The organism is Deltaproteobacteria bacterium (assembly GCA_016933965.1).
Taxonomy (GTDB): Bacteria; Desulfobacterota; Syntrophia; order Syntrophales; family UBA2210; genus JAFGTS01.
In genome coordinates, this window is record JAFGTS010000023.1 from 1 (window position 1) to 57671 (window position 57671).

A 57671-nucleotide genomic window follows, 5' to 3' on the forward strand; every position below is an offset into this window, starting at 1 on the left:
AAAGGCGAGGTAAGAGCTCACCAGTTTTCCGGGTGACCGGGAAAGCTTGGTAAACCCCATCCGGAGCAAGACCAAATAGGAGAACGCTTGAGGGTGGCCCGCTCGAAGTTCTCGGGTAGCGTCGCACGAGGCGGCAGGCAACTGCCGTCCCAGATGAATGATCACCGCTCCTTTCGGGGAAACCGGAAAGGGGAACAGAACTCGGCTTACAGATCTGCTTTGATAACACACAGATACAGACAGTAGTTCAGAGGGCGTCCGCCGCGCCCGATACATGTCCCTCCCGAACCCGGGCCGATGAGGGTACATCCGCCGTCGCGGTGCCTGTTACCGACCCAAAGGAGATAACGGTCGTGAAACATGTCTTGAAGATGGATACTGCCAATATTATTGTGTTTTTCCTTGTCCTCTGTCTGTTCGGCTGTTCAACACGGCAGGTTGTTGATACCTTTTCGGGTTCGACGGAACAACGGTTGTTGACCCACAGCATCGACAAGCTCATGAGGTCGCTGCCCGAAAAAGATTTTTCTTCCCTTACGGGGGAAAGCATCTTTCTCGAGACGGTCTTCGTCCTGGACTCTTCCGTCTGTGCCTATGCGACGGCGCGCCTGAAAAAGGAGCTTGAGGAACGGTACCGGTGCGTCATCGTTGATACCCCCGGCGAAGCCGACAGGGAGCTCTTTGTGTTCTTCACGTCTCTCGGAACGGGGAATGACAAGGCGGGGCTATCAACGCCGCCGCTCATGGTTCCCGGGATGGGGGGAACGATGGCCATCGATATCCTGGCCCTTGATATGTATCATGGTGTCGCCGAACTGTATTATTACCTGCGGGATCCCGCGACGGGGACAACAACCCGGGGAGAGAGGGTCAAGGCCGTGATCAGAACGGACAGCCTGGCGACACCGGTACTGACGATCCCTATATCAACACTGCCCTGACAGGAGTGAAGGACCATGAAAAAGGGGTGCCGAGGCACCCCTTTTTTGATATCTGTGTCATCCAGAGATCCCTATTTTCCCAAGCTTTTCTCAAGTTCCAGGATATCCAGGGTCGTTTTCATGACCGTGTCGGAGTTGAGTGAGATACTGCTGATACCGCACTCGACGAGAAAACGGGCAAATTCAGGATAGTCACTGGGAGCCTGTCCGCAGATGCCGATCTTGCGACCCATCTTTCTGGCCTTGGTGATGGCCTGCTCCACAAGGTCCATGACGGCCGCGTTCCGCTCGTCGAAGATATGGGCGACCATGAAGGAATCCCGGTCAAGACCCAGGGTAAGCTGGGTCAGGTCGTTGGAGCCGATGGAGAACCCGTCGAATATCTTGCCGAATTCCTCTATGAGGACGACATTGCTCGGGATCTCCACCATCATGTAAAGTTCCAGGCCGTTCTCGCCCCTGACGAGTCCATTGTCGGCCATGACCTGGATGACCCGTTTCCCCTCTTGCACGGTCCGGCAGAAGGGGATCATCAGTTTGACGTTGGTCAGTCCCATCTCGTTGCGGACCTTTTTCATGGCTTCGCATTCAAGGACGAACCCGTCACGGTACCGGTCGTCATAGTAACGCGACGCGCCCCTGAAGCCGATCATGGGGTTTTCTTCATCTTCCTCGAAGTACTTTCCGCCGATAAGGTTCGCGTACTCGTTGCTCTTGAAGTCGCTCATCCTGACGATGACATCGTTGGGGTAGAAGGCCGCGCCGATCTTCGCGACACCCTGGGCAAGCATATCGACAAAGAAATCCGACATGTTGTCATATCCCTGGGTGAGGGTCTCGATCTCCTTTCTGACATCGCTGTCCGTGACCTTTTCGAACTGTATGAGCGCCATGGGGTGGATGCGGATGTAGTTGTTGATGATGAATTCCAGGCGGGCGAGACCGACGCCGTCATTGGGTATCGCGGCGAGGGCAAAGGCGTTTTCCGGATTTCCGACGTTCATCATGATCTGCGTTTTTGGACGCTCCATATCCGTCAGGTTGATCCTCCGCACATCGTATTTCAGTATCCCTTCATAGACGGCGCCGAGTTCCCCCTCGGCGCAGGAGACGGTCACCTCCGTTGATCCCTTGATCTTTTCGGTGCCGTCACCGGTGCCGACGATACAGGGCACGCCGAGTTCGCGGCTCACGATGGCCGCGTGACAGGTCCTACCGCCCTTGTTCGTTACGATGGCGCCGGCTATCTTCATGATGGGCTCCCAGTCAGGGTCGGTCATATCCGTAACCAGCACCTCGCCCTTCTTGAAGTCCTTGATCTGCTTGACGCTTTCTATGATATTGACGGGGCCGGAACCGATCTTCGAGCCCACGGCGGTGCCCGTCACGAGGGGGTCTTTTTTCTCCAGCAGTTCATAGGTTTCAAGGACGTTCATGTCCCGCTGGGACTGAACCGTCTCAGGCCGCGCTTGGAGAATGAACAGTTCCCCCGTTTTTCCGTCCTTCCCCCATTCAATATCCATGGGTTTGAAAAAACCGGCCTTGACCGAATAGTGATCCTCGATTATCTTCGTCCATCGCGCCAGGGTCAGGATCTCCTCTTCGGTGACGCAGAAACGTTTTCTCTGCTCTTCAGAGACGGGAACGATCGTGGTCGTTTCCTCACCGCTGTCGGCATAGATCATTTTCCGTTCTTTGGAGCCCAGTTTTTTCTGAAGGATCGGTTTGAACCCGTCGGCCAGGGTGGGTTTAAAAACGTAAAACTCATCGGGGTTGACCGTACCCTGCACGACCATCTCGCCGAGGCCGTATGAACCGGTTATCAGGATGGCATCCCTGAATCCCGACTCGGTATCGATCGAGAAAATGACTCCCGAGGACGCGAGGTCGGAGCGGACCATCTTCTGAACGCCTATGGAGAGGGCGATGGAGAAATGATCGAAGCCCTTGTCCACCCGGTAGGAAATAGCCCGGTTCGTGAAAAGGGAGGCGAAGCATTTCCGGCAGGCGTCAATAACGGCGTCAACGCCCCTGATGTTCAGGTACGTCTCCTGCTGTCCGGCGAAACTTGCGTCCGGAAGGTCTTCCGCCGTCGCCGAACTTCTGACGGCCACGTCGGTGTCCTGCCCGTATTCGTCGCAGAGCTTTTCGTAGGCCGCGACGATCTCGGCATGCAGGTCTTCCGGCAGGGAGGCGTTGTAGATGAGGGAGCGTACCTTTTCCCCCCTCTCGCTGAGGTTGTGGAAATCATGGGTATCAAGGTCTGACAGGATATTCTTGATTTCATCATCGATTCCGGCTGATTGGAGCAGGTAGCGATAGGCATGGGCGGTAACGGCGAAACCATCGGGGATCATGACGCCTTTCGAGGTGAGTCCGCGCCTCATTTCTCCGAGAGAAGCGTTTTTCCCCCCGACTTGCGGAATGTCATCAAGTTCAAGTTCATCGAACCATAACACTAACTTGTCGCTTTTCATGGGGTTCCTCCTGTCTTTGATAGAAAATAATTTTTCTACCAGTTTTACGGGTCAAGGTCAACACTAAAGATGAACGAACCCCCCCTAATATATTGTTGTTATTACTGAATAAAGTGGCGCGACCGTCAAATTTTTCCGACTCTCTCTTCCAGTATTTCCCCCGCCCGGCGCAGTTCTTCGACGGTGTTGATGCCCATTGCCTCCTGCGGCTCGTCGGTGATGACCGCCGCGGTCCGGCGGCCTTCGCTCCGGGCGATCTCGAACATGTCAGTCAGATAGTACTCTTTCTGGGCGTTGTCGTTTCTGATCCGTTTCACGGCATCAAAGAGGAACCGGTTGTCGACACAATAGATACCCGTGTTTATTTCTCTGATCTTTTTCTCCTCTTCGTCGGCGTCGCGGGCCTCGACGATCCGGGCAACCAGGTTGTGCCGGTCTCTGACCACCCTGCCGTAATTGCCGGGATCTTCGAGAAGCGCTGTCAGTACCGTTAGGGTAGCTCGGCGGGCGTGATGTTCCTTCAAAAGGCGCCCGACCGCTTCCGACTGGAGAAGCGGAACGTCCCCGCAGAGAATGACCGTGGTTCCTTCAAAATGCTCCAGGGCGCCTCTCGCCTGCAGAACGGCATGGGCCGTTCCCAGCTGCGGGACCTGGACTGCGAAGACGAGCTCTTCACCCCGCACGGCTTCCCGCACGTCGTCCGCCTGATGTCCAATGACGACCACTATGACTTCCGAGCCGATCTGCCGCGCCAGGTCCACGGAATAGGTGATAAGCGGTCTTCCACGAAGGGAATGGAGCACCTTCGCCAGATCGGAATTCATTCGGGTGCCTTTTCCTGCAGCGAGGATGATGGTTGCCACTGTATCAACAGGTGAACCCATCGTTGTGATCCTTTCATGGGGACCCGGGTACCGCCGGCATCCCGGGGAGCCCTTCTTCAGCCGTCCGATGCCGGCCCGGGGGATCGATGTTCACCAGCCCTTGGCCGGCATGACGTTATCATCGTGTCCTTCGGGATCAATCCCGTTCAGCCAGCTCCATGCCGGGAGGCAGGACGATGAGTACCTCCTTGATCGTCCGCGCATCGGCATCTTCCACGACGAAGAGCATCTGTCCGTCCCGGTATATCTCGCTTCGAACGGGTATCCGGCCCATCCGGTGCAGAAGGAAGCCGCCCAGTGTTTCATACTCTCCCGCGGGGATCATATGGGGGATAAGCTCTCTGAGTGTCTCTATCTTTGTCTGGGCGTTGAAGATGTATTTACCCGGCCCCGCTTTCCGGTATTGCGGCGGTTCCTCGTCACCGTACCCGTCCTCTATCTCACCGACGATTTCTTCCAGAATGTCCTCCACGGTAATGATCCCCACGGCGCCGCCGTATTCATCGACGACGACGGCCATGTGCTCGCCCCGGTTCTGAAGTTCGAGGAACAGATCACCCGCCAGTTTCGATTCCGGAACGAAAAGCACATCCTGCTTTGTACAGGCCTCCACGAGGCTTCCTTTGTCGGGGTCGTGTGAGAAGGCCCGGGAGTCTTTTTCGTAAAATACTTTCAGAAGGTCAAAGGAGTGGAGTATCCCGATAATGTTGAAGATCTTATCCTGGTAAACGGGAATGCGAGAAAACCCCTTCTCCGCCGCGACCCTGGTGGCTTCCCGCAGCGGCGTGTTCGCCGGCAGTGCCGTGACATTCGACAGGGGGACCATGATCTCTTCCACCGTTGCGTCGGAGAAATCGAAGATCCGCTGGATCATCTCTTTTTCCGACTGCATGATATCTCCCTGGTCCCCACCGTCCTTGAGAAGGTGTTCAAGTCCTCCTTTGGTGATGTATGAGGGGTAGATGCTGCTCCCGCCCTCCGAGAAGAGCGTGACGGCCCCCCGCGAGAGCTTTGAAAGAATGAACACGACAGGGTAGAACAGCCACGAGGTGATCCAGAGAAACCACGATATCCGGAGGGCGACGAATTCGGCATGCCGCTGGAAGAGGCTTTTCGGGATGACCTCACCCATGATCAGGATAAGGGGGATCATGACGGTGATCGATATCAGTTCACCCCGTTCGACGCCGAACATGGAGATGAAAAGGGCCGTCGCCAGGGCCGTGTTGGTGATGGCGGAAAGGTTTGTTCCTGTCAGCGTTGTGGCGAGGAACCACTCGGGTTTCATCAGGAGTCGCAGGGCCAGGGCGGCTGAACGCGAACCGGCATTCGCCTTGTGCCGGATCTTGTTGATGTCGGCGGCCACCAGGGCTATTTCACCACCCGAAAACAGCCCTTCAAGAAGAAGGAAGAAGAGAATGGTCAGAAAGGACAGAATATTAAACATTACCGTCCTCCTCTTTCCGGGCCACCTGGATGGTCACGATGCGGGCCTTTTTGACGGTCTCGGCAGTGAAAACGTACCCGTCGAACGCGACGGACGCCCCCTTCGCCGGCAATTCGCCGAAGAGGTGAAGAATAAACCCTCCCACGGTATCGAATTCCTCAGGGGAGACGGTAGTGATGCCGAAATACTCGTTGAAGGCTTCAAGATCCATCATTCCTGAGACGCGGTAAAGATCTTTACCGATCAGCGTGACGTCTTCCTGCTTGAAGCGACCATCCCGAAGCTCTCCGACAAGGCTTTCGAGTATGTCTGTCAGGGTGACGAGGCCGGCCACACCCCCGTACTCGTCGACGGCGATCGCCATCTGAAGGTGGCGGAGCTTGAATTCACCCAGCATGCCGTGGGCTTCCTTTTCCAGGGGGACATAGTAGGGCTTTTTGAGAAGCCCCTTTATGTTGAACTTTTTCCTGCCCGCGGCCAGCTCCGCCAGGAGATGTTTTGCGTGGAGAATGCCGATGATGTCATCCCTGTCGCTTCCGTAAACGGGTACGCGGGAATGCCGAGCCTCCATTATCCGGTGTTCCATTTCGCGGACGTTCATGGAAAGAGGAAGGCAGAACATGTCCACACGCGGTGTCATGACCTCTTCCACGGTGATATCGGCAAGATCAAAGACCCGGTGGATCAGTTCCTTCTGTGATTTTTCGAGCGCTCCCTCCTGGTGCCCCGCATCAACGAGGGTCTTGAAATCATCTTCCGTCAATACCGCTCCTGCTTCGGGTCTCTTTCTCCCTGAGGCGTCGATGAAGAGGTCCGCAATTTTTTCCAGCAGTCTTGTCAGGGGATAGAACAATCGCGAGAACAGGATGAGGGGCAATGAGGCGGCATTGGAGAAATTCATTGGATGCGTGACGGCGAAGGTTTTCGGTATCGCCTCACCGAAGATGACGACCGCAATGGTTGTCGCCGCGATCGCTCCCCATTTCCCTTCGGTTCCCAGAAAATAGATGAAGACCGATGTTGTCAGGGCCGTGATGGCCACGTTGACCGATTCATTGCCCACCAGGATGGTTATCAGAAGCCGCCGAGGAAAGAGAAGCAGGCCCTGGACGGCTTTCGCAAAGGGGTACCGCGCTTCCTTCATTTTGTGAAGATGAAGCGCCGTCAGGGAAAAGAATGATGCCTCTGATCCCGAGAAAAACCCTGAAAATGCCAGCAGAAGAGCCAACAGGCCGAATTTATAGGCTATTGCGTAGTCCAATGACTCCGGTATGCCTCCCGGGGCATGATATAAGGGTAAGACATTTCAACCTTATAGTGATTCTCCTTAAAAAGTCAACAGGCCTTTTCCTGTTCGCTTCCGCGACGGGTATGTATCGTGAGGCGTGAAGCGTTAAATCGGATTACGGATTACGATTCCCGAATAACGAATAACAAATCCCGGATCCTGAATCCCCGGCCCCGGAGGAACCGAATTCTTGACAAGGGTGGGGTGAGTCATTACAATTCATCTTCTATAAATGAATGCCGAAGAAGCCCTGTCAGGATAGAGGCGGGGAACGAATCCACCGGCGGCCGCGTTTGCAGTAGCGCGTGCACATGGCATGAGGGAAATTCCGGCCCCTAGGGAGCAGACGATGGATTATATAAAAATACGGTTCGATAGTGACCTAGATGCAATGGACCCGGACGGCAGGAGCCGGGTCGACGCCCTCTTTAACATGGTCAGCCCTTCCTTTCGGCGAAGCCGCCGCGCCTGGAGCCCCCCGGTCGATGTCTATGAGACGCCGGAGGACATTCTGGTGGTGGCGGAGCTCGCCGGCGTGAATGATGACGATATCCGTATCGAGGTGGGCCACCGGAACCTGAAGATATACGGGATACGGCGGCCGGGGTTGTCAGGGCGGGATATGCGCTATCGAATGGCCGAAATATCATACGGATACTTTGAGCGGTCCCTTGCTCTTCCTCTGAATATAGACAGGGACCAGGTGGAAGCCACTTACACGAACGGCATTCTTCAAGTGAGGATCAGGAAAACCTCCCACGATGTCATCCACAAGATACGCATCCGCGGCGGGTGATCACGTTTTCTTTCCGTAAGGTACAGCGCGAGGCCCACATGATGGATCAGAAAACCCATGATTTGAGAGATATCAGGATTCCCGATGTCATTCCCATCGTCCCCATTTTCAATGGCGTGGTATATCCGACCATGACCTTTCCCCTTGAGGTGTCGAGCACCCAGTCCGTCGCCGTCATCGACGACGCCATGGCGGCGGACCGCCTTGTCGGTCTGGTGACCTCCCGGAAGGGTCCACCCGAGGCGACGCCGGAAGACCTGTACACGGTGGGAACGACCGCGGTGATCCTGAAAATGGCAAAACCCGATGACGAGAAAGCTCAGCTCCTGATGCAGGGCGTGGGTCGTTTCAGGATCGTGGAGTTTGTCGGCAGCACGCCCTATATCCGGGCCCGGATAGAGGCTGCGGAAGATACGGGGGTCAAGGATATCGAGTCGGAAGCCCTGATGGCGAACCTCGTGAAATTATTCGACCGGATCGTACAATTATCGCCCTTTCTCCCGAAGGAGTTCAGTTTTATAGCCAAATCCATACAGGAGCCGGGTGTTCTGGGCGACATGGTGGCGTCCATCATCAACACATCGGTGGAGGAGAAGCAGGAGATCCTCGAAACGCTCGATGTCACGGAACGGCTCAAGAAAGTGACACGGCTCGTGAACCACCAGGTGGAGGTCCTTGAACTGGGAAACAAGATACAGTCCCAGGTCAAGGACGATATGGACAAGAGCCAGCGGGAATATTTCCTGCGCCAGCAGCTCAAGGCCATCAGGGAGGAACTCGGAGAAGGTGATGAAACGAAGGTCGAGATCGATGAATACCGGGCGAAGATAGAGGAAAAAGAACTTCCCGCGGAAGCGCGGAAAGAGGCGGAACGTGAGGTTCAGCGTCTTGCCCGGATGCACCCGTCATCGGCGGAATATACCGTCGCCTCGACCTATCTCGACTGGATCCTGGCCCTCCCCTGGAATGAAAGCACCAGGGACAACCTTGACATCACCGCCGCCCGCAAGGTCCTTGACGAAGACCATTACGGCCTCGAAAAGCCCAAACGGCGGATTATCGAATACCTTGCCGTCAGAAAACTGAAACCCGACTCACGGGGGCCTATCCTCTGTTTCGCCGGCCCGCCCGGGACGGGGAAGACATCCCTGGGACATTCGATCGCCCGGGCGCTGGGACGAAAGTTCATCCGGATGTCGCTGGGCGGTGTCCGTGATGAGGCTGAGATCCGCGGGCACCGGCGCACTTACATTGGCGCCCTGCCGGGACGCATCATTCAGGGTATTCGGAGGGCCGAATCGAACAACCCCGTCTTCATGCTCGATGAAATAGACAAGGTGGGGAGCGACTTCAGAGGCGACCCCTCGTCGGCCCTTCTCGAAGTGCTTGATCCCGAGCAGAACTTTTCCTTCATGGACCACTATCTCGATCTTTCCTTTGATCTTTCCCGGGTCATGTTCATCACCACGGCGAACATCCTCGACACCATTCCTCCGGCGCTCCGGGACCGGCTGGAAGTCATTGAACTGCCGGGATACACCATGGATGAAAAGGTGAAGATAGCTGAACGATACCTGATCCCCCGGCAGCGCGAGGAGAACGGTCTCAAGAAGGGGCAGGTCACCATAACCAGGGGGGCATTGAAACAGATCATTTCCGGGTACACCCGGGAGGCGGGTGTGCGCAACCTCGAGCGTGAGATCGCCACCGTGTGCCGCGGTGTGGCGAGCCGCATCGCCGGGGGAGAGATACGGTCCCAGTCGGTCACCAGGGAACGGCTGCACCCCTATCTGGGTCCGATCCGATTCACCTCGGAGGTGGATACAAGGATCACCAAACCCGGTGTCGCCACGGGCCTTGCCTGGACGCCGGTGGGCGGGGAACTGCTCTTCGTTGAAGCGACGGCCATGTCCGGAAAGAAGAGTCTTACCCTGACGGGGCAGCTTGGTGAGGTCATGAAGGAATCGGCATCGGCAGCGCTGAGCTTCATACGGGCGAACGCCCGGAAATTGGGGATATCGGAGAATTTTTTCGACGAACAGGATATTCATATACATGTACCCGCCGGCGCCATTCCCAAAGACGGTCCTTCGGCGGGGGTCACGATGCTGACGGCCCTGGCGTCGCTCCTGACGAACAGAAAGGTCAGGAAAAGCCTTGCCATGACCGGAGAGATAACCCTGCGCGGGCTGGTTCTTCCCGTCGGCGGTATCAAGGAGAAGGTCCTCGCCGCCCACCGTGCCGGTATCAAGAAGATAATCCTGCCCGAATGGAACAGGAAGGACCTTGAGGATGTGCCGGAAAAGGTTCGCAACGATATCGAATTCATTTTTGTCGATGAGATGTTCGAGGTTCTCAATGCCGCCCTGTCATGATGGGTGGATATCCTTTCCCCGCGGGCACTCGATAGTAACCCGCTTTGCCGCCTATGCGCACGAACAGGTTTAATCTTGTCTCTGAGTATTCCCCGACGGGCGATCAGCCGCAGGCCATAGACGCCCTTGCGGCCGGTGTGGAAACAGGGGCCCGGCACCAGGTGCTCCTGGGCGTGACGGGTTCGGGGAAGACCTTTACCATAGCGAACGTTGCGCAGCGGGCGCAGCGACCCCTCCTGGTGATCGCTCCCAACAAAACACTGGCGGCCCAGCTCTACAATGAGTTCAGGATGCTCTTCCCGGATAATGCCGTGGAGTATTTCGTCAGTTATTACGATTATTATCAGCCCGAAGCCTACCTGCCGACCACCGATACCTACATTGAAAAGGACTCCTCCATCAACGATGATATCGACAAGCTCCGTCACTCGGCCACCCGTTCCCTGCTGGAACGGCGCGACGTGATAATAGTGGCCAGCGTCTCCTGCATTTACGGCATCGGGGAGCCCGAAACATACGGACGGATGCAGATATATCTCGAGCAGGGCATGGAGATCGACCGCGACCGCCTGCTGGCCCGCCTTGTCGAGACACAGTACGAGCGCAACGATTACGATTTTCACCGGGGGACCTTCCGCGTACGGGGTGATGTGGTGGAGATCTTTCCACCCTATGCGGAAAAGCATGTGGTGAGGGTCGATTTCCTGGGAGATACGATCGAATCCATTGCGATCGCGGACCCCCTGCGGGGACGGACAATACGCGGGGAACGAGCCGTCGTCATCTATCCGGGCAGCCATTATGTAACGGAGAAGGAGAATCTTCGTCGAGCCGCTGCCACCATCAGGGAGGAACTGGCCGAACGGCTGGCGCACCTCAATTCGCTGGGCAAGCTGCTGGAAGCCCAGCGTCTGGAGCAGAGGACCCTCTTTGACCTGGAGATGATCGAGGAAATGGGCTATTGTCAAGGGATCGAAAATTATTCACGCCATCTGACGGGCCGCCGGCCCGGCGAGCCGCCGCCGACGCTCATGGAGTATCTCCCGTCGGATGCCCTGATCGTCATCGACGAAAGCCATGTCACCGTCCCCCAGCTGAACGGCATGTTCCGCGGCGACCGTTCACGAAAGGAGACGCTCGTTGAATACGGATTCAGGCTTCCCTCGGCCCTTGACAACCGCCCCCTGATGTTCCAGGAATTCGAGGCCTTCCCGCATCAGCGTATCTATGTGTCCGCCACTCCCGCCGACTACGAATTGGACCGGGCGGCGGGCAGCATCGTTGAGCAGATAATCAGGCCTACGGGGCTGATGGATCCCGAGATCATCGTCAAGCCCGTCACAAATCAGGTCGATGATCTCCTGGGCGAAATAAACCGGCGGGTGGAGCAGGGGGAACGGGTGCTCGTGACGACATTGACGAAACGTATGGCGGAAAATCTGAGCGAGTATTACCGGGGTCTCGGCATGCGGGTGCACTACCTCCATTCCGATATCGATACGCTGGAGCGGGTGAGCATAATCCGCGACCTGCGGCTCGGCACGTTCGATACGTTGATCGGTATCAATCTGCTCCGCGAGGGGCTCGACATTCCGGAAGTCTCCCTTGTCGCCATTCTTGACGCGGACAAGGAGGGTTTTCTCAGGTCCGAGCGGTCACTGATACAGACGAGCGGCAGAACGGCGCGGAACGTTAACGGGCAGGTGATCATGTACGCCGACAGGGTCACTCCGTCAATGCGGGCCTGCATTGATGAAACGGATCGCCGCCGGGAGATCCAGCGACGGTATAACGAGGAACGGGGCATCACTCCCGAAACGATCAGAAAGGCCGTTGACGATATCCTGGCATCCATTTACGAGGCGGACTATGTGACGGTCCCTGTGGCGGAACAGAAGACGCCCTATCTGACCGAAAAGGAAATCAGGCGGTCCATAAAGGAACTGACCAAAGAAATGAAGGATGCCGCACGAAACCTTGAATTTGAGCGGGCGGCCCTGCTCAGGGATGAGATCAAGGAGCTGTCGCGGCTCGAGACGGAACTGGGGCTCTGGGCCGGAACTGCCTGAGCGGGGAGCCGGATGCCGGCAAGGGCGGTTCAAAGGGTGTTTCCGTGAATAATGAATTTCTGGAAAGAAAAATGGGATCGGCGCCGTCGGGTCCGGGTGTCTACCTGATGAAGGACGCCGAAGGCGCCGTGATATACATAGGAAAGGCAAAGAACCTGAGAACGCGGGTTCGCGCCTATCTGGGAGGGAAGGACACCCGGCCCATGATCCCTTTCCTGGTACCGAAGATAGGCGATGTGGAATTCATTGTCACCGCATCGGAAAAGGAAGCCCTGATCCTTGAGAACAACCTGATCAAGAAACATCGTCCCCGGTACAACGTGAACCTGCGTGACGACAAGAATTACTTCAGCATCCGCGTCGATCCCCGGGTGCCCTTTCCGCGTCTTGAACTGGTGCGGCGGATCGCGAGGGACGGGGCGCGGTATTTCGGGCCCTACTCGTCGAGCGTCGCCGTCAGGGAGACCCTCAATATACTTCACCAGGTGTTCCCTCTGAGGACCTGCAAGGATGCCGTGTTCAAAACCCGCCGCCGCCCCTGTATCGAACACGAGATAGGCCGCTGCCTCGCGCCCTGCGCTGGCACGGTTTCACCGGAAGCCTACCGGGCCGTCCTTGATGATGTCCTGTTGTTCCTTGAAGGCAGGGAGAAAACGCTGGTGGCCGGTCTCAGGGAACGGATGAAGAAGGCCGCGGGGGAACTTCGGTTTGAAGAAGCGGCCGCCCTGAGAAACAGGATCGATGCCGTCAATACGACCCTTGAGAGGCAGCGGGTCGTTTCCATGGCGCTTCGGGATCTGGATGTTTTCGGATTTTTCCGGTCCGGTGACGGCCTTCAGGCCTGTGTCATTCATGTGCGGGGCGGCCGTCTGCTGGGGAGGAAGACGTTCCCGCTCCTGAAGACCCGGGAAGAAACGGCCGAACTGTTCGAGTCCCTTCTGAAACAGTATTATCACGCCGGGGTGTTCATTCCCCGCGAAGTGATCCTTCCGGTCCCGGTCGGGGACCGTGGTCTCATCGAGGAGTGGCTGGCAGATAAAAAAGGAAGTGCGGTGAAGCTCATTGTGCCGCAGCGGGGAGAGCGTGCTGATCTTCTCAGGATGGCGATGAGCAATGCAGAGAATGCCTTCGCCGCCCAGCGCGACGCAGACATCCGGCAGGAGCGGGTACTGGAGCTTCTCAGAGATGCCCTGTATTTGAGCGAGATCCCCCGCCGCATCGAGTGTTTTGATATTTCCAATCTGGGCGGCCATGCCGCCGTCGGCTCCATGGTATCCTTCCTCGATGGCGGGCCGGACAGGTCACGATACCGCCGGTTCAGGATACGGACACAGGAAACCATGGATGATTACGGCATGATGCGCGAAGTGCTCCTGCGCCGCTACCGGGAAGCCGGGCAGGTTCCCGACCTCCTGATCGTTGACGGAGGCCGGGGGCAACTGGGCGTGGCCCGTGCCGTCCTCGGTGAGCTGGGCCTTGAGCGGGTCGCCGTCGCCGGACTTGCGAAGGAATCGAGAATGCGGACCGGTACGGGGACGGCGCTGATAAAAAAGGACGAAGACCGGGTGTATCTCCCCAACCGGAAAAACCCGCTCTACCTGTCACGGGTCCCGGCGGCCCTCCTCCTCCTTCAACGCATACGTGACGAAGCGCACCGTTTTGCCGTTTCCTATCACCGCAGGCTCCGGGAAAAGGAAGGGATGCGCTCACTGCTCGACGATATCCCGGGCATCGGGGAAAAACGCAAAAAGGCCCTGCTCGAACATTTCAAGGACGTGCACAGGATCGGGCACGCAACCCGCGAAGAACTGGCGGCCGTGCCCGGCATCGGGGAAAAGGCGGCCGGTCTCATTTTCGCTCATTTTCACTGAGAAGGGCCGCGCATGGTCACATGCCGGTTTCCACCACCTCAATGTCAAAGATGAGGGTCTTGCCCGCCAGCGGGTGATTGACGTCGATCCTCACGACCGCTTCACAGATTTCGTGGACCACCGCCGGTATGGGATTATTGTTGCGGTCCATGAGCTGAACCATCATGCCTGCTTCCAGTTTCATGTCCGCCGGGATATTTTCTTTCGGCATATCGATGATACGGTCTTCCCTTCTCGTTCCATACCCCTCTTCCGGTGCCAGGGTCACCTGTTTCTTCTCGCCCACCGTCATACCGATGACGGCATCGTCGAAGCCCTTGATCAATTGTCCCGCGCCGACGGTAAAGTTCAGAGGTTCTTTCCCCTCCGAAGAATCGAAGATTTCTCCATTTTCGAAACGGCCCGTATAATTGACCGAGATCCTGTCTCCCGCCTTGATCGGTTCGGACATGCCGGTACCTCCTTTGCTGCCCGTTTTTCGTCATGGTAGGTGCCGGGGCGTACCATGCCGCGTTAATAAAAAAACGACCACCAAACCCTGTAGAGCATGGTAGCCGTTCCTGCACTACAAAATCAGATTTGAAAGGATACGCTCTCTTCCTCTGACGCAAAGCAGGGAAGATATGCATTTTCGCCACCATAATATTGAGGGCTGTCAAAGTCAAGTCCCGGGATGTATGCGTTCATGACCGGCGGGCGGAATGTCCGCAATCACGTCGATAATGATTGCATTTGTTCGCGATTGTGAGATATGGTGACACCATTCATGTCACGTATTTTCAACCGCAGGGAATTTACAAAAGGAGGAGGTTTACCATGAAAAAACGGGCTGCCTTTTTTGTCGTTCTATTTGTGTTGTGCCTTTCCGTTTCGGCTCAGGCAATTGAGCTGGGTGCCGGGGTCTTGTACTGGTTCCCGGAATTTACCGGGGACCTGCGCGCCGATACGGAATTAGCCAAAGGAACTGATATAGACCTTCAGGATGATCTTGGTGTCGGCGATGAGAGTTATCCGTCGATCCAGGTATTCGCGGGCATGGGCGACCACCATCTCGGGTTTACCTATACCTATGTCGATTATTCCGGCGATGAAACGATCTCGAAGGAAATCTGGTTCGGCGGAACGAAGTTTGTCGCGGCAAGCCGGGTCAAGACCGATCTGGAGTACCACATGCTGGACGTCGAGTACCGCTATGATCTGATCGATTTCGAGAACATCCTGGCGGGATTCTCCCTCGGGCCCATTGCGCGGTTGAAGTGGCTCACCGGTGACGCGCGACTGGAGAGCTTTCTTGGAAAACACGAGGATACTTTCAACGTACTCGTTCCAATGGTGGGTGCGGGAATGCATGTGGGGCTCATCGCGGACATGCTGGAGGCGCGTGCCGAGCTGACGGGGCTCGGATATATGGGAAATAAATTTTATGAAGGGCTTGCGGACATTTCATTTACTCCCATCCCGCTGATCAATATCCACGGCGGCTACAAGCTGATCAAACTTGATGTTGAAGATGCCAATGACATCTATGCGAACTTTGAATTTTCAGGCCCCTATATCGGCCTTGACTTCAAGTTATAGGATGGGCCCGAAGGCCCGTGGCGGAGAGAGAACAATCCATCCCCCGGGCGACTGACATGTGAAGACCGGTGCCGGGATGCTTCTCCCGATGAACAACGGGACATCCCGGCATTTTCTATGGCCTCGACAGCGCGGGCGACGTCCCGATGATCAGGCAACCGCCGTGGAATGGACCGCTTTACCCCTCGTCAATAGTGCCGGAACGGTGACGGTCTTCTTCCCGGGTGCGACACAGGACCGATGGCGCAGTACCCGACATTACGCAGGGATTTGCAGCTTATACCGACCACGGTCGAAGGCCGGCGGGCCATCCTGTTCGTCGATCCTCTGCAGTTCGCCCCGTCAGGGCTAACGATAGACATGGAAGCCCTGCCGGTGCTGCAACTGCTCGATGGACGCCATGACCTGCGGGACATTCAGACCGTCATGATGCGCGGTCAGGGAGGCCGGCTTGTTCCGCTTGCCGATGTGGAGTCGCTCCTGCGCCAGCTTGACGACAGTCTCCTTCTGGAGAGCGACGCCTATCGGGAGCGGTACCGAGTCCTTCGCGAGGAATTCACGTCGCTCACGGAACGCCCCCCGTCGCACGGCGGGAAATCCTATGATGATGACCCGGCGGCCCTCCGGCGGTTCATCTCCGATAGCGAACAAAGTATACCGCCCGGTACCCCCGATTTCGGGAACAGGGTGATCAGCGGACTGGTATCGCCCCATATCGACATCAGGGTCGCCGGGGAGACCTATATCGGTCTGTACCGGCATCTTCGTGACCGGCGCTACGACCTGGTGGTCATCCTCGGCATCAATCACCAGTGGCAGGACGGTCCCTATTGTCTAACGACGAAAAACTACCGGACCCCCATCGGAACGCTCCCGACCGACGCCGACGCCGTCGAGGAAGTGAAAAAGAGGGTGTCCGAAGGAACGCTGGCGTCGACCGATTTCGGCCACAGGCTTGAACACTCCATAGAATTCCAGGCGGTCTTTCTCTCATATTATCTCGCCGAGCCGGTACCGGTCATGCCAATCCTGTGCGGAGGGCTTCACGAGCTCATCATGAAAGGGGACAATATCCTGCAGGACCGACGTTTCCGGGAAATGGCGGAGGCGTTGAGACGCGTGATCGATGCCCGGAAAAGGGTCCTTCTCGTGGCGGGGGTTGATTTTTCCCACGTGGGACTGAAGTTCGGTGACCCCCTCCCGGCGGAACGAATGATCGAAAGCGCCCGGGAGCATGACGACCGTCTCATATCGGCCCTGCGCACGGGGATGCCGGAGAAGATCGTCGAAAACGAGATCGCTGCGGGTGGACGTTACAACGTCTGCGGGTTTCCCGCGCTGGTGCTTTTCTCCGTGCTTATGGGAAAGAGCGAGGGGACCCTCCTTGCCCATGAAACGTATGCGGAAGAGATGACGGGAAGCGCCGTTACCTATGTCTCGATGGTATTCACGGCCCAAGGGATCGCCCCATGAGGTTCGAGAGGGTCCCTGTCGAATGTTACAGCGGACACCGCGCAAATGAACGGCCACTGGCGTTCGTCCACCGGGGCAGGCGATACGAAGTTGCGCATATCGTGGACCGGTGGTACGAAGGCGGAACGTCCCCGGACAGACCGGTCCAGGATTATTTCAAGGTGGAAACAGCCGGGGGAGAAAGATTCATCCTTCGGTACACGTCGCTTTTCGATGCCTGGTCAGTTCTCGTAACAGGTCACGAAGGTCATGAAGACAAATAAGAAGGAATCGGGAGCTGATGGAAAGGCCGGATACTTTTTCAATAACCATCGTCGGTGCGGGCATGGTGGGACTGGCCGCAGCCGAGGAACTGGCGGGTCGCTTCACCCGGGTACTGGTGGTGGAAAAGAACGAATCCTTCGGGCGGGAGATCAGCAGCAGGCACAGCGGCGTGGTGCATGCCGGTCTCTATTATCCCCCCGGGTCCCTCAAGGCCCGGTTCTGCAGGGAAGGAAACGGGCTTCTCTACGACATGTGCCGCGCGCGCCGGATCCCTCACAGGAAGACGGGAAAACTCATTATCGCGCTGAATGCCGATGATGAAATGTTGCTGGAGGCGATCAGGGACCGCGCCGAATCGAACGGTGTTGGCGACCTGTCGTTACTCTCGAAAAAAGAGGTGGGGCTGAAAGAGCCGGCCCTCAGGGCCCGGAGCGCCCTTTTCTCTCCCTCGACAGGCATAATCGACGCGCACCTGCTCATGCGCTCCATGATGATCGCCGCCGAATCATCGGGTGCGATCATCGCTTACAGATCACGGGTGACCGGCATCGAGTTCACGGGACGACGCTACCGGGTGGAGATCAATAACGGTGCATACCGGTTCGAAACAGATGTTCTTATCAATTGCGGCGGGCTTCATGCGGATTTCCTGGCGTCCCTGGCAGGGATCGACATCGATGCCGCCGGATACCGGCTGCACTACTGCAAGGGGAGTTACTTTTCGGCCTCGCCCGCCCCGGCCATCACTCACCTTGTCTATCCGGCGATCCCTTACGATGCCGTCGGTCTCGGCATCCATACAACGCTTGATCTGGGCGGCCGGGTCCGCTTCGGCCCGGATACCGAGTATGTTGAAAGCCCGGAATATACGGTGAGCGAAGCGAAAAGGGAATTCTTCTGGCGGGAGGTTTCATCCTACCTCCCCGCCGTTACGAAGGGATCCCTTCACCCCGATATGAGCGGCGTACGGCCGAAACGCCAGGGGCCGGGGGACACCTTCCGTGATTTCTGCATCAGCGAGGAAGGAGAAAAGGGGTGTCCCGGCCTGATCAACCTGATCGGCATCGAATCGCCCGGCCTGACCGCCTGTATTCCCATCGCGCGGCACCTGTCCGGTATCGTGGGCGGGATTGTCAGATAACACGCACATGGAAGCACCTTTTTCGCGTTGACAGACAACGGGGCTTTCCCCTATACTTCCGAAAGGCCCGGAATCAGATAAAAAAGAGGTTCTTCTCCCGTTTAGTTGCAGAAAAGGGTTCAAGGGGTCAAGGGTTTGTCATTGTAAGGAAGGAGGGAGTGGTATGACGGAAGCATCACGGTTGGCTCTTGAAGGATTGAGGGACCTCACCACGTTGAAGTGGTATGTGATCCCCCTGCTCGCGCTTGTCTTTTATGTCTATACGGCGGAGATGAAAAAGGCCTGGACGACAGGCAACTGGAACGCCATTTTCGCAGGTCTTACCATTTTCGGCATGGACTTTTTCAATGAGACCTGGAACGGCTGGGTGTTCCATTTCACCCAGTGGTCGGCTGTCTGGACCACGCCGGGTGATACGGCGCTGCGCACCCTGGTGGGGTGGAATATCGAGATCATGTTCATGTTCGCGATCTTGGGTATCATTTTTTACAATACCCTCTTTGAGGACCGGCGGATCAAAATTCTCGGTATTCCGAACTGGTGGTTCTGGGCGGTCGCTTACGCGGCCTTCTGTGTCTTCGTGGAAGTCCTCCTCAACATGGGGGGCCACCTGGTCTGGGAGTACGAGTACTGGTTCCGGTCATTCAAGGGGATCTGGTTGATCTTCTTCTTCGGTTACCTGCACTTTTACGTTGCCGCCGTGATCGTCATCGGCCTGCGGACCATCAAGGCGAAGGCGATCACGGTAAGTATCATCTATGCCGTGCCGATCATCATGAACATTGTGGCCTTCGGATTCCTCGGCTGGGTGTACTGAAGGACATTGGATGCGGGTCGGCTGTTTCAGAGCGGGAAGAGCCAGTCGGCGAAACGATCGTCTTGTCCCGCCGTGATCCGGTCCATCAGGTTCGCCAAGTGCCGGGTGAGAGGCCCCGGGGTGCCCTCTATCACCCGGCCTTCTATTTTCCCGATGGGTCGTACCCGGTACAGGGTACCTCCAAGGAATATCTCATCGGCGTCGGTCAGAATGCCTGAGGAGAGGGGTTCTTCCCGTGTCTCTATGCCCTCCACCGTGGCCGCCTGAAGTAGGGACAGGCGGGTGATGCTTGCCAGGACCGGTCCGAGCGACGGTGTCAGGAGAACGCCGTCCTTGACAAAGAAGACGGATTCCGTGGCTCCCTCGGCGATTCCTCCCTCCGTGTCGAGCATGATCACGTAATCAAAGCCCCTCTTGAGCGCCTCCCGGCGGGCCACCATGCCGTTCAGGTAATTTGCCGCGACCTTTGCTTCCACGGGTACCGTCTCCGGGTCCAGTTTCCGCCATCGTGACAGGCAGGCACTGAACCCGCCCGGTGCCGGTGTCCCTGCTTTTGAAGGATTCACGCTGCCGTTGAAGGCAAAGATCGCTACATCCAGCGATTCCTGCGGCGGCAGCACTTCATAGGAGATCTGCGGGTAATAACCGATTATTTTAATAAAACCCGCCGCCAGCGAGTTTTTTTGAACGGTTTGCCTGACCGCGTGAGCGATTTCCTTCTTCGTCAGAGGTACCGTCATTTCGAGCAGTTCGGCGGACCTGAAGAAACGGTGGATGTGCTCATCAAGCCTGAAGAGAGCCCTTCCGCCCGGTATCTCGTGGAAACTGAGCACTTCGAATATGGCCGAGCCGCGGCCGAAGCTGTGACTTAAGATAGGGACCGTTGCACGGCTCTCGGGAATGAAATTTCCGTTGAAATAGGCAATGCCGGTGTCCGTCATGTCCTGTTTTCCTCCATCTCGACAGGGGGTATGCGTGCACATAAAAAGGGCACTACTCTATGGCGGTGTGAAGGAAAAATCAATATATTAATGTGGCGTATTCGGAAAAAAGTCCCTGTGCCGCGGCCGGTTGCTTGTATAACAAATGGGTGAGACCCCTGTGGAAAATGTGTTGCTCCGGAAGAAACTTCATGATACATTCCTGCATCAGGCGCAATATTTCAACACTGAATATTATTGTTATGATATTCATTGCACAGAAAACGAGGCAACTATGAGCCGGGAACCGACAGGTGAGGAGATCAGGGAGATCATCTACCTGATCCGCAGACTCATTCAGGCAGGGTACCTGTATAACAAGGAGCTTGATAAACAATACCATGTCAGCGCACCGCAACTGCATTGCCTGATCGCCCTGCGGGAGAAAGGACCGCTTCCTCCGTCGCAGATAGCGAAAGCCATCATGGTGAAGTCAAGCACGGTAACAGGTATTATCGATCGGCTTGAGTACAAGGGACTCGTGAGAAGAAACCGGAATTCCCCTGACCGCCGGGTGATCCATATCGAATTGACCGAGCAGGGCACGGAGCTTGCTCAGAACGCGCCGCCGCCCATTCAGCAGAAGATCCTCGACGGATTGAAGGAGTTGCCCCAGGAAGAAGTGGCCCGGATCATCGGCAGCATGAAACGCCTGACCGAGATGCTGGACGTGGATCTGGACCCCGAAGAACTGGATCCCGGCCAATCCTCATCCTTTCCGGACCATGCCATTTAGGTGCGGGGTCTCTCATATCCCCCGCGATATGGTTACTGCCGGACCGTCAAACGCTGCCCCGGATATATCGGTTTTTTCTGTGATATGCCGTTGAGGCGGCAGAGTTCGTTGACGCTCATGCCGTAGGTGCCGGCGATCCCCGTCAGGGTCTGGCCCCGGCGAACCGTATGGTACTTCGTCGCGGGCGCCGGGAATGCGGATCCCGATGATCCGGCCTTCGTCACTATGGCGGCCGGCACGGCGGGAGGGGCATTCAGGGCTTTCCGGAGGATCCGGACCTCTTCAGTGAGTATATCGATCCGACCGGCGAGCAGGCTCTTTGTCGCTGAAAGCTCCGTTCTCAATGCCTCGATCTGCGCCGCCGCGTTGTTCGTTTCCACAGCGATCTCAGGAGTCTTTTCGGGAACAGCCGTCATTTCCCCGTCATTGCCGCAACGGGCGATAAAGAACACAACGAGTACACAAATAAGGAGCACCCCCGCGATAAGCTTTTTCCGGGGTGTCGTGCTCGAAAATGTGCTTTTCCCGGGCCGGGAGTCCCCGCCCGGCGGTTCTTCGGCGATACTGTGTATCTGGTCCCGGAGATCGTCAATATCTATTTCGATGTCCCGATCACGCAATTCATCGTTCATGATACCCTCATCATAGGTCGTCATTAACGGCTTTCACCCGTATGCCGTCATACGTAGCAGAGACCGCCTGATCCGTCAAGGTTTCCGCCACCTCCCCCGGAACCCCTGCGGCCGGAGCGTTTTGAACGGTCAAATATCCCGGTATCAACATGGAAAAAACGGCAGATTGAAGTGTAATATCATTGTGTTGACATAAAAATTGTGACCGCCAGTCAAAGATTGGTTGACAGAAGCAACGTTCCGTTTTATAAAAACACCTTCGACGTTCGCAAATACTCCTGAAAGGGTGTAAATACCGTTAGATCGAAGGAGGCATTATGGCAAGTCAATGGTTAGACGAAAGGGATATGAGGTTCCTGCTTCATGAAGTATTGAAGATCGGTGACGAGCTTCTTGGAAAGGCCCGTTTTTCGGATCACGATGCAGATATGGTAAACATGGTGCTGTCCGAGGGTGCCAAGTACACAGAGAACGAACTGGCTCCGACCTACCCCGATGAAGTGCATCGGAAACCCGTGGAAGTTGTGTTCAAGGATGGGAACGTTTACGTACCCGAGGTATACCACCGGCTCTGGAAGCTTTACTGTGACGGCGGATGGATGGCCGTTGCCGACAGTTACGAGGTCGGCGGGCAGCAGTTTCCTGCCGTCGTTGCCGCGGCCTGTTCGAACATGTTCCTGGCCGGCAATCAGGCGTTTCTGATGTATGCCGGTCTGACCCATGGAGCGGCCCGGCTTGTCGAGGACTTTTTCCAGCATGAATTGAGAAGTATCATACTTGAAAAGATGTACACCGGCCAGTGGGCCGGGACCATGTGTCTCACCGAACCGGGTGCCGGTTCCGATGTCGGTGCCCTGAAGACCACGGCAAAACGGAATCCCGACGGCACCTTTTCCATTACGGGGACAAAGATATTCATTTCCGCCGGCGACCATGACCTGACGGAAAACATCATTCACCCCGTGCTGGCCCGTATCGAGGGAGATCCTTCCGGGACCAAGGGGATCTCGATCTTCGTGGTTCCCAAGTACCGGATCAATCCCGACAGTTCGATCGGCGAGTTCAACGACGTCGTCACGGGTAACATCGAAAGCAAGATGGGGATCCACGGGAACGCCACCTGCACCCTGAACTTCGGTGACAGCGGAAAATGCATCGGATACCTCATGGGTGAGGAACGTGAAGGCATGAAGATCATGTTCCACATGATGAACGAAGAACGGCAGGGCGTCGGAATGATGGGAGTGTCCCTTGCCACGGCGGCCTACCTGCATGCCCTCAGCTATGCCAAGGAGCGGTTCCAGGGGTCGAGTATCATGGCCATGAAAGACCCTAATGCCCCCCAGGTTCCCATCATTCAGCATCCCGATATACGAAGAACACTCCTGAAGATGAAATCCTACGTGGATGGCATGAGGATGCTCGCCTATTACTGCTACTTCGCCATGGACAAGCATGCCATTGCCGAGACGGATGAGGACACGGAGAAATGGCAGGGCATGATCGAAATGCTGACGCCCATCGTCAAATCCTACTGCACCGAGTGGGGAATGATGGTATGTGATCACGCCGTCCAGACCTACGGCGGGTACGGGTATTGCCGCGAGTACCCCGTGGAACAGATGATGCGGGACCAGAAGATCAACTGTATCTACGAAGGAACCAACGGCATCCAGGCGCTCGACCTGCTCGGCAGGAAACTGGGCATGAAGAAAGGGCTTTACTTCATGAACCTCCTCGGTGCCGCCCAGGCGGAAGTCGCCAAGGCAAAGGAAATAGAGAACTTCAAGGATGAAGCGGGCATCGTGGAGAACGCCCTGAATTCCTGCGCGTCAACGGCGATGCAGTTCAGCCAGTTGATAAAATCAAATCCCTTTGTTCCCCTTATTGCGGCGAGCGATTACCTGAACGCCTTCGGTGACGCACTGCTTGGCTGGTACCATCTCTGGATGGCGCGGATCGCCACGGAGAATATGCCCAATGCCGTGTCGGATCAGGACAGGATGTTCTACACCGGCAAGATCGAGGGCGCCAAGTTCTTCATCAACCGGGTGGTGTCACTGGTCCCGGCAAGAATGGAAACGCTGGTCAAGGATGAGACCAGCGCGATGAGGATCCCCGAGGAGGCCTTTGCCGTATAGGATACTCTTGGATCTGTCAGGGAATAAGGAAAGCGGGAACGGCCGGAGCCGTTCCCGCTTTTTTTTCATCCTGCCGGTCCCGGGGAAAGGACCTTCGGGGAAGAAACGACCCGCTTTCAACAGACATGCGACCTTTCGTGACGCGGCCCGGCCGCCAGGATCGCCGCAAAACCTGCCACGCAGAAAAGACAGGAACCGATGAAGGCGATATCGTAACTGCCGGTTCCGTCGTATATCAGGCCGCCCGCAAAGGGAGACGCCGAGGAGAAGAGCGTGAAAAGCGGTGAGATGACCCCCATTATGGAGGCGAAGGCGTTCGGTCCGAAGTAATTGCCGATGATGGTCGGCATCAGGATAAAGGCGCAGCCGAATCCGATGCCGACAAAGACGGAATAGAGATAGAGAGACAGGGCCTGTTCGGCGTGCATGCACAGAAAAATGCCGGCGCACTCCAGGAGCAGCGCGCCCGCCCACAGGTACCGGGGTTCTATCCTGTCGCCGAGCAATCCACCCGCGAGCCTGCCGATGATGCTGAAAAGGGTTATCAGACCGAGGGACAGGGCGGCGGTGATCGGCGGGAACCCCTGGTCGATGAGATGGATGACGCCATGGGAGACGCAAAAGAGATAGGGAACAAGGAATCCCAGTATCCCCGCAAAAACGAGCCACAGCGTCCCGGTCCGGAGAGCGTCCCGGGCCGTCCACTGTCTGGTCGTGTGATACACTCCCACGGAGGTATGTGGCGAACCTTCTTCGCTGTATTCCGTCGCTTCATCCGCTCCATAGGGGACCTGCCCGAGGTCTGAGGGTCTGTTCTTGACGAAGCACAGGCTGAGAAGAAAGGCCGCGGTGCAGAGAGCCGCCAGACAAAGCCATCCCGTTTTCCAGTTACCGCCGGCTTCCGTCATGATGAGGTTCAATGCCGGGGCGGCGATGAAACCGCCGATACCCGCCGCGGTGAGGGCGAGCGACATGGCAAGTGCCCTCTTCCTGACGAACCAGATCGTCACCCCCGTCTGAACGCCCAGAACGCCGCCGAAGCCGATGCCGAAGCCGATGAGAATGCCGAAAACGGCGAGAAAGAGGATCGGAGTGGTCACGATCGTGGTCATCAGGACGGCCCCGATCGCGGCAAGGATGGACCCGAGGGCAAGAGTGCAGCGAATCCCTCTGCGATTGATCAGATAGGCGATGAAGGGTGCGGAAAGACCGCTCTGGATCAGGTGGAAGAGGGCGAAACCGGCCCCCAGGGTCTTGCGGCTCATGGCGAGGTCCTGCACCATGAGAGTGTTGATCACGTTGGCCCCGTAAAAGACAAAGCCCACATTGATGCAGTAGACACACCAGAAAACGGCGAGAAGCCGCCAACCATAAAATGTTCCGTTATTGTTCATAGATCTCGTGTGAACCTGCCTCACCCGTTCAGCGAGCCGGGGAATGCCTGTGGAAGTGTTTCTTTGCCGCTGCGATGAACCTGACCCCTCGTTCGATTTCGTCGAAAACGGGGATGCCCGTTTCCTCGACGCCTTTTCTGAACTGCTCGTAGGAGTCGCGCATGCCGAAACCCCAGACGGCGACGGGCTTTGCCAGGCGGTCCTTTAATTCGTTCAGCGGCTTCAGAACGTCCGGTGTCATCATAAAGGAGAAGACATGAATGATAAGAGAATCGACACCGTCATCGTGCATGATCGCCTCAATAACGTGTGAATACACCTTTTCGACGCCGTTTTTTTCGATCGCCGGCCAGACATCAACGGGGTTTGACGGTTCCATCCAGGGGGGGAAGACCTCCTTGACGGCATGGAGGGTCTCGTCGGAGAGTTGTGCCAGGGGGAGGCCGTAATCGTTCAGAAAATCCGCCGTTACGATCCCGCTGCCGCCCGAAAAAGTGATGACGGCGGTTCCGCCGTTGTTCCTGCTTCCTTTTGTTTTTGAGAATCCCCTCATGAGATCCATCAGTTCCGTCACGTCGTACACGGGTGTGACGCCGGCTTGTGCAAAAGCGTTTCGCATGATCCTGTCGTCGCCCGCCAGGCTTGCCGTATGGCTCATGGCGGCACGGGCGCCGGAGGGGCTCCGCCCGCCCTTCAGAACGACAATGGGCTTGTCCGTGGACCGGCACAGTTCCATGAATCGCCGGGGTTCGACGATGGATTCTATGTAAAGTCCGATCACCTCCGAATCATCATCGGCGATGAGATACTCCAGGAGTTCCGTTTCATTGACATCGCATTTGTTCCCGATCGAGCACATCTTGCTGATATGAAGCCCGCCCCGTTCAAGGATCATCATGAGAAATCCCGCCGAGAGCATGCCGCTCTGCACGATGAAAGAACAGTTCCCCGGGTTCATGAGAGTTTTCCAATCTTCGGTGTACATGAAGGAAAACACGTGCCGCCGGTGGGCATCTAGGAGCCCCATGCAGTTCGGACCCCAGAGTCGCATATGATGTTTTGCGGCAAGGGACACACATTCCTTCTGAAGCGCACGGCCTCCCGGTCCGACCTCGGCGAATCCGGCCGATTCGATGATGATCCCCCTGACCCCCTTCCCGGCGCAGGCTTCGATGGTGGATGGCAGATGATCGGCGGAAATGAAGTATATGACGAGATCGAAGCGCTCCGGAATGGATTCAAGGTTTTGATAACAGGGAATTCCCTGGAGGGATTCGAACCGGGGATTGACGGGGTACACAGGGCCCTCGTATCCGCCCAGGACGTTCCGGAGAATATGATATCCGCCTTTCATCGGGTTATCGTTGGCGCCGATGACGGCGATTCCATCAGGATCAAAGAAAAAGTCCATCTACCTTCTTGGTTGCCGGGCCGTTCGCCGCCCGGCGCGCATCCCTGTCATGGAAGTGGTCGCATCTTACAATGGACGATCCGCGCATTCGAATATCAGTCCACTATTATAATGATTTAAGGCACGTAAGGTCACATCCCTGGAACATGCCGACATCCATGGAGCTCCTGATGAACTCCTCATCTTCCGCAAGCATGGCCCGGGCGGTGGCCCCCCGAAAGGACCGCTTGATCGCCGCGTACGTGGCCGTCGGCTTTGCGGCGAATTCCTTCGCCACCGAGACCGCCCGCTCGCGTATCGAGCCCGCATCGGCCAGTTCATCTGCGAATCCCATGGACAGGGCCGTTTCGCCCGCATACTGTTTCCCCGAGAGAAAGGCAAGTTCCGTGTTCCTTGTCCCCAGAGAATGGAAGATGATGCGGAAGCATCCCGGCGGGGGCTGGATGTGGAGGTCTACTTCGGGAAAAACACATGCCGCCTTGTTTTCCCGGAGTATCCGGTAGTCGGAGCACATGGCGAAGGCCAGGCCGGAGGCGACGGCGTGACCGTTCATGGCGGCGACTACCGGCAGCGGATAGAGGAACAGCCGATGGAAGAATCTGAAAAGGTCGAGAAAGAAGGCCACGATCTCATCCTTTTCCAGCGTCATGACCCACTCGATATCCATCCCCTCCGTAAAATAGTTGCCGCTGTCATTGATTATTACCAGTGCTCTCGCCGTACCGTCCCGTTCAAGGGCATCAAGCTCCCCATTGAAGCTCTTCAGAAAATCCCGGTTGAAACGGTTGTGAGAACCGAAATCCATCGTCAGGACGGCGATGTCATCGTTAATGTCGCACCGTGCCGGCATTTCTTCTTCCTCCCCTATTCGTGGATTTCCCCGGCCGCCGGCAGGAACGGGGCATTCATCCCAGCCAGGGGGTTCCCGCCGCGAAGCAGGCTTACAGGACCACGTTGCCCTGTCTTTGTCAAGAAATTTTGACGACTTCATAGAGCGTTCCCCTGCTACGGTGCAGGTCACCCTTTTCATCGCGACCCATGAAAAAGACGGTCATGGATCTCCGGAATGGGTATGCCGTTTCACACGGTTCTTGGGACCCGGCGGAAATGCGTGACAAGAGAGCCCCTTTTCGTCTATAACAGAGCAATTCCTGAAACAGGAGCGGATGAAATGATCCCTTCAATTGCTGTCATCGGCCGTGAAACGGTCCTGGGTATCGAGGGGTTCTTCTTCGATATCGACGATACCTTTACGACAGGAGGAAAGATCCATCCCGCGGCGTACGACGCGCTGTGGAACCTGCGGTCCTGCGGGATCAGGATCGTACCTGTGACCGGCAGGCCTGCCGGCTGGTGTGATCATATCGCCCGCATGTGGCCCGTCGACGGTGTCGTCGGTGAGAACGGCGCCTTCTATTTCTGGATGGACGAGAGGGAAGGAAAATTGAACAAACGGTTCCTTGATCCCGAAGAGGTCCGGAGAGAAAAGAGGGTGAGATTGGACAGGATCGGTGATGAAATACTCAGAGCCGTTCCCGGCACGGCCCGTGCGAGCGACCAGCCTTACCGCGAGGCGGATCTTGCCATAGATTACTGTGAGGACGTAACGCCGCTGGATCAGACCGCCGTTGAGACGATATGCCGCATTTTCGAGCGTCACGGGGCACACTGCAAGGTATCTTCCATTCATGTCAACGGATGGTTCGGGGCCTATGACAAACTTTCCATGGTGAAACACTTCATCAGGGAACGGTGGAACAGCGACCCCGACAGAAAAAAGGACCGGTTCTTCTTCTGCGGCGACTCACCCAATGATGAACCGATGTTCGAGTTCTTTCCCTGCTCGGCAGGTGTCGGGAACCTCCGTCGCTTTGCCGATCGGATGAAAGGCCTTCCCGCCTATATCGCCGATCGGGAAGGGGGAGAAGGGTTCGCGGAAATTGTCGCGGTGTTCCTTCGGTACCGGGTTGAAGAAACGGGGGAGAACGGTCAGTAGATGGAGGCGGATGTCTTCGCGTCGAATATGTGAAGGTGGTTCAGGTTGATCGCCAGTTTCAGTCGCTCTCCCACGCGTATGATACGCCGCCCTTCGCTCCGCGCGGTGAACCGGACCCCCTGAATGTCCATATGCATGTTGGTCTCACCACCCAGGGGTTCCACCACCTCGACAACACCCTCGACCTTCCATTCTTCGGGATACCCGTTCGTGCCGTTGTCGATGGAGAAATCTTCCGTCCTGATACCCATAATGACGTCCATGTTTTCCTGAAGAGCGCTGTCGGGTTTTTCGGGGACCGGCAGCCGGAGGGCGCCGTTGAAATCAAGTTGAAAACCGCCTTTGGTATACATGATCCTTGCCGGGACCAGATTCATGGGAGGACTTCCGATAAAGCCCGCCACGAAGGTGTTCGCCGGTCCTTCGAAGAGATCGATGGGGCGTCCCACCTGCTCGATATAGCCGTCGTTCATGACAACGATCCGGTCCGCGAGGGTCATGGCCTCTATCTGGTCGTGGGTGACATAGATGATGGATGACTTGACTTTCTGATGGAGGAGCTTTATCTCCGTTCGCATCTGGGTTCGCAGTTTCGCATCCAGGTTTGAAAGGGGTTCGTCAAAGAGAAATATCATGGGATCCCGGACCATGGCCCGGCCCATGGCGACACGCTGGCGCTGCCCTCCTGAAAGTTCGTGGGGTTTTCGTTTCAGGTAATCCTGAAGCTCCAGGATCCCCGCAACTTCCTGAACCCGCTGCCGGATTTTCTCCTTTGGCGTTTTGCTCAGCTTGAGTCCGAAGGACATATTATCGAAAACGTTCATGTGGGGATAGAGGGCGTAGTTCTGGAACACCATCGCGATACCCCGGTCTTTCGGCGCAATATCGTTGACGAGTACTTCGTTTATGTAAATCTCGCCTTTCGTTACCTTTTCCAGGCCTGCAATCATGCGGAGTATCGTTGACTTGCCGCAGCCCGATGGGCCGACGAGAACGATGAATTCGTTATCGTAAAATTCCAGATTGACGCCGTGAACAACTTCGACCTTGCCGAACCGTTTCACCACATTTTTCAGGAGTACATGGGCCATGATATATGTTCCCGAGCGTTGATTGCGGATTTCTTTTTGTATATCGTCATGAATGACAGATATCCTCGAAACAGAACGCTTTTTAGTACAAAGTCACCATCCCGTCAAGAAATTGATTCCGTCATCATGACGTCGCGGCGAAAAGGGAATAACGCCGATGAAGCGGACATATTTCCGGCACATCAAAGCAACAATTTGAAATCATTGCTTTAAAAAGGTTCCGCATAAAGGGATGACGGGAATTATTGCTTGACTAATTTCGCGACTCTGGGGTAGTTTCTCACAAGGAATCCATGTGAGCGGCATTCCTGTTTCCGCCCGATTCCCGCAGTATCGGATGTGGGGATATCGTCGGACGTGGCCGGGAATTCCGCTGCCAGTCAGCCCGTTGAGCGGATCTTTTTTATAATTCCCGATAACATATGCACGAAAGGGATCCGGAATCCGGGCACGGGCCGTCGAGTAATGAACATATTTGTTCCATGAACATAAGTGAGGAGGGGATCAGTATGAATGTGAGAAAATTGTTTGTGTTGTGCGCGTTGGTTGTTGCCGTGATTTTCGTATCAGGACAGGTAATGGCCGAACCGATCACCATCAACTGGTGGCACGCCATGAAGGGGGCCCGCGGGAAGGTTGTCGACAATATGATCAAGGCCTTCAACGACTCCCAGTCCGATTACGTTGTCGTCGGCACGTACAAGGGCGATTATGATGAAACAGTGAATGCCGGGGTGGCCGCCTACCGGGCCAAGAAACAGCCCCACATCCTCCAGTCCTTTGAAGTGGGGACCCAGACGATGATGCTTTCCGGCGCCATCTATCCCGTCTATCAGCTCATGAAAAATGAAGGGTATGATATCGACTGGAAGGGATATATCCAGCCCGTCCTTTCCTATTACATGGACAAGGACGGGAACCTCATGTCCATGCCCTTTAATTCCTCGACACCCGTTATGTATTATAACGTCGACCTTTTCAAAAAAGCCGGTATTCCCCTGCTCGACAAGGAAAAGCCGGTTACCTGGGATGAGCTCGGCGAGATCACGGCCAAACTGGTGAAATCGGGGGTTGCCGGGGGGCTGGTGTGCGGCTGGCAGTCCTGGACACAGGTTGAAAACTACAGTGCCATTCACAATATTCCCTTCGCATCACGGGCAAATGGTTACGAGGGCCTCGATTGTGAACTCCTCATCAACAATCCCACCGTGGTGAAACACATTGCCATGCTGAAGGACTGGATGGCCGATAACCGTTTCTTTTACGGCGGGCAGAAATACCAGGGGCCGAAGGCCGAGTTCCTCGCTCAGAACGCCGGGGTATATATTGATTCCGTCAGCGCCATCGCGAAACTCCAGGCCGAGGCAAAGGATTTCGCCTGGGACGTGGCACCCCTCCCCGTGGAAGCATGGATGAAAGAACCGCAGAACAGCATCATCGGCGGCGCCTCCCTCTGGGTCTTCAATGGTCACCCCAAAAAGGATTACAAGGGTGTTGCCGCTTTCCTGAAACACCTGGCGAAACCGGAAATGCAGGTGTACTGGCATAAGGAAACGGGCTATTTCCCCATTACGCTTCAGGCCTACGAGCAGTTGAAGGAAGAGGGGTATTACAAGGAATATCCCTACCAGGAAGTCGGGATCAAGCAGCTGACGCGGCGGGAACCGACAAAGATCTCCCGCGGACTTCGCCTGGGCTATTTCATCCAGATACGCAACATAATCAACGAGGAGCTGGAACTGGTCTGGAACGGGACCAAAACACCGCAGGAAGCAATGGACAGTGCCGTAAAGCGAAGCAATCAGCAACTCCGGGAGTTTGAGAAAACCTATAAATAACCAGGGATAACGAATAGATGATCGTGGCAACGCTTCCCCTGCCGTGCAGGGGAAGCGTTGTTGTGTAAGAACCGGTCGGACGATGATAAAAAGATCCATCTTCTCTTCACGGACGCTTCCCTATCTGCTGATATTCCCGCAGGTCCTGGTGACCCTCACCTTTTTCTACTGGCCCGCCGCCCAGGGACTCATGCAGTCCGTTCTGCTCAGCAACCCCTTCGGAGGGGAAAGCAAGTTCGTCTGGCTTGATAATTTCATATTACTCTTTACGGACCCGCTCTACCTCACGTCGATCGTCAGAACGCTCCTGTTCAGCGCCTGTGTCGCGATGGTCTCGATCACCATCGGGCTTTTTGTCGCCACTATGGCCAATCGTGCCCTGAAGGCAAAGGCCGTGATACGGACGATGCTGATCTGGCCCTATGCGGTAGCCCCCGCCATTGCCGGTATCCTGTGGCTCTTCCTGCTCCACCCCTCCTATGGCGTTGTTTCTTACGCGATAAAGCACTGGCTGGGTCTGGACTGGAATCCCGTATTGCGGGGTTCGGACGCCCTGGCGATGGTGATCATGGCCAGTGCGTGGAAGGAGATCAGTTACAATTTCGTGTTCTTCATGGCCGGCCTGCAGGCCATCCCGCGCTCGCTGATAGAAGCGGCGGCGATTGACGGGGCCAGCCCCTTCAGGAGGTTCTGGACGATCACGGTCCCCCTGCTCTCGCCGACCCTCTTCTTTGTGATGGTCATGAACATTATCTATTCCTTTTTTGACACCTTCGGCGTCATTCACACCATGACCCAGGGTGGTCCCGGCGGGGCGACGAACATCCTCGTTTATAAAGTCTACCAGGACGGCTTCATCGGTCTCAACCTCGGCGCGTCTTCGTCGCAGTCCGTGGTCCTCATGACGATCATCATCGTCGTAACGGTCCTTCAGTTCAAGTACGTGGAACGAAAGGTGCAATACACCGGGTAACGGAAATGGTAGAGAAAACCCCGATCTTAGATACTCTTACGTATATATTCCTGATGGCGGGGATCCTGATCGTGGGGTTTCCCATCATTTATGCCGTGGTTGCCGCCACCCTGCCGCTGGAGGAAGTGTCAAAGGTTCCCATGCCGCTTATCCCCGGCGACCAGTTCTGGGTCAATATGAAGGCGGCATGGATCAACGGGAACCTCGGCACGAACCTTTTCAACTCCTTTATCATGGCCTCGGGGATCACCATCGGAAAGATCATTGTTTCCCTCTTCGGTGCCTTTTCCATCGTCTACTTCGATTACCGCCTGCGCACGGTGGCCTTTGTGTCGGTCTTCTGTACGCTCATGCTTCCCGTAGAGGTTCGAATTCTTCCCACCTACGAAATGGCCGCGAATATCCTGGGGCCGGTGCAGGGGCTGTGGAACCTCCTTCACCTTGACGGCCTTGCCACCTGGATCGCCGGGCATGATATTGAAGTTACCCTTGACTGGAGCCTCCTTGACAGTTACACGGGCCTGATCATGCCCCTTGTCGCCTCCGCGACCTGTACCTTTCTCTTCCGCCAGTTCTTTCTGACCGTTCCCGAGGAGCTCTGCGAGGCGGCCAAGATGGACGGGGCCTCGGCGATGACCTTTTTCAGAAAGATCCTGCTTCCCCTGTCGAAAACCAATATCGCCGCCCTCGTCGTCATCGAGTTCGTCTATGGATGGAACCAGTATCTGTGGCCGCTTCTGATCACGACAAACCCCAAGATGATGACCGCCGTCATCGGTCTCCAGAACCTCATCCCGGCGGCGGACGACCTGCCTTACTGGAATGTGGCCCTTGCCGGGTCGCTGATCGTCATGCTCCCCCCTATTCTCGTGGTCCTCTTCATGCAGCGGTGGTTTGTAAAGGGATTGGTCGAACGGGAAAAGTAACGGTTCCTCTATGCGAGCAACTGCTTCATTGTGTCCAGGTAGTGTCTCGATCTGTCGAGATAGAATGAGAGGGCCCGGGAGAAGTTCCTGCCCACGATACCATCGACGAACAGCTGACTGACCTCGCGATCCTGCTCCAGGACCGCCTGGGTGCCGAGGAATATCCGGTGCTCCTCGGGGGACATGTCCTTAAAGATCATCTGCAGGGCGACCCGGGCGCGCGGCTGATACATCCAGAAGTAAAGAAGGTCCAGGGAATTTATAATAATGATCTTGTCAAGGTCTCCCGTTCGTTCCTTGACCCGATCAATGAGCCTGTCGGGAAATTCGAACATTTCCAGGACATCCGATTCAGGGAATATGATCTCCAGCCGCGAGTAGGTGTCGAAAAGCTGTCCCAGTTTACTGCGATAGTCGCGCAGCCGCGTCCGGATGTTCTGATAGCGGTCCGCAAGGCCTTCTATGATACCGGCAACGCAGTCGGAGGCGCCTTTGGAAATGATGGCCGCCCATTTCTGAAGTACGCTGTCAACTGCCGCGATACCGAAACCCGAGAGAATGCCGCCCAGGGCCATATTGAAAAGAACTGCGAGCGGGATGGAAAGGATCGTCCTGAAGAAGTTGCCGAAAACGGCCCCTCTCGGCAGTCCTCGAAACGCGTTATGTGCCGATATGTACATACCGTTGGTGACGGCCATCACCGTGTAAAGCACAACGGGACCGGTAGCGACGGTTATGCCGAAGATACGGTCGAGGAGCAGGGTCTTTATGATGTAGTCGAGGAGCGGAACGGAAAATCCCGTAAAGAGGAGCGAATCGCTCAATCGATCCCAGCTTACATAATCATTCCATCGCAAAAGAGGTGACCGCCGGAGCCCGCCGCCTCCCAGGACGGATTGCAGGATGTTGCGCATCCCCGTGATGCCGAACCATATGAAGGCGCCAAAGTATGCAAGAAGCCACCAGTCCTTGGTCAGATAGAACGTGAGAAACGCCGGCACGAATCCGGTAATGACCTTGATCCAGTTCTTCAAACCGCTGTTCAGATAGTCCCATGAAAGACCCGGGTTCCGGTTTCCGCTTTCAGGAGGGGTGAGATGGAGCTGATTGGTCCGTTCCATGTCGATCCCGCCGAGGGTTATCACGTTCCCCGTGCCACCGATCACCGTCGAGTAAGGCATGATTTCCCAGTCCTCACGCCGTTTCTTTCCCACAAACCGTAATCCCGGCAGAGAACTTACATACCGGTACAGGGTATCAAGGAACATACTTCGCTGTAACCTGGGGATGTAATGTACTCTCAGGCATACCCTCGTGTTGACGGGCACGTTCAAGCGTGATGTCGGAGGCGATTGTTTTATTTCTCTCTGGGCCCGGTGGGGCAACGTGTCCTTGATAACCATCCCCATGCCGTACAGGTGGTGCGAGCGTCCGGTGGAATCGCTTCCGACACGACTCTTGAGAAGCGTCCCACTGTAAAAGGATTGAAATGATTCGATATCTCGCAGGATAGCGGTCAGTTTTGCGATCCTGTCTTCTCGATCGAGATGATTCGATGTTTCCAGCCGCTCCAGGATGTCGCGGATTATCCGTTTCAGGGCGATCACGTCGTTGTCGTTTATCGCCCGCTGCAGGGTATTGATGAAACCATAGTGGGGATTCTTCCCCACCACGTAGTCTTTCAGGTTGAAGTTTTCCAGGTGGGTTATCATGCCCCGACAGTCATAGAGGAGTTCCAGAACATCCTCTATGCTGAGGTCGCTCAGCCCGAGGGTGATGCTGTAACCGGCATGAAGATGGTCCACCCTTTCTATGATATCCTGCGGTGAGAGCTTGAGGAGCTCGGGCACATCCGGGTCGTTCCGCGGAACGGAGAAGTCTTCCACTTCCGGATTCTGTGATAGCCTCAGATAGCGCTCAACGATGGTTTCGGAATCAAGGGTGTTCATCTCTTCCACGAGGGCGCTGACCCCGGTCCGTTCCTCCTGGTCCAGATGGGCGTACCCATCCCTCAGCTCTTCCGTCCGCGCACGCATGAGCGGAAGCAGTTTCGCGTGGATGAACTCGGCCAGGTGAAGGATGGACACCTGGCCTGCCCCGACGAATGTGAGAAAGTCGGTCTCATCGAGCGGCGGGATGTCGAGTCCGTAGGTTTTACATAGTACCAGGCGATGTTTTCTGTTGAATTCGTTCAGGATCGAAAAGACGTACCGCTGCTTGTAGTGTGATACCCGGCGTCCCTCCTCCATAAATGCCTGCACCTCGGGTTCTTCAAGAAAACGGACGAAATCCTGGGGACTCAGCAATCCCCGGGGGGCCCAGATCAACTGCACGTAACGGTTACGGAACCGGGCCGACAGTTCAACGCCGATGCGGACCCGGATGTCCATTATTTCGGCAGCCTCCAGCAATTCCAGCGCCACGTCGGTTCTGACGTAATTGTAATAGATGACCTTCAGCCGCCTGATTCCCTTGATCCAGGCGTCCATAATGAGATGTGTCGGGGATTTTCTCCCCTTGGTGTTCACGTCGTGAACATGGTCGTCCGTTGCGATCTGATTCCATTCCTCGGACATTTCCAGAAGGTGGTGTTTCCGCAGTTGGTCACGGATTATTCTCGGCTTACCCGACGCGGCCATGCGGAAATCATGAGCAAGTTCAAGGCGATTGCGGTAATCACCCCGGGAACGGACCAGTTTTTTCATGATCTGAATGAGAACGCGGGCCGTGTTCTTTCGAAGATGACTGTTCGCGCTGAAAAGAACCTCATCGCGCAGCGAGCGCAATGCGTTCAGCCGGTCCTTTGCTTCGCCGACCTCCAGCGAATTCAACAGGTGAATGACAGCGTAGGCGATGCGCAACTCTCTCGATGCGGCCATTTCCTTGATGCCGTGGGGATGCAGATAGGGATTGAGCAGATTTTTTATGTTCTTTCTCGACTCGTCTCTGTTGATGACTTCATTGACGATCACCAGGAGTTCATGGTCCTCCCGGTCGAAAAGGATCCATGGAATGCGTTGGGTCATTCCCTTTATTCCCCGAAATTATTTATTTATTCCTGTACTGTGTATAAAATTGCCGATGATGTCAATGATTTTTAACATTTCCGGCGGCGCGGTCCGGTTCCGGGCGGCCCGTCAGTCCCTTCGCCGTTCAATGTCGATCATATATGGGAAATGATCCGAGGGGTAGCGTCCGTTGATGTTGTCCCTGACAATACGGGTGTTGGTCACACGGAAACGGGAGCTTGTCAGGATCCAGTCCATGCGGGTGATACGGGGTGTTCCCTGAAAACCATGATGGGTATAGCTCGCGGGACCCTCGGTCCCGCCGTGACATATCCAGCTGTCGGCCATACCTGTCTCAGGGGCTGTGAGCACTTCGTGAACGGCGGAACCGGGGCCGTCGTTGAAGTCGCCCATGATGATCACCGGCGCCGTTCTCTGTGATGCCCATCGTGCGATGATGGCACCTTGCCGGAGCCGGGCGACGGGACCCATGTGGTCCAGGTGTGTGACCGCCGCCCAGAGACAGTGCGGCTCTTCTCCGCTGATGAGCTGTGCCGCGCTGAACATCCGGGGGAACGCGCTGTCCCAGTTCATGCTGAGGGACGTATGAGGTGTCTTCGACAGCCAGAATTCCTCGCCGCCGACCCGCTCAAGGGTGTCCCGCCTGATGAAAAGCGTGGGATACTGTGACCGTTCATCCATCATCCGTCCCGGTGCGTGCAGAACATAGCCGGGCAGCCGGTCCCGAAGATAGATGAGCTGATGCCGTTTTCCTTCCTGGGTTCCCAGTATGTCGGGCCGGTGCCGCACGATGAGATCGACGATCATGTCCCGGCGGTGCACCCACGCGTTCGCGTCGTCCTGGTCGTTCTCGAACCGGATATTGAAGGTCATGACTCTCATGTCACGAGTGATCCCCCGGGTTCAGTATCTCATACCATCTCAGACCGGCCGCTGTCATGCAATCGAAAAGGAACGTGGTGAAGGTCCTGAAAGGAGATTCGTATTTTGACGATTGCCGGTGTACAATAGGAGCACCATTCACCTATCGAGAAGGGCTATTCATGGGATCGCTGCTTGCCGTTGATCTGGGTGTGCGGGCCGGGCTCGCCCTCTATGGCGGTGACGGACGGCTGCGCTGGTACCGCTCACACAATTTCGGGTCCGTCCAGCGTCTTCGGAAAGGTGTGTCGCGAGTCCTGTCGGATGTACCCGATCTTGAATGGGTCATCGTTGAGGGTGGCGGTGACCTTGCCGGCATCTGGGAACGCGAGGCGCAACGGAGGAACGTATCATTCCTGACGGTGCCGGCCGAAATATGGCGGGAACGGTTTCTCCTCCCCCGTGAGCAGAGGTCCCGCGTGCTTGCGAAAACACATGCCGAGGTCATGGCACGGCGGATCATTGCGTGGTCGGGGACAAAAAGACCCACTTCGCTCCGCCACGATGCGGCGGAAGCAATCATTGTCGGTCTGTGGGGTGTGCTCGAGGTTGGGTTGCTTGATCAGCTTCCTTCGCAATTACGTCGATAGGAATGGAGAGCCCCCGAGGAACGGTTCCTGAACTGCCCGCCGGGCGTGCGCTGGTATGAGAGTTCTTTCAGCCGAAGGGTATTCGGGAATGCCGAACGTCAAACTGACACGACTTCCTTGACCGTGGGAATAATGCTTTTCAGCCGTCGCTCGATACCCATCTTCAGCGTCATCTGCGACATGGGACATCCTCTGCAGGCCCCCTGAAGTTTTACCTTTACGGTTCCGTCTTCTGTAACGTCTATCAATTCGACATCACCGCCGTCAGCCTGCAGGTGCGGCCTGATGTTTTCGATTTCTTTCTGTACCTGTTCTTTCATCGCTAACCTCCACGGTGCGCATTCTATCAAATATGAGCTAAGATATATCCTTTTCAGCGATTGTCAAATTAAAATTGCCCGGATTCCCGCTTTGCCGGCTCGAAACGTGACAGGCAGTGGCAAAGCGACAAAACGACAAAGTGACAGAGTGAACATCGTGAAACCTGTGAAAGTAAAAGTTCCTTCATTTCCCCCTTTGCAAAGGGGGATTAAGGGGGATTTTACATACGAAAATCCCTCCCGATCCCAGACCCCTGAGTTTTGTAACGAGGGCACCGTAAACCCCCGTGACATACCGGTGGAGGAAAGAGCCGTTGTGCTCTGCTGTATCCTATGATATTAAAATAAAGTTTTCCAACCGATCGGTCGCATGGAGTGATTTCATGGAGATAAGCGCCTCCTGGACAGGTACTTCCCTGCGGGACTTTCATACCGTCATCGACTGGCGTGATACCATGAACTACGCCGCCGCCCTCGACGATGACAATCCCTGCTACTTCAATGATGAGCGGCCCGAGGGGGTCCTGGCGCCCCCGCTCTATGCCGTCGCCCTTACCTGGCCCGTTTCCGAGAAGATCTGGGAATTTATCGAGGCGGAAAATTTTCCCGTTGAACTGCTTGCAACCCAGGTCCACTATACGGAGCACCTGCATTTCTACCGGCCCCTGGCACCGGGTGTTGCCCTGACCATCAGGGGGAACATAGCGGCCATCCTGCCCCACCGGGCGGGAACTCATGTGGTGATACGATTCGACGGTCTTGATGAAGCCGGTGAACGCATCTTTACGGAACATATCGGGGCCATGCTGCGGGGCGTTCGCTGCATCGACGGCGAGCGTGGCCGGGAGGACCTTCCCGCGGTCCCGCGCTGTGACGGGATCAGCGGTGAACCCTGCTGGGAGGAAACGGTTCACGTTCATGCCCTCTTTCCCTTCCTTTACGATGGTTGTTCACGGATCTTCTTTCCCATCCACACCTCAAGGAAATTTGCCCGACAGGTGGGGTTGCCGGGCATCATCGTGCAGGGGACGGCGACCCTTGCCTTGGCGGTCCGTGAGATCATCCGGCGCGAGGCCGGGGGAGACCCGCGGCGCCTGCGGTCCCTGTCGTGCCGGTTTACCGGAATGGTATTACCCGGCACCGATATCATTGTCCGGCTCCTGGAACGAAAAAGGACGCAAGGGGCGACGGAATTGTTCTTTGCCGTTCTCGATCAGGATTGCCGGCAGGCGATCAGCGGGGGGTACGCATCTCTGACGGATTGAGTGAGATCACAGGCGGAATCCGGCCGGAGAAGGGGCTGATCGTGACAGAGGCTCCCTGCGTCACAGGAGCCCTGTCCATCCAAGGAAAAGGAGGGAAGGTATGGCACGTGAATATGTGAGACTCCCGTTGCTGAACTCCTATATAGAGCACTGGGCCCGCGAGACGCCTCATCGAGCGGCCATGATCCAGCACGAGGACGGAAGGTCCTTCACTTACAGCAAATTCCTCAAATTCATTGATTATTTCGCCCTGCGACTCCTCGACATGGGGATCGAAAAAGGTGATCGGGTTGCCACCCTTCTCGTCCTGATCCCCGAACATGTCATGCTCATGTATGCCTGTTTCAAGATCGGGGCCATTCTCGCGCCTCTCGATGTCCGTCTCAAGGATGATGAGGTGGTCCGCGACCTGAAGAAGATCCGTCCCAAGGCCTTTTTCTTCCTGGGGAATACGCCTGTCCGTGACTTCCGGGATGCCGGCAGGGCGGTGCGGGATGCCTGCCCGGATGTGAGACATCTTGTTCAGGTCACCCCTGACCCGAAACCGGGCGACATTATGGACGGTGCCTTCGGTATCACGGAAATGATGGATAAAAAACGGATCGTCTATCTGATGCTGAAAGAACTTCTGACACACCGTCTCCAGGTGGCCGCGCGTGAGATCACGCCGAAGACACCGGCCCTCATCATTTATACAACGGGAACCACCGGCGAGCCGAAACCGGCGCTTCTCAGCCATGAGAACATTATCGTTCAGAATGAGATACTGGCCCGGGGAGCGGAGATGGAAGATGATGCCCGGATACTGATCAACCTGCCGCCCAGCCATGTGGGCTGTGTTACGGAAGGGTTCATGACAACCATGTTCGTCGGCGGCACGGCGGTTCTTCTGAGAATATTCGATGTGAAGCATACCCTGGAGGCCATCGAAAAGCACCGGGTGAACGCTTTCGGCCAGATCCCCACCCAGTACCGGATGCTCTGGGCTCATCCCGATTATGAGCGCTATGACCTGAGCAGTCTGAAATTTGTTATCTATGCGGGTTCCGCCGTTGATGTCGGATTTTTGAAAAAACTGTCCTCCATGGCGCCCAAATTCGGTACCGGTATCGGTATGACGGAAAACGCGGGATTTGCGACTTTCACTCCCCAAGGGATCTCCATCGAGGAGATGGCGGGACAGGTGGGGCGTTCGTTCCCGGACCTGGCGGAAGTGTCGGTCCGCGCCCCCATGAACGTGGACGGGACTGCGGGGCTGGAACTGCCCGACGGAGAGATCGGAGAGATCTGCTATCATCCGCCCATCGTGTTCCCGGGGTACTACGATCAGCCGGAAGAAACGGCAAAGGTCATATCCCGCGAAGGGATCCTGTATACGGGGGACCTGGGCTATTTCAAGGATATGGGTTCCTACCGGGCCCTGTATCTTGCCGGGAGGCGAAAGTTCGTCATTAAACAAAAAGGGTACAATGTCTTCCCCGATGAGGTGGAAGCGTATATCGCGGAACTTGAAGGGGTCGATGCCGTTGAGGTCATCGGCATGGAGCACCGGTTGTTCGACGAGGGCATTTTTGCCTTTGTTCGGCCAAAGCCAGGGGCTCAACTATCTCCCGAGACGGTGATGGAGCATTGCTCCGGGATAGCCGCCTACAAGCGGCCACAGCATGTGGAGATATGGCAGCCGGGAGAAATGTTTCCCCTGACCCGCAGCACCAAGGTGGACAAACTGGAATTGAAGAAGATCGCCGAACCGGTCATTGAACAGTTGCGCCGGGAAGGGAAATGGGATGCCCGGGAACAATGAATCGGGACCATTGCCGGCCGCAGGTGCATACTGCATAAAAATGTAGATTTTCCGGCGTTCTTCTGATAACGTGTCGCAACAAATTACTGTATTTTCAATGAATAATGCATGAACTGCCGGTAACGGAAAGTATCCTGGACATCGTCCTGAAACACGGTGAAGCTCATAAGGTAAAGAAGATCGTCGGCGTCGGTCTGCGGATCGGTGAAATGAGCGATCTCGTTGACGAGTGGATCCAGAAATACTTCGACTACCTGAGCAAGGGGACGATCGCGGAAGGGGCAAAGCTCGACATTGAGAGGGCCCCCGTGAAATTCACCTGTAATGCCTGTGGTGCCACCTTTCAGGTGGATATACGGACGATACAAAAGGTGATATGCCCGGAATGCGGAGGGGAGAAGCATCGTCTCGTCTCGGGAAGAGAGTTTTTTATTAAAAATATCGCGGTGATATGATGGAAGAAGTACGGCTCATCGAGGTCAAGGAAGAGATCATGGCCGATAACACGGCCGCTGCGGACGAGTTGCGGGAGAGTCTTTCCCGAAAGGGGGTGTTCCTGCTGAACCTGATGTCTTCTCCGGGGGCGGGGAAAACGAGTCTTGTCGTGCGGACGATCCGGGCGCTGAAGGATACCTTCCGGATCGGTGTCATCGAGGGAGATATAGATTCGACGGTGGATGCCCAGACGGTCATGGCGGAAGGGGTGCCGGCGGTGCAGCTCAGAACGGGGGGGTTCTGCCACCTTGATGCCGCCATGGTCGGCAAGGCCCTGGATGCCATGCCGCTCGACGACCTCGACCTGATCATTATTGAGAATGTGGGAAACCTGGTCTGTCCGGCGGAGTTCGATACAGGCGCCCGGCTGAACGTCATGATCCTCAGCGTTCCCGAGGGTGATGACAAACCGCTGAAATACCCCCTGATGTTCACAATTTCCCAGGTACTCCTGGTGAACAAGATAGATTATCTCAAGTATGAAGAAGCATTCGACATTCGGGTGTTGCGCGAACGGGTGTTCAATCTGAATCCCACCATGGAGATATTTGAAATATCCTGTAAAACGGGAGAAGGGTTCGGTACGTGGATAAACTGGTTGGCGGAACGGATCACCCCGCCGGCCCTGTCTGCGGATGACGCGGCACCTTCACCGGGAGCGGCGGGATAGTTTTCACGTCTCTGCCACCGGGGTGTATGATTTTTGGTAACCGCCTCGAAAGAGATGCAATGCCGGGCAGCGGGTCGTCGACCGGTATTCCGATCCGGGCGGAAAGGGCGGAACAATGAGTGTATACGAGCGGCTTCAGATACTCCTTGATTCTCATCCTTCCAGTGCCCCCAAATCCAAGCATTTCGACGAGATCCTGAGGATCCTTTTCACTCCCGATGAGGCCGCGCTGGCCCTCTCCATGAACTTTTCGCCCCGGTCCACCGATTCCATTGCCGCTAAAGCGGAGATACCGTTGGATGAAGCGGAGGCGCTGCTTGAGTCGATGGCTGAAAAAGTGATTATCTTCAGTCGCGAGAAAGACGGGCGGAAAGAATACGGACTCATCCCCACCATTCCCGGCCTGTTCGAATTTCCTTTCATGCGGGGTGGCGGAACGGAAACCCTTGAGCGTCTCGGCGAACTCTGGCACGACTATCACCGTGAAGCCCTCGGAAAGGCCTTTGCCGGGAGCGCGACGCCGCTTGCCCGGGTCATTCCCGTCGAAAAGGCCCTGGATACGGAAATTCAGGTCCATCCCTATGAAGAGGTGGCGGTGCTTATCGAGAAGGCCGATTATATCGCTCTGGCCCAGTGCGCCTGCCGTGTCAGTGTCGGCAAATGCGATGCTCCAAGGGACACCTGCCTGATCTTCGGGGCACCGGCGCGGTTCCTTGTGGAAAAGGGATACGCCAGAAAGATCACCAGAGCGAAAGCCCTCAAGGTCCTCGATCGGTCCGAGCGGGCGGGGCTGGTCCATACCAGCAACAACAGCGCCGACCGGGCCGGTTTTATCTGTAACTGTTGTTCCTGCTGCTGCACCCTCCTTCGGGGACTGACGGAACTCGATCTCCCCAATGCCATCGGACGCAGCGGGTTCCAGGCGCTCGTTGACCCGGAAAAATGCAACGGCTGCGGTATCTGTTCCGACGAACGATGCCCGGTGGGCGCTGCGGTCATCGAAGAAGAGACGGCGCTGGTCGATGGTGAACGCTGCATCGGCTGCGGGCTTTGCGTGTCGACCTGCCCCACGGAGGCGATCAGTCTTGTGAGAAGAAGCAGGCAGCCCGATATTCCGGGGACGATGGAGGAAATGGGGATGGCAGTCCTCAGTGAGAAGGGAAAACTTGAAGCCTTCATGAACGTCATGAACACGTGAAAGGGTAACTGGTGACGGTTGTTCGGGTGTATGCCCGGGTAACTTTTCGTCCTGTCTCGACAATCAGGACCAATACGACCTCTGAGCCGCCTCGAAGAAGGCGGTTTCGAAACCTGGCTCCCCGTTCCATTGGAAATCCCTGTTATGGTTGAACAAAAAAGAGAGGCCGCGTCACCCGGCGGCGGTCCGGACCTGATCGCCGGGATCGCCGCCGCCGTTGCATGCCGCATCCTTCTGAACACGGCGCGCCGGTTCCTCTATCCCTTCGCACCTGTCCTGAGCCGGGGGTTGGGGGTCCCCCTTACGGCGATCACCTCCCTCATCGCCGTCAATCAGGCGACGGGGATCATGGGGCCTCTCTTCGGTCCCCTGGCTGATCGATGGGGCTATCGACGCATGCTCGTCGCCGGAATGGGGATCCTTGCGGTGGGAATGCTTGCGGGCGGGATCCTCCCCCTCTATGGTATCGTCGTGCTCTCATTGTTCATGGCGGGTCTCGGCAAGAACATTTTCGACCCCGCCATTCAGGCCTATGCGGGAACCCGGGTTCCCTTCCATCGCCGGGGAGCCGTTATCGGGATCATGGAAACGTCCTGGGCGGGAAGCACCCTGATCGGCATTCCCTTGATCGGGTTCCTCATGGAGGCGGAAGGATGGCGCTCTCCCTTTTTTGCCCTGGGGAGCCTGTCTCTGGTGGGCATGGTGCTGATCGCCCGGCTCATTCCCCGTGATCCCACCGGCCGCGGTCGATCCGGTCCACCTCTGACGGTGTGGCAGGCATGGCGAATGCTCGGCGGAGAACGAGCGGCCCTGGGACTTATGGGATTCGCCTTTTTCGTCAGCGCCGCCAATGATAATTTCTTTGTCGTTTACGGCGCCTGGCTTGAGAGCGCCTTCGGGCTGAGCATCGTGACCCTGGGGGTGACGGCCATGGTCATCGGTGTGGGGGAGCTGCTCGGTGAGGGCATCACGGCAACCCTGTCGGACCGGCTTGGCCTGAGACGATCCGCCACGATCGGGCTTGTCCTTTCGGGTATCAGCTATGGCGTCCTTCCCTCCATGGGAGGGACCCTGCCGATGGCGCTGGTCTCGCTTTTTGTTGTGTTCCTGACCGTTGAATTTGCCATCGTAACGGCCCTCTCTCTGTCCACGGAGGTCCTGCCCGGCGCCCGGGCCACCATGATGTCCGGATATGTGGGGGCCGCGGGTCTGGGGAGGATTTTCGGCGCCCTCTCTGGAGGGCCCGTCTGGCTCCTTGGCGGCATCGATGCCATCGCCGTTGTCTCGGTTGTTCTGACCGGGATGGCGCTCCTTTGTCTCCGGCTGGGATTGCGGGGATGGCCCCGCTGAAACGGCCGTGGGCCGTGGATGAAAAACAGGAATGACAAATTGTTCAGCAGTTACAAAGGCATTGACAATTTATCGGAAATATCTTAGTTTCAACCCTGCGACTGTGCGGGGCGTGATTCAACGGGTCGATTTGAAAACGCTGTCGGTGTTGAGAATATCTTCAAAAGAAAGGAGAGAAGAGGTATGGGAAAAAGGAGGTATGCAGTACTCATTATAGTGGCGATCGTAGCAATGTCGATGGTTTTTGCCGGTCCCTCCTTTGCGGCGAAGAAACAGTTCTTCGCCATTGTGACCGGTGGAACCGGTGGAACCTACTACCCGCTCGGGGGGGTCCTGGCCCAGGCATTGTCAAACAAGGTCCCTGATATCATCATTACCGCCCAGTCGGGAAATGCGTCCGTGGCGAACTGTAACCTGATACGGGAGCACCAGGTCGAATCCGCTTTCGTACAGAACAATGTCGCCTTTGCAGCCTTTACGGGAACAGCCCAGTTCGACGGGAACCCCGTCAAGAATCTCCGGGCGATCGCGTCGCTCTATCCTGAAACGATCCAGATCGTCGCCCGGGCCGACGCGGGCATAAAAGACATAATGGACATCAAGGGTACGAGGCTGGTGCCCGGTGACAGAGGAAGCGGCACGGAAGTCGACTGCCTGAACGTGCTCAAGGGTGTCGGGCTGGCCTATGAAGATTTCTCGAATGTCGACTGGCTCAGTTTCACCGGAGCATCGCAGCGTCTGAAAGACAAACAGGCCGACGTGGCGTTCATCACGGCCGGCTGGCCGACGGCAGCCATCACCGAGCTGGCCACGACGTCAGACATCGTTATGGTACCCCTGGATGATGCCACCATAGCGAAGCTGGTTAAGATGTTCCCCTTCTATGCCAAGGTTGTGATCCCGGCCGGAACGTACAAGGGTGTTGATGTCGACACGCCGGCAATTACAACCATGGCCCAGTGGGTTGTCGATGCGCAGGTGCCGGAATCCATCGTGTACGACCTGACCCGGGCCCTCTGGGAACCGGGGAAATTCGTGCTCCGCAAGGCCGGTACTGATGCCGCCGATGCACCGAGCGGCGCGGAACTGATGGCCGCCGCCCATGCCAAGGGCAAGGACGTTACACTGGCCACCGCTCTTGACGGTGTGGCAATTCCGCTGCACCCCGGAGCAATGAAGTATTACAAGGAAAAAGGCCTGATCAAGTAGCAGCGGGAAGCTCCATGCATACAGAGAAAACTGGGCACCGAGCCCTTCGGTGCCCAGTTTGTATCATGAAGGGGGTTGTCCTCCTTGTTCTTGTCGCCTTTGCCGCCGTCTCCTTCATACCCGTGTCCGTTCTTGAAATACGGGCGGAAAAAACGGGGAAAACGGTGTTTGCCCGGCTCGTATCTCCGGGAGACGCCGTCTGCGTGGGCTATACCCACTCCGTTGAGTTCTGCCCTGTTCGGGATTACTTTACGATAGACGAAGAACTTCGTTTTGTGCTCCGCGAAACGACCTTCTCTTCCTGCAATACGGGACTTCCCGTATCGCTGGCGGAAGGAGAAACCTTCCATGTCGAAGAGGGGTGCTTTCGCATCGCTCACATGAACAGGGTCGAACCCGCCCTTTCATTGTGGGTCGACGAAAAATACGGTAATACGCTTGAGATCGAAGGTGATCGCCCGATCGAACTTCCCGCCCTGGCGGGGAATGCCCTGTTGTCGATAGCGGTTAAAAAAATGTCACTTGCCGCCTATGCCCGCCTGCGGGCGGGAATCTATGTGTTTGCAAAAGGAATCGAGCGTTATGGATACTGAAAAAAAGGTGATGCCTCAACCGGACACAGACGACGAGATACAGCAGATAGCGAAATACGATCCTGAATTCCGCTTTCGCCAGCTCTCCGGTTTTGCCATGCGGCTTGCCTTTGTGATGACGCTGATCCTGTCCATATTTCATATCTATACCGCCGGATTCGGGGTCCTGCAGGAATGGCGGCACCGGGCCTTCCACCTCGCTTTCGTCCTTCCCCTGGTCTTCTTTTACTATTCGATCAGGAAGGAGGGGACGGATACGGGGAAACATCTCGTCTATGATATTCTGTACGGTATTTTCGGAAGTGCCCTCTTTGCGTCCATCTTTCGCGAGGTCCTGGATCTGAATCCCTTCACCACAACTCTCATGGGATGCCTGGTTTTTTTCTTCATATTCTATTTCAAGAGACGTGTCTTTCTGAAACACCATCTGTTCGTCTACCTGGATTTCGTTATTTTCACCGGCATGGGAGCTGCCCTTGTCTATGGTGGATACCTGTCGGCACACTTCATTCATTTCTCGGAGGTGTTCCGGGACCCGAATCCGACACTTCTCTTCTGGAGCGTTCTTCTCTTTGGTATCTTTGTGACCATCACCCTGCTTTTCTTCACGCAATGGGCACGGTCTTTCTATGCCATTATCCGACGGGGGAAATTACGGTATGATCCGGATCACCTGCCCTATTTCGATGCCGTCTATGCCCTGCTGGCCTGCGCCGTTTCACTCTACATATTTCTCGAGTTCAACAGTCTTGTTTTTCGTGCCGGACTCCCCCTTCCGACCGATCTGATCGTGGGGGGATTCGCCATACTCCTGGTGCTTGAGGGGGCGCGCCGCAGCATCGGTCCTCCCCTGCCGATCATTGCCATAATCGTTCTCATCAACTGTTATCTGGGGCCCTATTTTCTCGATGTTCCGGGACTTTCCTTTTTCGCCCACCGGGGATACTCAATTGACCGCATCATCGAACACATGTATCTCGGTACCGAGGGTATCTTCGGCATTCCCCTCGGCGTGGTCGCCACCTTCGTGTTTCACTTTGTCCTCTTCGGCATCTTCATATCAAAGACGGGACTGGGCCAGCTTTTTATCGATCTCGCCATGGCCCTCGCCGGCGGAACCGTCGGAGGGCCTGCCAAGGTTTCCGTCATCTCCAGTGGTTTTCTCGGTTCCATAAACGGAAGTTCGATCGCCAATACGGTCACGACGGGTGCCTTTACCATTCCCCTCATGAAGCGCGTCGGGTACGCCCCCCGCTTTGCCGGCGCCGTGGAAGCAGCGGCCTCCACGGGAGGACAGTTGATGCCGCCGATCATGGGAGCGGCCGCCTTCATCATGGCCGAGTTCCTGTCAATACCATATATCAAGATTGCCGCCGCCGCCATTATTCCCTCATTCCTGCATTTTTTCGCCGTTGGAACCATGGTGCATTTCGAGGCCCTGAAGCAGGGGTTGATGGGTCTTCCCAAGGAGGCCCTGCCGCGGGTCAGCGAGGTCCTGAAAGAACGGGGGCTCCTGGTCATGCCGCTCCTGGTGATCGTTTTTCTGCTTATTTCGGGGAGCAGTCCCTTCCTTGCCGCCTTCTGGGGCATTATCTATTCCGTTGCCGTCGGGCAGATCCATCGACGAACCGTGCCATTTCTGATCCCGGTCCTGCTGTCCGTCCCCTCCGTTCTTGTGCGCCTGGACCCCTTCCATTATTCACCGCTGGTCATGGTCATATGGGCGGGGCTCGGCCTTTCCGGGTTCCTGTATCTTTTCCGAAAAACAGACCTCATGACCTGGTTGCTGGGTGTGCTTGCGACGGCGCTCCTGAGCGTGCTGCTCCTGTGCGGGATCGAAGCGTCGCTCTGTGCCTTCTGGGCGAATATGGCGGTCATCGGCGCCGGTGTCTTTTACAGCGACAGCAGGATGAAAATTCCCGACATTCTCAACACATTGGAACTGGGAACAAAGAACGCCCTCGCCATCGGCGCGGCCTGTGCCTGCGTGGGGTTCATCGTCGGTGCGACCACCCTGACGGGGCTGGGATTGAAATTCGCCGCGGCCGTCATTGAACTTGCCCGCGGGGTGGCCATCTTTATCAACAGTATCGATATCCTGCATCTCATCACCCTTCAGGGGACGACCCTGTTCTTTACCCTCGTGTTCACGGCCATCTCCTGCTTTATCCTGGGTATGGGTATCCCCACGACGGCCCAGTACATCATCGCCTCGATGATCGCGGCACCGGCTCTTCTGGAATGGGGAATACACCCCCTCGTGTCCCACATGTTCGTTCTTTTTTACGCCGTTCTCGCCGACGTGACACCGCCGGTCGCCCTGGCGGCTTACGCGGCATCGGGTATCTCTGGTGGTGATCCGTTCCGGACCGGCTTTACGGCCTTCAGCCTTTCCCTGGCGAAGGTCTATGTACCGTTTGCCTTCGTCTACTCACCCATCATCCTGTGGCTTCCCCGCCTGCTCGATCCATCGGCACCCTTTGACTTCACGCACTTCGCATTTATCGTCGGTACGCTGGTTCTCGGTGTTATCGCCCTGGGCGCAACGATCATCGGGTATTTCAGGGATAAATCGACGAGACCGGAACGACTCATAACCGGTATCGCGACGATCTGCCTCTTTTCAAACGCACCCAACCTCAATATTGCCGGCTTCTGTATGCTTGCGCTCGTCTATCTCCTGCAGAGGCGCAGAAAGAAAAAGAACTAAAGGAGTACAGATACCATGAAAAACAGAAAGATACGGGTTATCCATTACGGCCTGGGACCCATCGGCATTGAAACGGCGCGGTATGTTCTGACGAAGGAATCCATGGAAATCGTCGGTGCCGTGGACATATCCAAGGACATGGTCGGCAGGGACCTGGCCGACCTGCTCGGTACCGGCGAGCCTTCGGGGGTCATCGTGACCGACAACGCGAGCAATCTGCTGTCACGGGTGCCGGCCGACGTGGTGATCCATACGGCCGGCTCACGGATCAAAAATATTTTTCCACAGCTCGTGGAAATCATTGAAACAGGAAAGAACATCGTTTCCTCTGCGGAAGAACTGCTCTTTCCCTCGGAAGAAAATGTCGGTCTTGCTGACCAGCTCAATGAAATGGCTACGAATCGCGGTGCAACGATCCTGGCGACGGGCGTGAACCCCGGTTTCGTCATGGACGCCCTTCCCCTTTTCATGACCGGGGCCTGTCAGGATGTTAAAATTATCCGCGTGGAGCGTATTGTGGACGCGGCAACCCGCCGCTATCCCCTGCAGAAGAAGGTCGGTGCGGGCATGACTCCGGAGGTCTTCCGGGCCAAGGTGCAGGAAAAGGCAATGGGTCATGTAGGGCTGACGGAATCACTGCGACTTGTCGCCTTTCACACGAACATGGAGCTTGATGAGATCAGGGAGACCATCGATCCCGTCATGACGGAAAAGGCCGTAAAGACCGATTATTTTGAATTGCAGCCCGGAGACATTGCGGGCATAAAAAATGTCGCCCTGGGCATGAGAGGCGGCGAAGCGGTGATCACTCTCGATCTGAGGATGTATATCGGGGCCGAGGACCCGCACGATGCCGTATATATCGACGGCACACCGCCGGTGAATCTCCATATCGACGGGGGTATCGCCGGCGACAAGGCCACGGCGGCCATACTGGTAAATTCCATACCGGCCGTTATCAATTCCCGTCCCGGACTCGTCACGGTGAAGGACCTTCCCAGTCCCCACTTTGAGCCATAGCATCGGCGGCTGAAAAAGCATCCCACCCGTTCCCGGCATGCGGATGAGCATGGCGGGAATCATGGAGGGGACGGAGAGGAATAGAATGTTTGCGAAGCCAGTTCTTCGTAAAGCCGGATACCGATGCTCAGCCCCAGGTCAATGAAATCAGGACCGTACTCCTTTCCCGTGGCCGTTCTGAAGGTGCCCCTGATCTTTTCTATTCCCTTCAATCCGGGAAGAAAGTGCTCCAGCAGTTTTTCCATGGGAATGTTCAGGGGAGTTACGATATCCCATATCATTTCGGTGAAATTATCGGGACCCCACCGGAATTTATCGGCGTCGTACAGGGCGCCGGACAGGAGCTGCGCGGCAGGTTCCTCGGGACGGCTGTAAGGCTGAAAGGCTTCGTGTTTTTCAATGGCGGCCGTTATGGCCTTCCGCTCCGATCCGGTGATATCGAAGTCTTTCAGAAGCCTGTCGGTTTCCTCCGCTCCCGCCTGGGCATGGGAAGGTTCCGATCGCTTGATGTCGTGAAAGAGACCCGACAGATGTGACAGGCAGAGGAGACGCTCGACGTTCACAGGTGGTGAAATGGCCGGGGCTTCGATGAGAATGATCGCCCCGGCGTCGACGGCGACTTTCCGCGCATGGGAGATGCCGTGTCCGTAAGACCCGATACGGTCAAGTACGATCTTCTCACCGGCCCTGACCAGGGGGTGCGTTTCAAAGGACCGCAGGGACCGTTCAACATCATCGGCTTTCTCCCGGTAAAAACGGGGGACATGGAGGGAGCGGGCGATATTTTCGGAGATCATTCGTGCCTGTGCGACCAGTTCTTCATTCATGATCCGGCGCCTTTTTGCAGTTACAAACTCGCAAGAGTGTCAGGGGTATAAAGGCTTCGCAACGAAGCCCCCGGGTTTTTGCAAAGTCGTCGATCTGCATGCATAAAAGCTTGCACAGGACACCCCGTTCGTCAATGGGAAATTTCCTGAAATGCTCAGCCGGGCCGGTCCCCGGGGTGAGCTCTTTCGAGAGAACCTGTCACGGGCTTTCCCGGTCGACCCCGGCAAGAACTGATTCACCGAGCTTCCGCCCTTTTGTTTCCGCCGCCCGCCCTGCGACAGCGAGAAGGGCGTTAAGGTCCTCCGCCATGTCCCGCAGTTCCGCGCTGTCCGAACGGGGAAACTCGTTCCTGAATGCTGCTATCCGTTCCTGGAACGTCCGGGCCGCCGTCCTGAAGAAAAGCGTGAGTGAGAGCCGTTCTCCGGCGTTCCTCCACCCGTCGAGCAGCCGCGCTGCCTCCCGCGCGAGGATCCTGAGGGAATCAATGTAATATCGCAATTCGCCGAGCGGTCCCTTCGCCCTGTCCATATCCGCCGCCTCTATTGCCAATACCCCCGCGAGGAGTTTCAATTGGTATTCCATGGCGCCCAGGACCGGCCCCATGGTGAGAATGTCTTCATACTCCCTGAGAGGAACGACCATGTCCTCGTAGGCGGTACCTGCAGGTCCCAGGACGGCGTCGGCGGTAACCGGGCAGTCATCGAGTATGATACCGCCGTGTGGTGACGGGCGCAGGAAGGGTAGATCAAGAGGGGGTGTCGGCGAGAGTCCCGGTGTTTCCCGGGGAACGAGGAATGCCGTGCATCGGTTTTTTCCGCCCTCCACGGCTGTGACGGCGATGATGATGAAAAGATCGGCGATGGGCCCGTTCGTCAGGTAGGTTTTCTCACCGGTTATTACGAAGCCTTCTTTATGCCGTCGAGCCTTCGTTTTCAGATGTTTCGGGTGTGCGCCGGTTCCCGGTTCCGAGACCGCCAGACAGGCCGTGGCGCCGCCCCGGGCGAGGCCGGGGAGTAGCAGTTCCTTCTTCCCCTCGTCGGCAACGCGGGCGATGATGCTCCCCGCCGTTATCTGATGTATCAGCCAGGATACGGCGATCCCGAGATTGTGTCCCTCCCGGACCAGGGCTTCCCCGGCACGCGAAACAGCCTGCAAGGAACCTCCCATGCCCCCGAATCGCTCCGGGACCGAGAGACCGAGAAGACCCTCTTCGCCCATCGCCTTCCAGACAGAGAAGGGGAACTCCACACTCCCGCGGAGGTCCCTGTCGGCGATGTACGCGGCGGCGAACCGTGAAAACATCTTCTCCATATCGTGAGACCGGTCGCTGGGCCTGTCGTTCATCGTCCCTCCTTGTGTCATTCAGTTCCAGTGAATGGTCCGACGACCGCTATGTGCCACAGTTGTTCCCGTTTGTCAAAGCCTGTCGATCGCGATTTCCCATGAGTCGTTTCATCGTTGCATGACGGGGCGATGAGTGGTACTCTCTTCGGCACACGCATAAAAGGAGGAAATACCATGAACGTGACGGGAAGGGGCACCGGTTCGTGTATCGCCGTCCTTGATGTGGGAAAGACCAATCAGAAACTGCTGATCTATGACGATTCGCTTACTGTTATCGACTCAAGCTACGAAACCTTTCAGGATCATGATGTTGACGGCATCCAGTGCGAGGGTGTGACCGCCATTGCCGACTGGTTTCAGGAAACCCTCGGCGTGATGGGCCGGCGGCATGACATCGGGGCGATATCGGTCACGTCGCACGGAGGAGCATTCGTGTGTCTTGATGAAGAGGGTAACATAACACTGCCGGTCGTGTCATATACCTACGATCCCGGTGAAGAGTTCCACAGGAGGTTTTTGCACGTCTGCGGAGACGCCCGCACACTGCAACGCGAGACGGCGACGCCCGATTATCCCGGACTAGGCTGCCTCGGAAAGGGGATATACTTCGCTAAGGAGCATTTCAAGGAAGAATTTCAAAAGACCAGAGCCATCCTGAACCTGCCCCAGTATTTCGGCTATGTGCTGACGGGGGAAAAGGCCGTTGAACATACCTATCTGGGATGTACCACCTTCCTCTGGAATTTCGATGCCATGGAGTGGTCTCCCGTGGTTGATGCCCTGGGGATCAGGGATGTCCTGCCCGCGAGGATCGCGCGTCCCTGGGATGTGCTGGGAAGGCTGAGCCCCGCCGTGGCCCGGAAAACGGGTCTCAGCGAGAATGTCCGGGTGACCGTGGGAATTCACGATTCAAACTCGGCGCTCCTACCCTATCTGATCACCAAGAAGGATCGTCCCTTTGTTCTCAATTCAACGGGGACCTTCTGCGTCGAGATGCATCCGGCGGAGCGGGTGTACTTCAGCGATGAAGAACTAGGGAAATTTGTCTTTTACAATCTGGATGCCTTCTCACATCCCGTCAAGACGGCCCTCTTTCTGGGCGGCATGGAATTCGACATTTATACGGGGATCCTGGCCGGCGTTCATGGCGGCACGCCCTTCCCGGCTTTCCGTGAGGACCTCTACCGCGGTGTTCTGTCGGACCGGAAGCTCTTTATCATTCCCGGCGGGGTGACGGGGGGCGGCATGTTCCCTGACTCGGAGGCCCGCATCATCGAGAACGACATCGTCCATACCTTTGACGAGGTGATCGCGGGCGTGAAACAGCCGGCCTTCTTCGGGGATTTCGAACAGGCCTACGCGGTTCTCAACATTTCGATCGCTATTGAGACGCAGGTCGCCATGGAGCGGGTGGGACTGACGGAGGGGATGGAGATCTTCATCGAAGGAGGGTTCAGAAAGAACGATTCCTATCTGGCGCTGCTCTCGGCCATGAATCCCCGGTCGAGATTGTTTCTGACGAACCTTGACGAGGCGACGTCCTTCGGCGCCGCGATCCTGGGCAAATGCGCCCTGGAGAACACGTCGCCCGATGCCCTGGGCCACCTCTTTGAAATAGAGACCCAGGAAATCGCGTGGCGGGAACTTCCGGAGATCGATGCCTATCGGGAGGCCTTTCTCGGTTTTACCGGGTAGCTGATGGATCGTGATTCGTGATCCGGGATTTGAAAGTAACAGATCCGCATTTTCTCAGGTGTTGAAGCCGAACTGTTAAGCCTGTCAGAAAAGTTCGGGGCAGGCGTAACAGAGATTTATAAGAAGAGACCGAAAAGATAGAACAAAAACAGGAATAAAGGAGGACATCAATGATAGGGGATTATGAAAGCGAGCCGCGGGCCCTTCCCGAAGGCATCGACATGGAGAACCACGTCATCGCCACCTACTACTCGGCGTGGCCGGCAGACTGGAACCTTGACCAGATGGCACCCATACTGTCAATCGAGCAGTCCACGGGGACCTTTGAACCGATGCCCGGTGAGACGCCGGAGCTGCGAAGAAATCACCTGGCCAAGGTGATTGGCGTCTATGAGGCTCCCTATTACGAGCACAGCATAGAACCGGAAATTACCGAACGGCAGTACATAATCCAGATAGCCTTTCCGGCGGTCAACATCGAGAATCAGCTTCCCATGCTGATGACGACCTGCGTGGGGAACATCAGTCTCGCGAAAAAACTGAAGCTGCTGGAACTGAGAATACCAAAGGTCATCCTTGACGGATACCAGGGACCGAAATTCGGCATAGAGGGCGTGTACGAACTTCTGAACGTCGAGCTCGGCTCCAGGCCCCTGCTGAACAACATGATAAAGCCCTGCACGGGATATTCCGTGGAGGTCGGTGCGGAACTGTTCTACCAGGCGGCCCTGGGCGGCGCCGATGTCATCAAGGATGACGAGCTGATCGCGGACATGGCGTTCAATCATGCCGTCGACCGGGTCACGGCATACATGGAAAAGGAACGGAAGGTCTTCGAGGAAACGGGCGAGCACACGCTCTATGCCGTCAATGTGACGGGGCGGCTTCCGCACATGCTGGAAACGGCAAAGCGCGTCATCGAGGCCGGCGGGAACTGTCTCATGGTGAATTACATTGCCGTGGGGCCGGAAGCGATGCGGGCGCTGGCGGAAGATCCCGACATCAACGTTCCCATCCTGGCCCACCAGGATGTGGCGGGCGCCTACTTCATGTCGCCCTTTAACGGGGTTTCTTCGCCGATCATGATGGGAAAGATACCGCGCCTCGCCGGGGCGGATATCATCGCCTTTCCCTTTGCTCTCGGCGGCAAGGCGACCTACCTTCACGAACGCTATTCGACGGTCGCGCGCTGTCTCACCTATCCCTTCGGCGCCCTCAAGCCGACCATGCCCATGCCCGGCGGCGGCCTGACCCCGGCAAACGTGCCCGAAGCGGTGCGGGAGCACGGGATCAATTTCATTATCGGGGCCGGCGGGGGTATTCACGGTCATCCGCAGGGACCGGTCGCGGGCGCGCGGGCCTTCCGGCAGGCGATCGACGCCGTCATGAAGGGGATCCCTGTTGAGGAATATGCGAGTGATCATGAAGAATTGTCCGTCGCCCTGGGGAAGTGGCCGAAGTTCACCATTTTCAAAACGGAGTAAGGTGAAGGATCACGTTGATCGAACAAACCGAGCGCCGCGTTTCGGTACGGGCGGCGAGTGCAGTGGAGGAAGCGGGTGAGCACGGTTCATTTTGTCCGTCACGGCCAGGGAACGCTTGACGGGGGCCGGTACGACCGCCTGTCGGAGCTTGGGGCCCGACAGGCGGAAATGCTGGGAAAATTCTGGGCGGCGCGGAAGGTGCCGCTTGATCATGTCTATTCGGGTACCCAGGATCGGCACCGCCAGACGGCATCGATCGTGGCGGACCATTATCGCAGGGCCGGGCTGGTGTTTCCTCCGGTCATGTCCGATGAGCGGTTCAATGAGATCGATTCCCTCAATATCCTGGAAGAACTCATACCGCTCCTCGCGAAGGAAAACGGGCGTTTCACCGAGCTGATGGAACGGACCAGGAAGGCCCTGCAGGTGAACGCCGCCGATAAGATACTCCTCTTCGACCGGCTGATGAAAATGGTCATGAACGCCTGGATGGAGGGAACCTGTGCCTCTTACGGGGGCATGTCCTGGGAAGAATATCGCTCGCGGGTGCTCGATACGCACCGGGACCTGGTACGCTGCGGTGATGGATCGCGCGTTGCCGTCTTCACATCGGGCAACCCCATCGGCATCTATATCGGAAAGGCCCTCGAGCTGACCGACGCGAAGATGCTCCAGGTGGTCCATACCCTTTTCAATACGAACGTCACGTCCTTTGTTCTTCGGGATTCAACCGTCACCCTCACGACCATGAATGACGTCTCCCACCTCGACAAGGAATTGGTCACCCAGAAATAGGGACGGTCCGGCCGCCCGTCAGGGTGTGCAGCGGCGCGATGCTTCCTCGGAAATGGTCATTGAAGATGCTTCACAAATCGAGTATGAAGATCAAAATCACTTTCACGGGGGCCGGTCATGACGGAGACACAGGGGTTCGAACTTCTCAAGGAACGTGATATTCCCGAGATCGGGACACGGGCACGCCATTACCGGCATACGAAGACCGGCGCCGAGGTGTTGTCCCTGGAGAACGATGACGAAAACAAGGTCTTCGGCATCACCTTCAGGACTCCTCCGTCCGATTCAACGGGCGTGGCCCACATCCTTGAACATTCCGTCCTGTGCGGTTCCCGGAAATATCCCGTCAAGGAACCATTCGTTGAGATCCTGAAAGGTTCCCTTCAAACCTTTCTGAATGCCTTCACGTATCCGGACAAGACCTGTTACCCCGTGGCCAGTCAGAACATCCGGGACTTTTACAACCTGATCGACGTCTATCTCGACGCCGTGTTCTACCCCCGCATCGAGCCCCATGTGTTCAAGCAGGAAGGCTGGCACTATGATCTGGAAGAAAAAGACCTGCCGCTTCAATTCAAAGGGGTGGTGTTCAATGAGATGAAAGGCGCGTATTCTTCGCCGGAACGGTTGCTGGGAGAGTATTCCCAGCAGTCCCTCTTTCCCGATACCCCCTACGGACTGGATTCAGGTGGCGATCCCTCACGAATTCCCGAACTTACCTTTGATGCCTTTCAGGACTTTCACCGGCGGTTCTATCACCCGTCGAACGCCCTGATCTTTTTTCATGGTGATGACGATCCCGAAGAACGCCT

At 56.4% G+C, this 57671-nt stretch carries 47 protein-coding genes and 1 other RNA gene (1 of these 48 running past the window's edge); 32 read left to right on the forward strand and 16 right to left on the reverse strand.

What is annotated here, in order from left to right; all coding sequences use genetic code 11:
* Both rnpB and JXO48_05475 read left to right on the forward strand, forming a co-directional pair.
* An RNA gene (gene rnpB / locus JXO48_05470) (RNase P RNA component class A) lies at window positions 1-225 on the forward strand; the annotation flags it as partial.
* A 128-nt stretch (window positions 226-353) separates the two neighbouring features.
* Window positions 354-941 (forward strand): hypothetical protein, encoded by a 588-nt coding sequence (locus JXO48_05475; GenBank protein ID MBN2283320.1) that lies wholly within the window; start codon window positions 354-356, stop codon window positions 939-941.
* A gap of 71 nt (window positions 942-1012) precedes the next feature.
* Here JXO48_05475 and ppsA read toward each other — a convergent pair whose 3' ends face one another.
* The 4 genes from ppsA to JXO48_05495 all read right to left on the reverse strand — a co-directional run bounded on the left by ppsA (window position 1013) and on the right by JXO48_05495 (window position 7010).
* A complete protein-coding gene (gene ppsA / locus JXO48_05480; protein ID MBN2283321.1) occupies window positions 1013-3418 on the reverse strand; it encodes a phosphoenolpyruvate synthase in 2406 nt (801 codons plus the stop codon).
* A 125-nt stretch (window positions 3419-3543) separates the two neighbouring features.
* Window positions 3544-4302: an NTP transferase domain-containing protein gene (locus tag JXO48_05485; GenBank protein ID MBN2283322.1), complete on the reverse strand. Its 759-nt coding sequence runs from the start codon at window positions 4300-4302 to the stop codon at window positions 3544-3546.
* 136 nt (window positions 4303-4438) lie between these two features.
* Window positions 4439-5749, reverse strand: coding sequence for an HlyC/CorC family transporter (locus JXO48_05490; GenBank protein ID MBN2283323.1), 1311 nt, complete (start codon window positions 5747-5749; stop codon window positions 4439-4441).
* Window positions 5742-7010 carry an HlyC/CorC family transporter gene (locus JXO48_05495; GenBank protein MBN2283324.1) on the reverse strand — a complete coding sequence of 423 codons (1269 nt, stop codon included), beginning with the start codon at window positions 7008-7010 and terminating at the stop codon, window positions 5742-5744. Before JXO48_05495 ends, JXO48_05490 begins: the two co-directional genes overlap by 8 nt.
* A 376-nt stretch (window positions 7011-7386) precedes the next feature.
* Between JXO48_05495 and JXO48_05500 the strand changes: the two genes are divergently transcribed.
* From JXO48_05500 to uvrC, 4 genes are read left to right on the forward strand one after another with little or no spacing between them, the layout of a single operon-like run.
* Window positions 7387-7833, forward strand: coding sequence for an Hsp20/alpha crystallin family protein (locus JXO48_05500; GenBank protein ID MBN2283325.1), 447 nt, complete (start codon window positions 7387-7389; stop codon window positions 7831-7833).
* 41 nt (window positions 7834-7874) lie between these two features.
* Window positions 7875-10208, forward strand: coding sequence for an endopeptidase La (gene lon, locus JXO48_05505; GenBank protein MBN2283326.1), 2334 nt, complete (start codon window positions 7875-7877; stop codon window positions 10206-10208).
* Between the two features lie 53 nt (window positions 10209-10261).
* The gene (uvrB, locus tag JXO48_05510; protein ID MBN2283327.1) at window positions 10262-12277 is read left to right on the forward strand and encodes an excinuclease ABC subunit UvrB; all 2016 of its coding nucleotides are present in this window, start codon (window positions 10262-10264) and stop codon (window positions 12275-12277) included.
* 44 nt (window positions 12278-12321) lie between these two features.
* The gene (gene uvrC, locus JXO48_05515) at window positions 12322-14148 is read left to right on the forward strand and encodes an excinuclease ABC subunit UvrC (protein ID MBN2283328.1); all 1827 of its coding nucleotides are present in this window, start codon (window positions 12322-12324) and stop codon (window positions 14146-14148) included.
* 16 nt (window positions 14149-14164) lie between these two features.
* On the opposite strand, the gene JXO48_05520 is transcribed toward uvrC, so the two are convergent.
* Window positions 14165-14599, reverse strand: a complete 435-nt coding sequence (locus JXO48_05520; protein MBN2283329.1) for a peptidylprolyl isomerase — start codon at window positions 14597-14599, stop codon at window positions 14165-14167.
* A 365-nt stretch (window positions 14600-14964) separates the two neighbouring features.
* Between JXO48_05520 and JXO48_05525 the strand changes: the two genes are divergently transcribed.
* The 5 genes from JXO48_05525 to JXO48_05545 all read left to right on the forward strand — a co-directional run bounded on the left by JXO48_05525 (window position 14965) and on the right by JXO48_05545 (window position 19421).
* Window positions 14965-15726 (forward strand): hypothetical protein, encoded by a 762-nt coding sequence (locus tag JXO48_05525; GenBank protein ID MBN2283330.1) that lies wholly within the window; start codon window positions 14965-14967, stop codon window positions 15724-15726.
* 240 nt (window positions 15727-15966) lie between these two features.
* Window positions 15967-17199 (forward strand): AmmeMemoRadiSam system protein B, encoded by a 1233-nt coding sequence (gene amrB / locus JXO48_05530; GenBank protein ID MBN2283331.1) that lies wholly within the window; start codon window positions 15967-15969, stop codon window positions 17197-17199.
* Entirely contained in the window at window positions 17196-17462 is a 267-nt protein-coding gene (locus JXO48_05535; protein ID MBN2283332.1) for a cytoplasmic protein, read from the forward strand. Before amrB ends, JXO48_05535 begins: the two co-directional genes overlap by 4 nt.
* Before the next feature lie 17 nt (window positions 17463-17479).
* Window positions 17480-18604: an NAD(P)/FAD-dependent oxidoreductase gene (locus JXO48_05540; GenBank protein MBN2283333.1), complete on the forward strand. Its 1125-nt coding sequence runs from the start codon at window positions 17480-17482 to the stop codon at window positions 18602-18604.
* 163 nt (window positions 18605-18767) lie between these two features.
* Window positions 18768-19421, forward strand: coding sequence for a hypothetical protein (locus JXO48_05545; GenBank protein MBN2283334.1), 654 nt, complete (start codon window positions 18768-18770; stop codon window positions 19419-19421).
* 26 nt (window positions 19422-19447) lie between these two features.
* On the opposite strand, the gene JXO48_05550 is transcribed toward JXO48_05545, so the two are convergent.
* Window positions 19448-20362 (reverse strand): aminotransferase class IV, encoded by a 915-nt coding sequence (locus tag JXO48_05550; GenBank protein MBN2283335.1) that lies wholly within the window; start codon window positions 20360-20362, stop codon window positions 19448-19450.
* 274 nt (window positions 20363-20636) lie between these two features.
* On the opposite strand from JXO48_05550, the gene JXO48_05555 reads away from it, so the two are divergent.
* Window positions 20637-21137 carry a MarR family transcriptional regulator gene (locus tag JXO48_05555; GenBank protein MBN2283336.1) on the forward strand — a complete coding sequence of 167 codons (501 nt, stop codon included), beginning with the start codon at window positions 20637-20639 and terminating at the stop codon, window positions 21135-21137.
* A gap of 32 nt (window positions 21138-21169) precedes the next feature.
* Here JXO48_05555 and JXO48_05560 read toward each other — a convergent pair whose 3' ends face one another.
* Window positions 21170-21793 carry a LysM peptidoglycan-binding domain-containing protein gene (locus tag JXO48_05560; GenBank protein ID MBN2283337.1) on the reverse strand — a complete coding sequence of 208 codons (624 nt, stop codon included), beginning with the start codon at window positions 21791-21793 and terminating at the stop codon, window positions 21170-21172.
* 293 nt (window positions 21794-22086) lie between these two features.
* On the opposite strand from JXO48_05560, the gene JXO48_05565 reads away from it, so the two are divergent.
* Entirely contained in the window at window positions 22087-23910 is a 1824-nt protein-coding gene (locus JXO48_05565; GenBank protein MBN2283338.1) for an acyl-CoA dehydrogenase, read from the forward strand.
* A gap of 116 nt (window positions 23911-24026) precedes the next feature.
* Here JXO48_05565 and JXO48_05570 read toward each other — a convergent pair whose 3' ends face one another.
* The 3 genes from JXO48_05570 to JXO48_05580 form a co-directional block, all read right to left on the reverse strand.
* Entirely contained in the window at window positions 24027-25304 is a 1278-nt protein-coding gene (locus JXO48_05570; GenBank protein ID MBN2283339.1) for an MFS transporter, read from the reverse strand.
* Window positions 25305-25332: 28 nt separating this feature from the next.
* Complete coding sequence (locus JXO48_05575; protein ID MBN2283340.1) at window positions 25333-26715, reverse strand: CoA-binding protein; 1383 nt, start codon at window positions 26713-26715, stop codon at window positions 25333-25335.
* Between the two features lie 106 nt (window positions 26716-26821).
* Window positions 26822-27706 carry an enoyl-CoA hydratase/isomerase family protein gene (locus tag JXO48_05580; GenBank protein ID MBN2283341.1) on the reverse strand — a complete coding sequence of 295 codons (885 nt, stop codon included), beginning with the start codon at window positions 27704-27706 and terminating at the stop codon, window positions 26822-26824.
* 180 nt (window positions 27707-27886) lie between these two features.
* Between JXO48_05580 and JXO48_05585 the strand changes: the two genes are divergently transcribed.
* Entirely contained in the window at window positions 27887-28711 is an 825-nt protein-coding gene (locus JXO48_05585; protein MBN2283342.1) for an HAD-IIB family hydrolase, read from the forward strand.
* Here the strand turns inward: JXO48_05585 and ugpC are convergent.
* Entirely contained in the window at window positions 28705-29802 is a 1098-nt protein-coding gene (ugpC, locus tag JXO48_05590) for a sn-glycerol-3-phosphate ABC transporter ATP-binding protein UgpC (protein MBN2283343.1), read from the reverse strand. The two genes, JXO48_05585 and ugpC, sit on opposite strands and share 7 nt — an antisense overlap.
* Before the next feature lie 509 nt (window positions 29803-30311).
* On the opposite strand from ugpC, the gene ugpB reads away from it, so the two are divergent.
* The 3 genes from ugpB (at window position 30312) to JXO48_05605 (ending at window position 33539) form a co-directional block, all read left to right on the forward strand.
* Complete coding sequence (gene ugpB / locus JXO48_05595) at window positions 30312-31640, forward strand: sn-glycerol-3-phosphate ABC transporter substrate-binding protein UgpB (protein ID MBN2283344.1); 1329 nt, start codon at window positions 30312-30314, stop codon at window positions 31638-31640.
* An 82-nt stretch (window positions 31641-31722) separates the two neighbouring features.
* Window positions 31723-32613: a sn-glycerol-3-phosphate ABC transporter permease UgpA gene (gene ugpA / locus JXO48_05600; GenBank protein ID MBN2283345.1), complete on the forward strand. Its 891-nt coding sequence runs from the start codon at window positions 31723-31725 to the stop codon at window positions 32611-32613.
* 5 nt (window positions 32614-32618) lie between these two features.
* Window positions 32619-33539, forward strand: a complete 921-nt coding sequence (locus JXO48_05605) for an ABC transporter permease subunit (GenBank protein MBN2283346.1) — start codon at window positions 32619-32621, stop codon at window positions 33537-33539.
* Between the two features lie 8 nt (window positions 33540-33547).
* On the opposite strand, the gene JXO48_05610 is transcribed toward JXO48_05605, so the two are convergent.
* Window positions 33548-36565 (reverse strand): hypothetical protein, encoded by a 3018-nt coding sequence (locus JXO48_05610; GenBank protein ID MBN2283347.1) that lies wholly within the window; start codon window positions 36563-36565, stop codon window positions 33548-33550.
* Between the two features lie 111 nt (window positions 36566-36676).
* Complete coding sequence (locus JXO48_05615) at window positions 36677-37450, reverse strand: endonuclease/exonuclease/phosphatase family protein (GenBank protein ID MBN2283348.1); 774 nt, start codon at window positions 37448-37450, stop codon at window positions 36677-36679.
* A 161-nt stretch (window positions 37451-37611) separates the two neighbouring features.
* Here JXO48_05615 and JXO48_05620 point away from each other — a divergent pair, with 161 nt between their 5' ends.
* Window positions 37612-38079 (forward strand): hypothetical protein, encoded by a 468-nt coding sequence (locus JXO48_05620; GenBank protein MBN2283349.1) that lies wholly within the window; start codon window positions 37612-37614, stop codon window positions 38077-38079.
* 98 nt (window positions 38080-38177) lie between these two features.
* Here JXO48_05620 and JXO48_05625 read toward each other — a convergent pair whose 3' ends face one another.
* Complete coding sequence (locus JXO48_05625) at window positions 38178-38399, reverse strand: NifU family protein (protein MBN2283350.1); 222 nt, start codon at window positions 38397-38399, stop codon at window positions 38178-38180.
* A gap of 383 nt (window positions 38400-38782) precedes the next feature.
* Between JXO48_05625 and JXO48_05630 the strand changes: the two genes are divergently transcribed.
* The 10 genes from JXO48_05630 to JXO48_05675 all read left to right on the forward strand — a co-directional run bounded on the left by JXO48_05630 (window position 38783) and on the right by JXO48_05675 (window position 50713).
* On the forward strand, window positions 38783-39664 hold the full coding sequence (locus tag JXO48_05630; GenBank protein ID MBN2283351.1) for a MaoC family dehydratase N-terminal domain-containing protein: 882 nt from the start codon (window positions 38783-38785) through the stop codon (window positions 39662-39664).
* 100 nt (window positions 39665-39764) lie between these two features.
* Window positions 39765-41468: an acyl--CoA ligase gene (locus JXO48_05635; GenBank protein MBN2283352.1), complete on the forward strand. Its 1704-nt coding sequence runs from the start codon at window positions 39765-39767 to the stop codon at window positions 41466-41468.
* Between the two features lie 104 nt (window positions 41469-41572).
* Entirely contained in the window at window positions 41573-41923 is a 351-nt protein-coding gene (hypA, locus tag JXO48_05640) for a hydrogenase maturation nickel metallochaperone HypA (protein ID MBN2283353.1), read from the forward strand.
* On the forward strand, window positions 41923-42633 hold the full coding sequence (hypB, locus tag JXO48_05645) for a hydrogenase nickel incorporation protein HypB (GenBank protein MBN2283354.1): 711 nt from the start codon (window positions 41923-41925) through the stop codon (window positions 42631-42633). Before hypA ends, hypB begins: the two co-directional genes overlap by 1 nt.
* A 115-nt stretch (window positions 42634-42748) precedes the next feature.
* Entirely contained in the window at window positions 42749-43831 is a 1083-nt protein-coding gene (locus tag JXO48_05650) for a 4Fe-4S binding protein (protein ID MBN2283355.1), read from the forward strand.
* 144 nt (window positions 43832-43975) lie between these two features.
* A complete protein-coding gene (locus JXO48_05655; GenBank protein ID MBN2283356.1) occupies window positions 43976-45181 on the forward strand; it encodes an MFS transporter in 1206 nt (401 codons plus the stop codon).
* A 183-nt stretch (window positions 45182-45364) separates the two neighbouring features.
* On the forward strand, window positions 45365-46390 hold the full coding sequence (locus JXO48_05660; protein MBN2283357.1) for a TAXI family TRAP transporter solute-binding subunit: 1026 nt from the start codon (window positions 45365-45367) through the stop codon (window positions 46388-46390).
* 65 nt (window positions 46391-46455) lie between these two features.
* Window positions 46456-46983: a DUF1850 domain-containing protein gene (locus JXO48_05665; GenBank protein MBN2283358.1), complete on the forward strand. Its 528-nt coding sequence runs from the start codon at window positions 46456-46458 to the stop codon at window positions 46981-46983.
* Window positions 46973-49693 carry a TRAP transporter permease gene (locus JXO48_05670; GenBank protein ID MBN2283359.1) on the forward strand — a complete coding sequence of 907 codons (2721 nt, stop codon included), beginning with the start codon at window positions 46973-46975 and terminating at the stop codon, window positions 49691-49693. The genes JXO48_05665 and JXO48_05670 overlap by 11 nt, the downstream gene beginning before the upstream one ends.
* Before the next feature lie 15 nt (window positions 49694-49708).
* Window positions 49709-50713, forward strand: coding sequence for a dihydrodipicolinate reductase (locus JXO48_05675; GenBank protein MBN2283360.1), 1005 nt, complete (start codon window positions 49709-49711; stop codon window positions 50711-50713).
* Between the two features lie 59 nt (window positions 50714-50772).
* Here the strand turns inward: JXO48_05675 and JXO48_05680 are convergent, their stop codons facing one another.
* Both JXO48_05680 and JXO48_05685 read right to left on the reverse strand, forming a co-directional pair.
* Window positions 50773-51540: a hypothetical protein gene (locus tag JXO48_05680; protein ID MBN2283361.1), complete on the reverse strand. Its 768-nt coding sequence runs from the start codon at window positions 51538-51540 to the stop codon at window positions 50773-50775.
* 199 nt (window positions 51541-51739) lie between these two features.
* Window positions 51740-52885 (reverse strand): acyl-CoA/acyl-ACP dehydrogenase, encoded by a 1146-nt coding sequence (locus JXO48_05685; GenBank protein ID MBN2283362.1) that lies wholly within the window; start codon window positions 52883-52885, stop codon window positions 51740-51742.
* A gap of 174 nt (window positions 52886-53059) precedes the next feature.
* On the opposite strand from JXO48_05685, the gene JXO48_05690 reads away from it, so the two are divergent.
* The 4 genes from JXO48_05690 to JXO48_05705 form a co-directional block, all read left to right on the forward strand.
* Window positions 53060-54580, forward strand: a complete 1521-nt coding sequence (locus JXO48_05690) for a carbohydrate kinase (GenBank protein ID MBN2283363.1) — start codon at window positions 53060-53062, stop codon at window positions 54578-54580.
* 170 nt (window positions 54581-54750) lie between these two features.
* The gene (locus JXO48_05695; protein ID MBN2283364.1) at window positions 54751-56064 is read left to right on the forward strand and encodes a ribulose 1,5-bisphosphate carboxylase; all 1314 of its coding nucleotides are present in this window, start codon (window positions 54751-54753) and stop codon (window positions 56062-56064) included.
* A 75-nt stretch (window positions 56065-56139) separates the two neighbouring features.
* The gene (locus JXO48_05700) at window positions 56140-56859 is read left to right on the forward strand and encodes a histidine phosphatase family protein (protein MBN2283365.1); all 720 of its coding nucleotides are present in this window, start codon (window positions 56140-56142) and stop codon (window positions 56857-56859) included.
* 117 nt (window positions 56860-56976) lie between these two features.
* A protein-coding gene (locus JXO48_05705) for an insulinase family protein (protein MBN2283366.1) crosses the window boundary here: on the forward strand, window positions 56977-57671 show its 5' end (the start). Its footprint extends 2224 nt past the window's final position; 695 of the gene's 2919 nt are visible here — the first part of the coding sequence; its start codon is at window positions 56977-56979; its stop codon lies off the right edge, out of view.

Coding starts and splice junctions, on each gene's coding strand:
- ppsA (MBN2283321.1), bottom strand. CDS start 3,418: ATGAAAAGCGACAAGTTAGTGTTATGGTTCGATGAACTTGAACTTGAT.
- JXO48_05485 (MBN2283322.1), bottom strand. CDS start 4,302: ATGGGTTCACCTGTTGATACAGTGGCAACCATCATCCTCGCTGCAGGA.
- JXO48_05490 (MBN2283323.1), bottom strand. CDS start 5,749: ATGTTTAATATTCTGTCCTTTCTGACCATTCTCTTCTTCCTTCTTCTT.
- JXO48_05500 (MBN2283325.1), top strand. CDS start 7,387: ATGGATTATATAAAAATACGGTTCGATAGTGACCTAGATGCAATGGAC.
- lon (MBN2283326.1), top strand. CDS start 7,875: ATGGATCAGAAAACCCATGATTTGAGAGATATCAGGATTCCCGATGTC.
- uvrB (MBN2283327.1), top strand. CDS start 10,262: ATGCGCACGAACAGGTTTAATCTTGTCTCTGAGTATTCCCCGACGGGC.
- JXO48_05520 (MBN2283329.1), bottom strand. CDS start 14,599: ATGTCCGAACCGATCAAGGCGGGAGACAGGATCTCGGTCAATTATACG.
- JXO48_05525 (MBN2283330.1), top strand. CDS start 14,965: ATGAAAAAACGGGCTGCCTTTTTTGTCGTTCTATTTGTGTTGTGCCTT.
- amrB (MBN2283331.1), top strand. CDS start 15,967: ATGGCGCAGTACCCGACATTACGCAGGGATTTGCAGCTTATACCGACC.
- JXO48_05535 (MBN2283332.1), top strand. CDS start 17,196: ATGAGGTTCGAGAGGGTCCCTGTCGAATGTTACAGCGGACACCGCGCA.
- JXO48_05540 (MBN2283333.1), top strand. CDS start 17,480: ATGGAAAGGCCGGATACTTTTTCAATAACCATCGTCGGTGCGGGCATG.
- JXO48_05545 (MBN2283334.1), top strand. CDS start 18,768: ATGACGGAAGCATCACGGTTGGCTCTTGAAGGATTGAGGGACCTCACC.
- JXO48_05550 (MBN2283335.1), bottom strand. CDS start 20,362: ATGACGGACACCGGCATTGCCTATTTCAACGGAAATTTCATTCCCGAG.
- JXO48_05555 (MBN2283336.1), top strand. CDS start 20,637: ATGAGCCGGGAACCGACAGGTGAGGAGATCAGGGAGATCATCTACCTG.
- JXO48_05560 (MBN2283337.1), bottom strand. CDS start 21,793: ATGACGACCTATGATGAGGGTATCATGAACGATGAATTGCGTGATCGG.
- JXO48_05565 (MBN2283338.1), top strand. CDS start 22,087: ATGGCAAGTCAATGGTTAGACGAAAGGGATATGAGGTTCCTGCTTCAT.
- JXO48_05570 (MBN2283339.1), bottom strand. CDS start 25,304: ATGAACAATAACGGAACATTTTATGGTTGGCGGCTTCTCGCCGTTTTC.
- JXO48_05575 (MBN2283340.1), bottom strand. CDS start 26,715: ATGGACTTTTTCTTTGATCCTGATGGAATCGCCGTCATCGGCGCCAAC.
- JXO48_05580 (MBN2283341.1), bottom strand. CDS start 27,706: ATGAAGTCGTCAAAATTTCTTGACAAAGACAGGGCAACGTGGTCCTGT.
- JXO48_05585 (MBN2283342.1), top strand. CDS start 27,887: ATGATCCCTTCAATTGCTGTCATCGGCCGTGAAACGGTCCTGGGTATC.
- ugpC (MBN2283343.1), bottom strand. CDS start 29,802: ATGGCCCATGTACTCCTGAAAAATGTGGTGAAACGGTTCGGCAAGGTC.
- ugpB (MBN2283344.1), top strand. CDS start 30,312: ATGAATGTGAGAAAATTGTTTGTGTTGTGCGCGTTGGTTGTTGCCGTG.
- ugpA (MBN2283345.1), top strand. CDS start 31,723: ATGATAAAAAGATCCATCTTCTCTTCACGGACGCTTCCCTATCTGCTG.
- JXO48_05605 (MBN2283346.1), top strand. CDS start 32,619: ATGGTAGAGAAAACCCCGATCTTAGATACTCTTACGTATATATTCCTG.
- JXO48_05610 (MBN2283347.1), bottom strand. CDS start 36,565: ATGACCCAACGCATTCCATGGATCCTTTTCGACCGGGAGGACCATGAA.
- JXO48_05615 (MBN2283348.1), bottom strand. CDS start 37,450: ATGAGAGTCATGACCTTCAATATCCGGTTCGAGAACGACCAGGACGAC.
- JXO48_05620 (MBN2283349.1), top strand. CDS start 37,612: ATGGGATCGCTGCTTGCCGTTGATCTGGGTGTGCGGGCCGGGCTCGCC.
- JXO48_05625 (MBN2283350.1), bottom strand. CDS start 38,399: ATGAAAGAACAGGTACAGAAAGAAATCGAAAACATCAGGCCGCACCTG.
- JXO48_05630 (MBN2283351.1), top strand. CDS start 38,783: ATGGAGATAAGCGCCTCCTGGACAGGTACTTCCCTGCGGGACTTTCAT.
- JXO48_05635 (MBN2283352.1), top strand. CDS start 39,765: ATGGCACGTGAATATGTGAGACTCCCGTTGCTGAACTCCTATATAGAG.
- hypA (MBN2283353.1), top strand. CDS start 41,573: ATGCATGAACTGCCGGTAACGGAAAGTATCCTGGACATCGTCCTGAAA.
- hypB (MBN2283354.1), top strand. CDS start 41,923: ATGGAAGAAGTACGGCTCATCGAGGTCAAGGAAGAGATCATGGCCGAT.
- JXO48_05650 (MBN2283355.1), top strand. CDS start 42,749: ATGAGTGTATACGAGCGGCTTCAGATACTCCTTGATTCTCATCCTTCC.
- JXO48_05655 (MBN2283356.1), top strand. CDS start 43,976: ATGGTTGAACAAAAAAGAGAGGCCGCGTCACCCGGCGGCGGTCCGGAC.
- JXO48_05660 (MBN2283357.1), top strand. CDS start 45,365: ATGGGAAAAAGGAGGTATGCAGTACTCATTATAGTGGCGATCGTAGCA.
- JXO48_05665 (MBN2283358.1), top strand. CDS start 46,456: ATGAAGGGGGTTGTCCTCCTTGTTCTTGTCGCCTTTGCCGCCGTCTCC.
- JXO48_05670 (MBN2283359.1), top strand. CDS start 46,973: ATGGATACTGAAAAAAAGGTGATGCCTCAACCGGACACAGACGACGAG.
- JXO48_05675 (MBN2283360.1), top strand. CDS start 49,709: ATGAAAAACAGAAAGATACGGGTTATCCATTACGGCCTGGGACCCATC.
- JXO48_05680 (MBN2283361.1), bottom strand. CDS start 51,540: ATGAATGAAGAACTGGTCGCACAGGCACGAATGATCTCCGAAAATATC.
- JXO48_05685 (MBN2283362.1), bottom strand. CDS start 52,885: ATGAACGACAGGCCCAGCGACCGGTCTCACGATATGGAGAAGATGTTT.
- JXO48_05690 (MBN2283363.1), top strand. CDS start 53,060: ATGAACGTGACGGGAAGGGGCACCGGTTCGTGTATCGCCGTCCTTGAT.
- JXO48_05695 (MBN2283364.1), top strand. CDS start 54,751: ATGATAGGGGATTATGAAAGCGAGCCGCGGGCCCTTCCCGAAGGCATC.